Annotated in this window: 57 protein-coding genes (1 of these 57 cut by a window edge); 40 read left to right on the top strand and 17 right to left on the bottom strand. The window is 56.3% G+C overall.

Annotated elements, in window-relative coordinates; genetic code table 11:
• The 3 genes from L1D47_RS02190 to L1D47_RS02180 form a co-directional block, all read right to left on the bottom strand.
• Positions 1-244, bottom strand: partial view of an aminoglycoside phosphotransferase family protein gene (locus L1D47_RS02190; RefSeq protein ID WP_239882374.1) — the start only. It extends 821 nt beyond the left edge of the window; the window shows 244 of its 1,065 coding nt (coding positions 1-244); the start codon lies at positions 242-244; the stop codon falls past the left edge of the window.
• Positions 237-1,172: an NTP transferase domain-containing protein gene (locus L1D47_RS02185; protein ID WP_239882373.1), complete on the bottom strand. Its 936-nt coding sequence runs from the start codon at positions 1,170-1,172 to the stop codon at positions 237-239. The genes L1D47_RS02190 and L1D47_RS02185 overlap by 8 nt, the downstream gene beginning before the upstream one ends.
• 85 nt (positions 1,173-1,257) lie before the next feature.
• A complete protein-coding gene (locus L1D47_RS02180; RefSeq protein ID WP_239882372.1) occupies positions 1,258-2,445 on the bottom strand; it encodes a hypothetical protein in 1,188 nt (395 codons plus the stop codon).
• 246 nt (positions 2,446-2,691) lie between these two features.
• Between L1D47_RS02180 and gmk the strand changes: the two genes are divergently transcribed.
• From gmk to L1D47_RS02020, 32 genes are all read left to right on the top strand, one after another.
• On the top strand, positions 2,692-3,315 hold the full coding sequence (gene gmk / locus L1D47_RS02175; RefSeq protein WP_239882371.1) for a guanylate kinase: 624 nt from the start codon (positions 2,692-2,694) through the stop codon (positions 3,313-3,315).
• Positions 3,316-3,374: 59 nt separating this feature from the next.
• Positions 3,375-3,656 carry a DNA-directed RNA polymerase subunit omega gene (gene rpoZ, locus L1D47_RS02170; protein ID WP_011867293.1) on the top strand — a complete coding sequence of 94 codons (282 nt, stop codon included), beginning with the start codon at positions 3,375-3,377 and terminating at the stop codon, positions 3,654-3,656.
• 13 nt (positions 3,657-3,669) lie between these two features.
• Positions 3,670-5,775: a bifunctional GTP diphosphokinase/guanosine-3',5'-bis pyrophosphate 3'-pyrophosphohydrolase gene (gene spoT / locus L1D47_RS02165; RefSeq protein ID WP_041508938.1), complete on the top strand. Its 2,106-nt coding sequence runs from the start codon at positions 3,670-3,672 to the stop codon at positions 5,773-5,775.
• A gap of 34 nt (positions 5,776-5,809) precedes the next feature.
• Positions 5,810-6,193, top strand: a complete 384-nt coding sequence (locus L1D47_RS02160) for a RidA family protein (protein ID WP_011867295.1) — start codon at positions 5,810-5,812, stop codon at positions 6,191-6,193.
• A 71-nt stretch (positions 6,194-6,264) separates the two neighbouring features.
• Positions 6,265-6,969, top strand: a complete 705-nt coding sequence (gene trmH / locus L1D47_RS02155) for a tRNA (guanosine(18)-2'-O)-methyltransferase TrmH (RefSeq protein ID WP_239882370.1) — start codon at positions 6,265-6,267, stop codon at positions 6,967-6,969.
• A 292-nt stretch (positions 6,970-7,261) separates the two neighbouring features.
• Positions 7,262-8,917 carry an AMP-binding protein gene (locus L1D47_RS02150; protein WP_239882369.1) on the top strand — a complete coding sequence of 552 codons (1,656 nt, stop codon included), beginning with the start codon at positions 7,262-7,264 and terminating at the stop codon, positions 8,915-8,917.
• Between the two features lie 429 nt (positions 8,918-9,346).
• Positions 9,347-10,279 carry a calcium/sodium antiporter gene (locus L1D47_RS02145; protein WP_239882368.1) on the top strand — a complete coding sequence of 311 codons (933 nt, stop codon included), beginning with the start codon at positions 9,347-9,349 and terminating at the stop codon, positions 10,277-10,279.
• A 172-nt stretch (positions 10,280-10,451) separates the two neighbouring features.
• Positions 10,452-11,117 (top strand): hypothetical protein, encoded by a 666-nt coding sequence (locus L1D47_RS02140; RefSeq protein ID WP_239882367.1) that lies wholly within the window; start codon positions 10,452-10,454, stop codon positions 11,115-11,117.
• Between the two features lie 101 nt (positions 11,118-11,218).
• Positions 11,219-12,310: a sensor histidine kinase gene (locus tag L1D47_RS02135; protein WP_239882366.1), complete on the top strand. Its 1,092-nt coding sequence runs from the start codon at positions 11,219-11,221 to the stop codon at positions 12,308-12,310.
• Between the two features lie 7 nt (positions 12,311-12,317).
• Entirely contained in the window at positions 12,318-12,914 is a 597-nt protein-coding gene (locus L1D47_RS02130; RefSeq protein ID WP_239882365.1) for a response regulator transcription factor, read from the top strand.
• A gap of 148 nt (positions 12,915-13,062) precedes the next feature.
• Positions 13,063-15,138, top strand: coding sequence for an ATP-dependent DNA helicase RecG (gene recG, locus L1D47_RS02125; protein ID WP_239882364.1), 2,076 nt, complete (start codon positions 13,063-13,065; stop codon positions 15,136-15,138).
• A 134-nt stretch (positions 15,139-15,272) separates the two neighbouring features.
• Positions 15,273-16,145 (top strand): DUF3014 domain-containing protein, encoded by an 873-nt coding sequence (locus L1D47_RS02120; RefSeq protein WP_239882363.1) that lies wholly within the window; start codon positions 15,273-15,275, stop codon positions 16,143-16,145.
• A gap of 186 nt (positions 16,146-16,331) precedes the next feature.
• A complete protein-coding gene (locus L1D47_RS02115; protein WP_239882362.1) occupies positions 16,332-17,066 on the top strand; it encodes a beta-ketoacyl synthase chain length factor in 735 nt (244 codons plus the stop codon).
• Positions 17,059-17,880, top strand: coding sequence for a lysophospholipid acyltransferase family protein (locus L1D47_RS02110; protein ID WP_239882361.1), 822 nt, complete (start codon positions 17,059-17,061; stop codon positions 17,878-17,880). Before L1D47_RS02115 ends, L1D47_RS02110 begins: the two co-directional genes overlap by 8 nt.
• The gene (locus tag L1D47_RS02105) at positions 17,858-18,112 is read left to right on the top strand and encodes a phosphopantetheine-binding protein (RefSeq protein WP_239882360.1); all 255 of its coding nucleotides are present in this window, start codon (positions 17,858-17,860) and stop codon (positions 18,110-18,112) included. The genes L1D47_RS02110 and L1D47_RS02105 overlap by 23 nt, the downstream gene beginning before the upstream one ends.
• Positions 18,113-18,120: 8 nt before the next feature.
• Positions 18,121-18,369 carry an acyl carrier protein gene (locus L1D47_RS02100; protein ID WP_011867307.1) on the top strand — a complete coding sequence of 83 codons (249 nt, stop codon included), beginning with the start codon at positions 18,121-18,123 and terminating at the stop codon, positions 18,367-18,369.
• On the top strand, positions 18,369-18,917 hold the full coding sequence (locus tag L1D47_RS02095; RefSeq protein ID WP_239882359.1) for a hypothetical protein: 549 nt from the start codon (positions 18,369-18,371) through the stop codon (positions 18,915-18,917). Before L1D47_RS02100 ends, L1D47_RS02095 begins: the two co-directional genes overlap by 1 nt.
• A complete protein-coding gene (locus tag L1D47_RS02090; RefSeq protein WP_239882358.1) occupies positions 18,914-20,275 on the top strand; it encodes an AMP-binding protein in 1,362 nt (453 codons plus the stop codon). The genes L1D47_RS02095 and L1D47_RS02090 overlap by 4 nt, the downstream gene beginning before the upstream one ends.
• On the top strand, positions 20,268-20,639 hold the full coding sequence (locus L1D47_RS02085) for a thioester dehydrase (protein WP_041508928.1): 372 nt from the start codon (positions 20,268-20,270) through the stop codon (positions 20,637-20,639). Before L1D47_RS02090 ends, L1D47_RS02085 begins: the two co-directional genes overlap by 8 nt.
• Positions 20,639-22,357, top strand: a complete 1,719-nt coding sequence (locus L1D47_RS02080; RefSeq protein WP_239882357.1) for a glycosyltransferase family 2 protein — start codon at positions 20,639-20,641, stop codon at positions 22,355-22,357. The genes L1D47_RS02085 and L1D47_RS02080 overlap by 1 nt, the downstream gene beginning before the upstream one ends.
• A complete protein-coding gene (locus tag L1D47_RS02075) occupies positions 22,358-23,920 on the top strand; it encodes an aromatic amino acid ammonia-lyase (protein ID WP_239882356.1) in 1,563 nt (520 codons plus the stop codon). It begins immediately after the preceding gene.
• Positions 23,921-23,930: 10 nt separating this feature from the next.
• A complete protein-coding gene (locus L1D47_RS02070) occupies positions 23,931-24,368 on the top strand; it encodes an acyl-CoA thioesterase (protein ID WP_239882355.1) in 438 nt (145 codons plus the stop codon).
• Positions 24,365-25,126 carry an outer membrane lipoprotein carrier protein LolA gene (locus tag L1D47_RS02065; protein ID WP_239882354.1) on the top strand — a complete coding sequence of 254 codons (762 nt, stop codon included), beginning with the start codon at positions 24,365-24,367 and terminating at the stop codon, positions 25,124-25,126. The genes L1D47_RS02070 and L1D47_RS02065 overlap by 4 nt, the downstream gene beginning before the upstream one ends.
• Positions 25,123-27,669, top strand: a complete 2,547-nt coding sequence (locus L1D47_RS02060; RefSeq protein ID WP_239882353.1) for an MMPL family transporter — start codon at positions 25,123-25,125, stop codon at positions 27,667-27,669. The genes L1D47_RS02065 and L1D47_RS02060 overlap by 4 nt, the downstream gene beginning before the upstream one ends.
• The gene (locus tag L1D47_RS02055; RefSeq protein WP_239882352.1) at positions 27,666-28,940 is read left to right on the top strand and encodes an NAD(P)/FAD-dependent oxidoreductase; all 1,275 of its coding nucleotides are present in this window, start codon (positions 27,666-27,668) and stop codon (positions 28,938-28,940) included. Before L1D47_RS02060 ends, L1D47_RS02055 begins: the two co-directional genes overlap by 4 nt.
• Positions 28,931-29,503 carry a DUF3261 domain-containing protein gene (locus tag L1D47_RS02050; RefSeq protein WP_239882351.1) on the top strand — a complete coding sequence of 191 codons (573 nt, stop codon included), beginning with the start codon at positions 28,931-28,933 and terminating at the stop codon, positions 29,501-29,503. The genes L1D47_RS02055 and L1D47_RS02050 overlap by 10 nt, the downstream gene beginning before the upstream one ends.
• 32 nt (positions 29,504-29,535) lie before the next feature.
• Entirely contained in the window at positions 29,536-30,726 is a 1,191-nt protein-coding gene (locus L1D47_RS02045) for a beta-ketoacyl-[acyl-carrier-protein] synthase family protein (protein WP_239882350.1), read from the top strand.
• 38 nt (positions 30,727-30,764) lie between these two features.
• A complete protein-coding gene (locus tag L1D47_RS02040; RefSeq protein ID WP_239882383.1) occupies positions 30,765-31,268 on the top strand; it encodes a hotdog family protein in 504 nt (167 codons plus the stop codon).
• Positions 31,265-31,990: a 3-ketoacyl-ACP reductase FabG2 gene (locus L1D47_RS02035; RefSeq protein ID WP_041508920.1), complete on the top strand. Its 726-nt coding sequence runs from the start codon at positions 31,265-31,267 to the stop codon at positions 31,988-31,990. Before L1D47_RS02040 ends, L1D47_RS02035 begins: the two co-directional genes overlap by 4 nt.
• Positions 31,990-33,231, top strand: coding sequence for a beta-ketoacyl-ACP synthase (locus tag L1D47_RS02030; RefSeq protein WP_239882349.1), 1,242 nt, complete (start codon positions 31,990-31,992; stop codon positions 33,229-33,231). Before L1D47_RS02035 ends, L1D47_RS02030 begins: the two co-directional genes overlap by 1 nt.
• 131 nt (positions 33,232-33,362) lie before the next feature.
• Positions 33,363-33,818, top strand: coding sequence for a GNAT family N-acetyltransferase (locus tag L1D47_RS02025; protein ID WP_239882348.1), 456 nt, complete (start codon positions 33,363-33,365; stop codon positions 33,816-33,818).
• An 87-nt stretch (positions 33,819-33,905) separates the two neighbouring features.
• Positions 33,906-34,244 (top strand): rhodanese-like domain-containing protein, encoded by a 339-nt coding sequence (locus L1D47_RS02020; RefSeq protein WP_041508917.1) that lies wholly within the window; start codon positions 33,906-33,908, stop codon positions 34,242-34,244.
• 646 nt (positions 34,245-34,890) lie between these two features.
• On the opposite strand, the gene L1D47_RS02015 is transcribed toward L1D47_RS02020, so the two are convergent.
• Positions 34,891-35,484, bottom strand: a complete 594-nt coding sequence (locus L1D47_RS02015; protein ID WP_239882347.1) for an FMN-dependent NADH-azoreductase — start codon at positions 35,482-35,484, stop codon at positions 34,891-34,893.
• 305 nt (positions 35,485-35,789) lie between these two features.
• Here L1D47_RS02015 and L1D47_RS02010 point away from each other — a divergent pair, with 305 nt between their 5' ends.
• The 3 genes from L1D47_RS02010 (at position 35,790) to mtr (ending at position 41,063) form a co-directional block, all read left to right on the top strand.
• Positions 35,790-37,163 (top strand): DUF4397 domain-containing protein, encoded by a 1,374-nt coding sequence (locus L1D47_RS02010; protein WP_239882346.1) that lies wholly within the window; start codon positions 35,790-35,792, stop codon positions 37,161-37,163.
• A 220-nt stretch (positions 37,164-37,383) separates the two neighbouring features.
• The gene (gene plsB / locus L1D47_RS02005; protein ID WP_239882345.1) at positions 37,384-39,807 is read left to right on the top strand and encodes a glycerol-3-phosphate 1-O-acyltransferase PlsB; all 2,424 of its coding nucleotides are present in this window, start codon (positions 37,384-37,386) and stop codon (positions 39,805-39,807) included.
• Positions 39,807-41,063: a tryptophan permease gene (mtr, locus tag L1D47_RS02000; protein WP_239882344.1), complete on the top strand. Its 1,257-nt coding sequence runs from the start codon at positions 39,807-39,809 to the stop codon at positions 41,061-41,063. Before plsB ends, mtr begins: the two co-directional genes overlap by 1 nt.
• Before the next feature lie 85 nt (positions 41,064-41,148).
• On the opposite strand, the gene L1D47_RS01995 is transcribed toward mtr, so the two are convergent.
• Complete coding sequence (locus tag L1D47_RS01995) at positions 41,149-41,562, bottom strand: globin family protein (RefSeq protein WP_041508912.1); 414 nt, start codon at positions 41,560-41,562, stop codon at positions 41,149-41,151.
• Positions 41,563-41,705: 143 nt separating this feature from the next.
• On the opposite strand from L1D47_RS01995, the gene L1D47_RS01990 reads away from it, so the two are divergent.
• Positions 41,706-42,497 carry a VOC family protein gene (locus tag L1D47_RS01990; protein ID WP_239882343.1) on the top strand — a complete coding sequence of 264 codons (792 nt, stop codon included), beginning with the start codon at positions 41,706-41,708 and terminating at the stop codon, positions 42,495-42,497.
• 65 nt (positions 42,498-42,562) lie between these two features.
• On the opposite strand, the gene L1D47_RS01985 is transcribed toward L1D47_RS01990, so the two are convergent.
• The 6 genes from L1D47_RS01985 to L1D47_RS01960 form a co-directional block, all read right to left on the bottom strand.
• Entirely contained in the window at positions 42,563-45,706 is a 3,144-nt protein-coding gene (locus L1D47_RS01985; RefSeq protein ID WP_239882342.1) for an efflux RND transporter permease subunit, read from the bottom strand.
• 8 nt (positions 45,707-45,714) lie between these two features.
• The gene (locus L1D47_RS01980) at positions 45,715-47,307 is read right to left on the bottom strand and encodes an efflux RND transporter periplasmic adaptor subunit (RefSeq protein ID WP_239882341.1); all 1,593 of its coding nucleotides are present in this window, start codon (positions 47,305-47,307) and stop codon (positions 45,715-45,717) included.
• Between the two features lie 23 nt (positions 47,308-47,330).
• Complete coding sequence (locus L1D47_RS01975; protein ID WP_239882340.1) at positions 47,331-47,870, bottom strand: heavy metal-binding domain-containing protein; 540 nt, start codon at positions 47,868-47,870, stop codon at positions 47,331-47,333.
• A gap of 255 nt (positions 47,871-48,125) precedes the next feature.
• Positions 48,126-48,533, bottom strand: coding sequence for a hypothetical protein (locus L1D47_RS01970; RefSeq protein WP_041508908.1), 408 nt, complete (start codon positions 48,531-48,533; stop codon positions 48,126-48,128).
• Between the two features lie 105 nt (positions 48,534-48,638).
• On the bottom strand, positions 48,639-49,091 hold the full coding sequence (locus L1D47_RS01965; protein ID WP_239882339.1) for a DUF2057 family protein: 453 nt from the start codon (positions 49,089-49,091) through the stop codon (positions 48,639-48,641).
• Positions 49,092-49,219: 128 nt separating this feature from the next.
• Positions 49,220-49,654, bottom strand: a complete 435-nt coding sequence (locus L1D47_RS01960) for a hypothetical protein (RefSeq protein ID WP_239882338.1) — start codon at positions 49,652-49,654, stop codon at positions 49,220-49,222.
• A gap of 394 nt (positions 49,655-50,048) precedes the next feature.
• Here L1D47_RS01960 and L1D47_RS01955 point away from each other — a divergent pair, with 394 nt between their 5' ends.
• On the top strand, positions 50,049-50,612 hold the full coding sequence (locus L1D47_RS01955; protein WP_041508907.1) for a NapC/NirT family cytochrome c: 564 nt from the start codon (positions 50,049-50,051) through the stop codon (positions 50,610-50,612).
• A 296-nt stretch (positions 50,613-50,908) separates the two neighbouring features.
• On the opposite strand, the gene L1D47_RS01950 is transcribed toward L1D47_RS01955, so the two are convergent.
• Genes L1D47_RS01950 through L1D47_RS01930 form a run of 5 tightly spaced genes read right to left on the bottom strand, consistent with a single transcriptional unit; the run spans position 50,909 to position 54,328 of the window.
• Positions 50,909-51,370: a thioesterase domain-containing protein gene (locus tag L1D47_RS01950; RefSeq protein WP_239882337.1), complete on the bottom strand. Its 462-nt coding sequence runs from the start codon at positions 51,368-51,370 to the stop codon at positions 50,909-50,911.
• A 2-nt stretch (positions 51,371-51,372) separates the two neighbouring features.
• On the bottom strand, positions 51,373-51,810 hold the full coding sequence (dtd, locus tag L1D47_RS01945) for a D-aminoacyl-tRNA deacylase (protein ID WP_239882336.1): 438 nt from the start codon (positions 51,808-51,810) through the stop codon (positions 51,373-51,375).
• 59 nt (positions 51,811-51,869) lie between these two features.
• A complete protein-coding gene (locus L1D47_RS01940; RefSeq protein ID WP_239882335.1) occupies positions 51,870-52,418 on the bottom strand; it encodes a hypothetical protein in 549 nt (182 codons plus the stop codon).
• Positions 52,419-52,457: 39 nt separating this feature from the next.
• Positions 52,458-53,414, bottom strand: a complete 957-nt coding sequence (locus tag L1D47_RS01935) for an alpha/beta fold hydrolase (RefSeq protein WP_239882334.1) — start codon at positions 53,412-53,414, stop codon at positions 52,458-52,460.
• The gene (locus L1D47_RS01930) at positions 53,411-54,328 is read right to left on the bottom strand and encodes a virulence factor BrkB family protein (RefSeq protein ID WP_239882333.1); all 918 of its coding nucleotides are present in this window, start codon (positions 54,326-54,328) and stop codon (positions 53,411-53,413) included. Before L1D47_RS01930 ends, L1D47_RS01935 begins: the two co-directional genes overlap by 4 nt.
• A gap of 95 nt (positions 54,329-54,423) precedes the next feature.
• Here L1D47_RS01930 and L1D47_RS01925 point away from each other — a divergent pair, with 95 nt between their 5' ends.
• The 3 genes from L1D47_RS01925 to L1D47_RS01915 all read left to right on the top strand — a co-directional run bounded on the left by L1D47_RS01925 (position 54,424) and on the right by L1D47_RS01915 (position 56,715).
• Entirely contained in the window at positions 54,424-54,645 is a 222-nt protein-coding gene (locus L1D47_RS01925) for a hypothetical protein (protein ID WP_011867341.1), read from the top strand.
• A gap of 24 nt (positions 54,646-54,669) precedes the next feature.
• Entirely contained in the window at positions 54,670-55,320 is a 651-nt protein-coding gene (locus L1D47_RS01920) for a DUF2959 domain-containing protein (RefSeq protein WP_239882332.1), read from the top strand.
• A gap of 222 nt (positions 55,321-55,542) precedes the next feature.
• Positions 55,543-56,715: a 4Fe-4S binding protein gene (locus L1D47_RS01915; protein WP_239882382.1), complete on the top strand. Its 1,173-nt coding sequence runs from the start codon at positions 55,543-55,545 to the stop codon at positions 56,713-56,715.
• A gap of 114 nt (positions 56,716-56,829) precedes the next feature.
• Here the strand turns inward: L1D47_RS01915 and L1D47_RS01910 are convergent.
• Positions 56,830-57,070, bottom strand: a 241-nt coding sequence (locus tag L1D47_RS01910) for an integrase core domain-containing protein (RefSeq protein ID WP_239882331.1), incomplete at its 5' end; no start/stop codon positions are given.

Genomic DNA, 57,070 nt, shown 5'->3' with positions numbered 1-57,070 from the left:
CATTGAGGCGATACTCGCCGGCCTCATGTTTCGATTGTAGGTGCTGCGCCACCTTCTGGGCATTACGCACCAGGGCGTGAGGTTGAGTAAAGACTTCCGTGTTGAGGCGCTGCAGCACAAATTCACCCTCTGGCCAACGCACTAGAAATGTATCATTGATATGACCGTTCCCAAGGGGACTCACTTTGGCCGAAGCGGTTACGCCAAAGCGCGGCAGCACCTGCTGCCTTATAAAATCAATCACCCAGTAACTCCATTAATTTTTGTTTTACCCAATCAATATCTTGCTGATAGGTCACACCTAACCAGGTATCCAAGGTTTGACTCACGAATACCTGTTTAGCATTCGCCTCAATGCTTAAGGCGGCTTGTACCACGGCGGGAAGGTAACATTCGCTGTTCGGTGCCAGCCCAGGCTGAGCGACAAAATCCGCCAATGCCTCCCCCAGGAGATCGAAAATATCCGGGGTAAATCCCCAACAGGTCATCGAGGCCATCGCCTCGGGCGCCAGTTGGCCCAGCCTTCGCTGATGCGAGCCCACCAGATTATCACCTTGCCAGGCAATATTCAGCCATTCTTCGACAGAAATCAGCAGATTATCCTGAGTCACGCAGATGCCGCGATTCACGCCGCCATGATCTGACAATGTCTCTTTGAGAGGATAGGCCACCATCTGCCATTTATCAGGCCGCAGCTGAAAACCTTGGGCCAGCAGTGCAAAGGCCTGATCGCCATAGTAATCGTCGGCATTGATCACCGCCATGGGGCCAGAGACAAGCTTGCGGGCACTCCACAGCGCATGGGCCGTGCCCCAAGGTTTACTACGGGCATTTATCAGCTCGGCAAGCTTATCGCCCTGTACGGTCTCGCGGCAGGACTCAGGCAAGTCTGTCATCTGCTGCACACAGAACTGCAGCGCAAAATCACCAGGTAGATTGGCAAGGCGCGCCTCAAGGCTCGGGATAAGTTCGGAGCGGGTCACTATCACCGCCGCCGAGAACCCCTCCTTGATGGCGCTGGCGATGGAGAGCTGTAACATGGTCTCGCCCTTTGGCCCTAACTCGGCGAGCTGCTTATCGCCGCCGAAACGGCTACCCAGACCGGCCGCCATGATCACTAGGGTAAGCGGGGCTTCCCCCTGCGCCTGAGAATCAGGCTCGACTAACTTCATCTATATGTAAACCATCTGTGGTGACCACAATCACCGCTAAATAAGAAATCCTGGCATCTGCGTGCCAATGCCCCAAATTATTTGACTAGAGATAGGGCCTGAAGGCCGGCTCTTTGGCCAGCGCCGCCTGACTCCCCTTGAGGCTAAACTCGTAGCCGCATAGGGTCAGGCTGCCGCGCATGGCGATATCATTGATGATGGCGGGCGTATCTAGTGGAGAGAAGCGCGCCTGGGTCGAGGTGTCGGCCAGCAGGCTAACCGTCATCGGCCGATAGCTCACGCCATTATTAAAGGTCAGGTTTTGACAGCTGCTGTCCCCTTCGGCGCTGGCGAGTGACCACAGCGTCCCAGGTTCTCCCCGCTCACCCAGCCAGCTGAGCATCAATACCCTGCCCTCGAGTTGTACCTTAAAGCCATCCGGCATGGCCACCTGCTTGATCGCTGCAGCAGGCGCCTGGGCTATCGGCGCCTCGGGTTCAGCCTCACTCGCCACCTGCTCTGTGGCCTCATCGCCACCAAGCCAAAACAGGCTGCCGAGCAAGAGCGACAGACAGCCAAACCCTAGCACGGCGCCACGAGGATGACGCTTGATGGCGGTGTAGCTCAAGCCAAACAGCTTAGTCAGCTGCGCCCCGATTGAGTGCATCCCCTGAGACAGCCTGTCTTGAGCCAGATAGTCTGCCTGGGCTTCATCTGTATAGTTGTACGTTCGCGGTTCAGGAGCCCGCTCGAACGCTGGCTCATCCCCCCGCGCCACTTCTTGGCTCTGCTCGGCAGCATGAGCATCTGCACCATAGGCATCTACAACATGGACATCTGCAACATGAGCATAGGCCGGTGAACCTCCCGCCAGGGTCGGCTCAACCCGGGCGCGGCGAGGCGCACTCGCCATCAGGGGGCCGCTATAGCCCAGACTATCGAAGGGAGCGGATGCCTTAGGCTGCGGGCGAGAGACGATATAACCTGTCGCCAACAGACTCAGCATGACGGCGACCCAACTGGGCCAAGCCTGCTCGGCAAAGACCAGACTCGCGGTCAGCAGCAGGGGACCGGGGATCACAGCCAATACCTGCAAGCGCTGGGAAGGTATCAGACGCCTGGTCGCACTCAGTACCGTGGCGGCAATCGGCGGCAAGGCCAACAACAGCAGTATGCCATGGCCGGCAAGCAACAAGGAGAAGAGGGAGATGAGGCAGAGTGAGGCGCCACTGATGACAAGAAAACGCAGGCTGGTATCTGTGCCTTGGCGACAGAAAAAGGTATTTAACAACATAAAAAATCTCACTTCACGGCTATCTCAGCAGAGAGTCTACTGGATCTCGCCCTGGATGACGCTTAATTTTGGTTAATTTTCTTATCTCGCCTAAGCCAGCTGTGATGATTCGCCCCTCCATGCACCTAGGCGGCTAACACCCATGCGGCCACGCGGCGAGGGACTAAGATTAACTAGCCTAAATTTACCTCAAGCCTGTATAATGTCTGGCTACCTAAAACCATACAGCCTTTGGATAGCAAATACATGACCGCTCGCGGAAACCTCTTTATCATTTCAGCGCCCAGTGGCGCCGGCAAGTCTTCACTTCTTGGCGCCATTTTGCAGGATAAACCCGCCGATATGAAGGTCTCTGTGTCACACACGACACGCCAACCCAGAGTCGGCGAAGTCGACGGCGAGCACTACCATTTCGTCTCGGTCGACGAGTTCAAGGCATTGATCGAAGAGAATGCCTTCTTCGAATGGGCCGAGGTATTCGGTAACTATTATGGTACCTCTAAGGCGGCCATCGAGGTGATGCTGGAAAAGGGCATAGATGTCTTTCTCGACATCGACTGGCAGGGGGCACAGCAAGTTAAAGAGATGATGCCCGAGGCGATTGGCGTATTCATCCTGCCGCCTTCCAAGGCCGAGCTTGAGCGTCGTCTTAGGGGACGCGGCCAGGACAGCGCCGAGGTCATTGCCGGACGCATGGCCCAGGCGACGTCGGAAATCTCCCACTACGACGAATACGACTTCATCATAGTGAACGATGATTTCGAACAGGCACAGGTGGATTTAAAGGCAATTATTCGCAGCCAACGCCTCACTCGTGCTAGTCAAATTCATGCTCAAAATGATATGCTTAATGATCTGTTGGCAGACTAACTGTCATCGTGTACAATTTTGCGTCATTTTTTCACCCATAAACACTGGAGTTTCAATACATGGCTCGCGTAACTGTAGAAGACGCCGTAAACCAAATCGGCAACCGTTTTGATATGATCCTGGTTGCAGCGCGTCGTGCTCGCCAAATCGCTGTGCAGGGCAAAGACCCTATGGTTGAAGAAGAGAACGACAAGCCAACGGTTATCGCCCTACGCGAAATCGAACTTGGCCTGGTTACCGCCGACACACTGGACGCCGATGAGCGTCAGACCGTCCGCGAACGTGAAGCAGCCGAGATTGCTGCCGTTGCCGCCATCGCCGAAGGCCGCAACACTATCTAAGGAGTGAAGCCACTTGTATCTGTTTGAAGGTCTCAAGGAGTCTGCGTCAAGTTACTTAGAAGCTACGCAGGTAGAATTACTCAAGCAGGCCTATCAGGTAGCGCGCGATGCTCATGAAGGGCAGATGCGCACGAGTGGCGAACCCTATATTACCCATCCGGTTGCGGTTGCCCGCATCCTGGCCGATATGCGTCTCGACCACGAGACGCTCATGGCTGCCCTGCTGCACGACACCATAGAAGATACCCCTGTCACCAAAGAAGAGCTTTCCGAGCTGTTTGGTGAGTCGGTGGGCGAGCTGGTAGAGGGCGTCTCCAAGCTAGACAAGCTTAAGTTCAGAGACAAGAAAGAGGCGCAGGCGGAAAACTTCCGCAAGATGATGATGGCCATGACCCAGGATATCCGGGTGATCCTCATCAAGCTCGCCGACCGCACCCATAACATGCGCACCCTAGGCGCCCTGCGTCCCGACAAGCGTCGTCGCATCGCCCGGGAAACCCTGGAAATTTACGCCCCCATCGCCAACCGTCTGGGTATTCACAATATCAAGACTGAGCTGGAAGATCTGGGCTTTCAGGCCTATTACCCAATGCGCTACCGGGTGCTCAAAGAGGTGGTCAAGTCTGCCCGCGGCAACCGTAAAGAGCTGATCCAGAATATCGAAGGCGCCATCAAGACACGTCTCGAAGACACTGGTCTTCAGGGCACGGTCAAGGGCCGCGAGAAAAACCTCTACTCCATCTACAACAAGATGCGCAACAAGGAACTCCAGTTCCAAGAGGTAATGGATATCTACGCGTTTCGGGTGATCGTCGACTCCATCGACACCTGTTATCGCGTCATGGGCGCCATGCACGGCCTGTATAAGCCACGTCCCGGCCGCTTCAAAGATTATATCGCCATCCCCAAGGCAAACGGCTATCAGTCGCTGCATACCTCGTTATTTGGGCCTCACGGCGTGCCGGTAGAGATCCAGATACGTACCGAGGATATGGATCAGATGGCCGACAAAGGGGTCGCGGCGCACTGGCTCTACAAGGGGGCCGGTTCGGCGCAGCAAGGCACCACGACCCAGGTTCGTGCCCGTAAATGGATGCAGAGCCTGCTTGAGCTACAACAGAGCGCCAGCACCTCCTTCGAATTCGTCGAGAACTTTAAGACCGAGCTGTTCCCCGAAGAGATCTATGTCTTCACCCCTGAGGGACGCATTCTCGAGCTGCCGGTGGGCGCCACCGCGGTGGACTTCGCCTACGAGGTTCATACCGACGTGGGCAACACCTGTGTGGGTGCAAGGGTCAACCGTCAGGCCTATCCGCTGAGCCAGCCGCTCATCTCAGGCCAGACGATAGAAATCATCACCGCCAAGGGCGCGCGGCCCAATGCCGCCTGGCTCAACTTTGTGGTGACGGGTAAGGCACGCGCCAAGATCCGCCAGCTGCTCAAGAGCCTCAAAGAAGATGATGCCGTACTCCTCGGCAAACGACTGCTCAACCATGCCCTGGGCGACATCAAGCTCAAAGATATCCCTCAGGAGCAGATCGACAAGGTGGTCAGCGAAACCAAGCACAGCACCTTAGATTCCCTGCTGGCCGACATCGGCCTTGGTAATGCCATGAGCATAGTGATTGCCCAGCGTCTCAAGGGCGATCGCGTCGAGCAGCACGAACATAAAGAATCCAACATGATGCCGATCCGCGGCGCCGAAGGCATGCTGGTCTCCTTCGCCAACTGTTGTCGCCCCATCCCCGGCGATGCGGTAATTGCCCACGTGAGCCCGGGTAAGGGCCTGGTGGTGCATATGGAGAGCTGCGCCAACATCCGCGGCTATCAGGGCGAGCCTGACAAGTATATTCCTGTGCACTGGGACAACGCCGAGGGCGTCGAATTCCAGGCTAACCTGCGGATCGAGATCGTCAACCATCAGGGCGCACTTGCCAAGATCACCTCTATCGTGGCGGCCGAGGGCTCGAACATACATAACCTGAGCACAGAAGAGCGTGACGGCCGGGTATTCTTGATTAACTTACGGATCTCGGTCACCGACCGAGTCCACTTAGCCAACGTGATGCGCCGTATCAGGGTACTGCCGGAAGTGCTGCGCACCTCGCGTAATCGTTAGTTCCACCACTATTAACCTAAGTAGAGAGAGCGTTATGGCAGAGAAGATTATCATTGCAACCGACAAGGCCCCGCAGGCGATCGGTACCTATTCTCAAGCTGTTAAAGTGGGCAGCACAGTCTATCTGTCTGGCCAGATCCCGCTGAATCCTGAGACCATGCAGATGGTCAGCGACGAGTTTGAAGCCCAGGTGGTGCAGGTGTTCGACAACCTAACAGCCGTGTGTGAAGCCGCCGGTGGTAGCCTGAAGGATATCGTTAAGCTGAACATCTTCATGACAGATCTGGCTAACTTCGCCACGGTCAATGAGATCATGGGTCGCTACTTCGAGCAGCCATACCCTGCCCGCGCCGCCATCGGCGTTAAGCAGCTGCCGAAAGACTCGCTGGTCGAGATGGACGGCGTGATGGAGCTGTAATGTAAGCTCAACCTCCATATCAGAGGGCGCTGCGGCGCCCTTGTTATTTTTTGCTACTTGATTGACATACCATGAGCCCAGAACGCTTCAAACGCATCAACCAGATGCTGGACAACCGCCAGACCGACCTCACTCTCTGCCTCGACAAGGTGCACAAGACCAACAATATCGCCGCGGTGATCCGTACCGCCGATGCCGTCGGCATACATCAAATCCACGCCGTCTGGCCCGATATCGAGATGCGTGTGTCGGGCAATACCGCCTCGGGCAGTCAGCAATGGGTCAAAACCATCAAGCATTACCATATGGATGAGGCTGCGGCCCAGTTCAAGACGGCGGGCATGCAGATTCTAGCCACTAACTTCTCGGAAAATGCCGTCGATTTTCGCGACATCGACTACACCAAGCCGACTGTGGTGATCATGGGTAACGAACGCGACGGCGTCAGCAAAGAAGGCCTGGCCATTGCCGACCAGGAGATCATCATCCCCATGATAGGCATGGTGCAGTCGCTCAATGTGTCTGTGGCCTCGGCCCTGGTGATGTATGAAGCTCAGCGTCAGCGTGCCCAGGCGGGAATGTATGGCACACGCACCTTAGATGATGCCTACTGCCAGACCATGTTATTCGAACAGGGCCACCCTGTGTACGCCAAGGCCTGTCGACGCAAGAAGATCCCCTATCCCGCCATCGACGACCAGGGGCAGATCGTCGCCGACGAGACCTGGTGGCAGCGAATGCGCGCCCCGGACCCAGACGCCGAACCAGAAACCTAAGCTCGCTACGCGAGATAAGCCAAAAATCGGCCTCCTGCGATACAATTCCTGCACTAGCCTAACAGACCACGCCTCCTAAGACTATGACAATTGGCCTTTTATTCCGGTAAAACAATTGTCATAGCTCACATTCTTCGCCATACTCAAAGACGCGCATAAAAAGTGGCCAGGCGCTCTCATCACAGACAACAGGCCCACTCAATAATGGGGGTTGTTGAGTCTCGCTCCGCCGCAGGCAAAGCAAACCAAGTTGCGTCTCCTTTAACACTAAGAATAACTATGGAATGGCAAGATGGACTCACTATTCAAATCACCGGTCGACATGTTGCAACACTGGGTCGAGCAATATGGCGATAGCACCTACCTGAAACAGCCCATAAACGGTCAGTATGTCAATTTTAGCTGGCGTGAAGTGCAGCAGAAGATGCAGCAGATCGCCGGCGCACTGCGCCATCTCGGCCTAGAGCCGGGCGACAAGGTCGCGGTTTTATCCAAGAACTGCGCCGAATGGTTTATTACCGATCTGGCCCTGATGCACGGCGGCTATATCAGCGTGCCCATCTACCCGACGGCCAATGCCGACACCATACGCTACGTGCTGGAACACAGCGAATCCAAGGCGATCTTCATCGGCAAGCTGGACTACTGGGCCGATCAAGAAGCCGGGGTTGGCGGCGACATACTGCGCCTCGCCATGCCTTACGACACCATGCCGGCACAATACCAGTGGGATACCCTACTGAAACTGGGTCACCCCTTAATCGACGCCGAGGCGCCGACTCCAGAGCAGATCATGACCATCATCTACACCTCGGGATCGACCGGCAAGCCCAAGGGGGCGATTCAGACCTTCGCCAGCTTTGAGTGGACCTGCCGCGCCGTGGTGCGGGATCTCAAGACAGATATCGAAGACAGGCTGCTCTCCTATCTGCCACTGGCTCACATCACAGAGCGGGTCGCCATCGAGGGCTCCTCTTATTATTCCGGCAGCAGCGTCGCCTTCGTCGAAAGCCTCGACAGCTTCGTCGCCGACGTGCAGCGAGCAAGACCGACCATCTTCTTCTCTGTGCCGCGTCTGTGGAGCCTGTTCCAGAAGAATATTATCGACAAGATTGGCTACACTAAGCTCAACTTCCTTCTCAAGGTGCCCATACTCAACAGCATAGTGAAGAAGAAAATTCATGAAGGACTGGGTCTGCAACACTGTCATCTGCTCGGTTCTGGCTCGGCGCCGATTCCGCCTTCGCTGATAACCTGGTATCACAAGATTGGCCTCAACATCTGTGAGGCCTGGGGCATGACGGAAAACAGCGCCTACTCCATCATCAATCACCCCTTCGATGCCAGCAAGATAGGCACAGTCGGGCGCGCCGTCGAGGGCTGTAGCGTCAAGCAGGGCGACAATGGCGAGTTGATGGTCAAGAGCCCAGGGCTGATGAGCGGCTACTACAAGCAGCCGGAAGTCACTCAGGCCAGCTTCGACGAAGATGGCTATTTTCATACCGGCGATCTCTGTTCGATCGACGCCGATGGCTGCGTCACCATCACCGGCCGAGTCAAAGACAACTTCAAGACCGCCAAAGGCAAGTATGTCGCCCCGGTGCCAATCGAGCGTAAGCTGGCTCAGGATCCCCATGTGGAACTGATCTGCATCATAGGCTCTGGCCTGCCCCATCCGGTGGCACTGGTGCAGCTCTCCGAGGGCGCCGCCCTGCAACCTAAGGAGGAGGTTCGCGCCTCACTCAAGGCGACCCTGGACAGCATCAACCCTAACCTGGAGTCCCACGAGACGGTCGACGCCATCATAGTGGTGAGCGAGCCCTGGGATGTGGATAACGACGTGTTGACGCCGACCCTGAAGATTAAACGCCACGTGCTGGAGCAGAGATTCAGTGCCAAGGTCGATGGTCAACGTGGCGGCGTGGTTCGCTGGGAAGATGAGCTCTAGGGCCTGTTTATCTTTCGCGTTCATTTTTGCAGCATTCTGTATCGATTTTATACAAGGCAGAATGATTGTAATGTAGTGTGCTACATCAATGAGCGATAACGCAGTAGAAAAATGATACAGACGCTGCCCGCAGGGTTCGTCTTGAGCACGTTCAACTCTTTGTTACTCGGCTTTTATATAGAATAACTATACTCCAAGCCTCCTGCCGCGATTTGAACGTGCTCAATTAGAACAAAATTTGTTCTCAAAAGGTCAACAGGCCCTAGGCTCTGTCGATATCTCGCTAACAGAAAACACGCCATCTGGCGTGTTTTTTATTTTCTCGCCCACGACGGAGTGAATAAAGTTTAATCGGCAAAAGCAAAATAGATGTTGCCTAAAACTGTGCAAGCTCTATGCTTGGCGCCCCACTACTATTGAGAGTCAATCATGTTCACCCCGCTAGCCCTTATCGCTGGTCTGCTCATCCTTATTCTTGGTGCCGAATCCCTGGTTCGCGGCGCCAGCGCCCTCGCCCTCAGGCTCGGTGTCACCCCGCTGGTCATCGGCCTCACCATAGTCGCATTTGGCACCAGTGCCCCCGAGCTGGCGGTCAGCCTCAAATCGGCCCTTGCTGGTAACTCTGGCATTGCCCTGGGCAATGTCGTCGGCTCCAACATCGCCAACATAGGCCTGATCCTTGGCCTGACGGCCCTTGTACGCCCCATAGGCGTGCAGTCTATGATGGTTAAGCGCGACATACCACTGATGCTGTTTGCCAGCTTACTCTTTTGGGGACTGATCAGCGATGGTAGCCTTAGCCAGCTGGACGGTGCCCTGCTCTGCTCCATGCTGGTCGCCTATCTGGGCATGAACTACCTGTTCGATAAGCAGCAGGTCGATATTGAGTCGATGGAGCTTAAGCCCCTCGCTCCGTTACTGGCCGTGGTCCTACTCATCGTAGGCATAGCCATGTTGGTCGGCGGCGGCATACTCTTTGTCGACGGTGCAGTGGCTCTCGCCAGACAGCTGGGCATGAGTGAGCTACTCATCGGCCTGACCATCATCGCCATAGGCACCAGCATCCCAGAGCTGATCACCTCTCTGGTGGCGGCCAGACGCGGCGAGAGTGACATCGCCATCGGCAACCTGGTGGGCTCAAACCTGTTTAATATCTTAGGAATATTGGGGATCACCGCGGTCATTCATCCCATCACGGCCAGCGTGCCCAAGCTGGACATGCTGGTGATGGTGTCACTGGCTCTCTTGCTGCTTCCCCTGGCGTGGAGCGGCCTGCGTATCGGCCGACGCGAGGGCGCCTTGCTACTAGTCTGCTACCTCGTCTATCTGGGCTATTTGATCCTCTCCGCCCAATCCCTATGAGTTAGCGCTGCTTTTTAAGCGCTACCAAATATAGCTTTCCCGCCGATGAGAGATGACAAATGTCATCCCTTATCGGTGACATCTGTGCCTGCACAAAACTTGCCATCAGACAGATACTCTCCTTAACCCCGCTACGGGGCATTACGCAACACAGGTTCTTAAGGAGAAGCCAATGAAAACACTTATCATCGCCACCAGCCTTGCTCTACTCAGCCCACTGAGCCAGGCCAATGACATTACCGAGATAGACAGCGCCGCCAATCGGATGGATATCGATCGCCTGAGCCAATTAAGCGGACAAAGCCAAGGTTACGAGCAGGCCTACGCCCTCTATCGCATGGCCATCAGTGCCAACATTCTCAGCCAGAAGGGCCAGGCCCAGGCGGCATTGACCCGCGCCGAGAAAGCGTTGTCGCCCATTGCCGACCAAGGTGAAGCCGCCACCCTTCTGGCCTCAGTCTACGGTATGCAGATAGGCTTAGACATGAGTCAGGCCGCCAAATACAGCACTAAGATGGCCGATGCCCTCAATGACGCCGAAACCTTAGTCCCCCAGAGCCCCCGACTGGCGCTGGTAAAGGCGATCGCCGCCTATTCCAGCCCTAAAGATCATGGCGGCAGCATGAAAGACGCCATCGCGTTTAGCTCAAAAGCCATTGATCTGTATCGAGAACCTTGCGATAACATCTGTTGGGGAGAGGCAGAGGCCTACACCTGGCGCGGCTTAGCCAAGCAGAATCTCGGCGACAAGGCGGGAGCCATTGCCGATTGGCAGGCCGCCCTGCAGGTACAGGCCGATTATGCCTGGGCAAATTTCCTGCTAAAACAGAACCACTAAAGTAATCGGCTCAATATCGGTTGCCACTAAGCCAGATGGCTAAGCGTTAGCGCGCTCATAGCGCAACATCATGGACTTAAGTGGCGCCTAGGATAAAGAAGATGGACAAATACCCTATTCCACACACCCTAGATATCGAGCGGGCGACCGAAGATAAGCTCGCCTGGGTTTATCTGATCAACCTGGGCTTCTATTTCATCCCGCTGTTCTTGCAGACTATGCCCACCTGGCACATAGTCCTGAGTCTGGTAGTGCTGGTGCCCTTTATCTACAGCTATTTTTGGGCCCACCGCAGCCCGAGTAAAACCGCCTACCAGCCTATCTTGCTGATCATCGCCCTGGCCTGTCTGATCACGCCGGTTAATATCGGCTCGCTGTCCCTGTTTACCTTTGCCGGTTTCTTTATCGGCTTTAACTATTCTCTGCCCAAGGCCTTCGCCAGCCTTATCGGCCTAGCCGTCATCCTGACGCTGCTAAGCCTAACCCTAGGCATTCACTACTACTTTGCAGTTTATGGCGTCGCCCTGATCACCGGCATGGGATTCTTTGGTGTAGCCGAGCGTAAGCGGGTCGAAGCCAAACGTGCCCAGCGGCAGAGTCAGCAGGAGATACGCCAGCTCGCCACCATGCTAGAGCGCGAACGTATCGCCCGGGATCTGCACGACATCATGGGGCACTCGCTCTCTTCTATCTCACTCAAGGCGGAGCTGGCGCGCAAGCTATTGGCCAAGGGGCAAGCCGACCAGGCCAGCGCCGAGCTGGCAGAACTGGAAACCATCGCCCGCGACAGCCTTAGCCAGATCCGCCAAACGGTCTCAGGCTACAAACACAAAGGGTTAGACGCCGCCCTGACGCACCTGTGCCAGATGCTGAGAGACAAGGGCATGGCCGTCACCCTCAATGGTGAGCTGCCAGCCCAGCCACAGGAAGTAGAAACTCAGCTGATCCTCAGCCTCACCGAGCTGTGCAACAATGTTGTGCGCCATAGCCAAGGCGATAGCTGTAATATCGACCTGTCGGCATCACCTCAGGGGCTGCGGATCTCGGTCACCGACAATGGCAAGCAGAGGGAGCTCAGCGAAGGCAATGGCCTCACTGGTATACGCGAGCGACTGCGCCCCTTAGGTGGTACACTCAGTATTGAGCTCGAGCCAAACCCGCAATTTATCATCGAGTTACCAAATCAGGGATAGAGACAGGATGAAGATATTACTCGCCGAAGATCAAGCCATGGTCAGGGGCGCGCTGGCCGCGCTCCTCACCCTTGAGGGCGACTTTGAGGTGATACAGGCCTGTGACGGAGACCAGGCGCTGAGTCTGCTCAAGCAGCAGGAGTTCGACCTGCTGCTAACCGACATAGAGATGCCAGGCCTCAGCGGACTGGAGCTGGCTCAATGGTGTCAAAACCAAGCGGCGCAGACTAAGGTCATCATCCTGACCACCTTTGGCCGTGCCGGCTATATCAAGCGTGGCATCGAGGCGGGCGTGGGTGGCTTCTTACTCAAGGACGCGCCCTCCGAGACACTGATCCAAGCAATTAACGCCGTCAGCCGTGGCAAGCGCATCATAGATCCCGAACTGGCCATCATGGCCGTCGGCGAACAAGACCCGCTGAACGATAAGGAACGTCGGGCGCTCAGGCTCGCCAGCGAGGGGCGCTCCAGCGCGGAGATCGCCGCCACTCTCTTCATTGCCGAAGGCACTGTACGTAACTATCTCTCTGAGGCCATCGCCAAACTCAATGCCAGCAATCGCATCGACGCCGCACGTATCGCCAAGCAAAAGGGCTGGCTGTAATCTCACCACACTTTAACCCTATGCTTTGCCGCCAAGATGGCTAACACGAGATTGCGTTCATGCCGAACTCTGATAGTATATGTATATATTTACAGTAATCGACTCAGGTTCTGGTTAAATAGAACGCTAAATCAAATGGGTACAAAGCGTGGATAGACTCGATCTCATGGCTGTGACAGAGTTAAAGGGCGTTGCCGCCAAGATGGCGCAGCGGCTGGAAAAGCTCGGCATCAACACAGTCCAGGATCTGCTGTTTCACCTGCCACTACGCTACGAAGATCGCACCCAGATCTATCCAATCACTGCCCTCTATCCAGGTAGCTACGGCACCATAGAGGGCATCGTACAATCGACCCAGATCGTCCAGGGGCGCAAGCGCATGCTCACCTGCACTGTGCGCGACGACTCCGGCACCATAACGCTACGCTTCTTTAACTTCTCCGCCGCCATGCGCAACGGCCTCGAAGAGGGCGAGCGCATTCGTGCCTATGGCGAGGTGCGCCGGGGCAAGATGCACCGAGAGATCATCCACCCCGAATACAAGATGCTCCATGGCGAAAGTGACTTTAGCCTCAGCGACACCCTGACCCCCATCTACCCGACCACGGAGGGGCTCAAGCAGGCCAGCTGGATCCGCCTAACGGATCAGGCCCTGGCGCTGTTGGCTCACGGCGCACTGACCGAACTGTTGCCGCCTCAGCTGAGGCCCAATCAACTATCCCTGGTTGAGGCGCTGCAGCTACTGCACAGACCGCCTAGCGAGGTAAGCCCCTTCGCGCTGGAACAAGGTACCCATCCGGCGCAGCAGAGGCTGATCCAGGAGGAGCTACTGGCCCACAACCTCAGCATGTTACAGCTCAGGGCCCGCAGCAATCATGATAAGGCCATCGCGATGCAGCCCACGGGGCAGCTGCTCAACCCCTTCCTGGCCTCTTTACCCTTCAAGCCCACCGGCGCCCAGCAGCGTGTGGTCGCCGATATCACCCAAGATCTCGGCAAGGCACATCCCATGATGCGTCTGGTACAGGGCGATGTGGGATCGGGCAAGACCCTAGTGGCGGCGCTAGCCGCACTGCAGGCTATAGAGAGCGGCTATCAGGTGGCCATGATGGCACCAACGGAACTGCTCGCCGAGCAGCACGCCAACAACTTTACTACCTGGTTTACCCCCCTGGGGCTAACGGTTGGTTGGCTGGCCGGCAAGCTCAAAGGCAAAGCGCGGGCGCAGTCGCTGGAACAGATTAAGAACGGCGAGGCCCATATTGTTATCGGCACCCATGCGATCTTCCAAGAGCAAGTAGAGTTTAATCGCCTAGCACTGATCATCATCGACGAACAGCACAGGTTTGGTGTGCATCAACGTTTAGGGCTGAGAGAGAAAGGAATTAGCCAGGGCTTCCACCCTCACCAGCTGATCATGACGGCAACCCCTATTCCCCGCACACTGGCAATGACCGCCTATGCGGATCTCGATACCTCCATCATCGACGAACTGCCACCGGGACGTACGCCGGTGACCACGGTCGCCATCTCAGACAGCCGGCGCAGTGAGGTGATCGATCGCGTGCGCCAGGCAGCACTAGCGGGCGGGCGTCAGGCCTATTGGGTCTGTACCCTGATCGAAGAATCCGAGGTGCTCGAATGCCAAGCCGCCGAAGACACGGCGCAGGAGCTTAAGCAACTACTGCCCGAGCTTTCCATTGGCTTGGTGCATGGCCGGATGAAACCCGCCGAGAAACAGGCGATCATGGACGCCTTCAAGGCCGGCAGCATACAGCTACTGGTGGCCACCACAGTTATCGAGGTGGGGGTCGATGTGCCCAACGCCAGCCTGATGATCATCGAAAACCCCGAGCGTCTGGGGCTGGCACAGCTGCATCAGCTACGCGGACGTGTCGGTCGCGGCGCCGTGGCCAGCCACTGTGTCCTGCTCTACAAGGCGCCACTTTCCCATACCGCCACCCAACGCCTGGGTGTACTCAGAGATAGCAACGACGGCTTCGTGATCGCCCAGAAAGATCTCGAGATCCGCGGTCCGGGTGAGGTCTTAGGCACCAAGCAGACGGGCATCGCCGACATGAAGATTGCCGACCTGGTCAGGGATCAAGCCCTCATCCCCCACATTCAGAAATTGGCGCAGCATGTGATGCAACAGGTGCCGGAAAATGTTGACGCCATAGTGCTGCGTTGGTTAGGGGAGCGCCAGCAATACGTGCAGGCTTAACTCATAACGACTGCTAACAATTAAATATTTTTTATTTCACCGACCGCCCCTAGACAAGCCCGGTGAATTTTGCAGAATGGAAAGAGGCCTCTGTCGTCACAGGGCTCACTCCAGCCACAATTCAAGGAACTCTCATGCAAGTCAGTCAAGAAGATAGAATTGCCCCACAGGAATCGCGCAGCGGGATCAATGCGCTCAGCATTGCCGTGGTCGTCATATTGCTGCTGCTCGCCGGTGGCGCCTACTACTTCCTCGGTGGCGATGAGCCCGCACCCGAGCCAGAGATGCCCGCCCCTGTGACCCTGCCGGAACCCGAGCCAGAGCAGCCCTTGCCGACGGATGCGGCGCTACCAGAACCCGAAAATCTTGCACCCGAGCCTGAAGCTCAGGTTGAAGAGGCACCCGTCGAGACGGTGGAGGCCCTGCCGACACTGGCCGAGAGCGATCAATTTTTCCACGACAAGACGGTTGAAGTCGCCAACGGCATGAAGATTGAGCCGCTGCTGGTCGAGAAAGATATCGTCAGGCACTTCGTGGTGTTCGTCGACAACCTGGCCCAGGGCGAGCTGGCCCGCAAGGTGAGCCCGCTCAAGGCGCCTAACAGCAAGTTTACCGTCTCCGAGGTAACAGATAAGACCTACCTCAATCCCGACAGCTACCATAGGTATGATCTCTATGCGAACTTTGTCGATAACCTGGACGAGGAGCAGCTTTTCAGCACCTATAAAAAGGTGAAGCCTCTGCTAGGCGAGGCCTTCGCCGAGTTAGGTTATCCCGACATGAGTTTCGATGACCGCATGATAGAGGCGATCGACGTCATGCTATCTGCCCCGGTTATCGACGCACCGATTGAGCTGGACAGCGTCAGCGTAAACTATAAATTTATTGACCCTAAGCTCGAGAGCCTGCCCAATGCCCAGAAGCTGATGATCCGCATGGGGCCGGAAAACAGCAAGAAGGTCAAAGCCGCCCTGCGTAAGCTCAAGAAGCAGCTCAAACAGCCTTAAGCCCAAGATCGCCCGCCTCATGGCGGGCGACTTCCTCCTCTATCTTTTCAGTAATCACTAACAGAACAATCACATATTTATGTCACCCGTCAAAGGGTGTACAATAGCCGCCCCACAAATCTCTCTTGTGGCTCAGTTTATGGTTATGGAAAACATCAGCAAAGCGCTGTATTTAGAGGCAAAGTAGTGCGGTTACACTTTCACATTCATTCTGCGGGCGCCTGGTCTCCCCTATACCAGCAGCTGCGGGATTGGCAGACATGGCCAACGCCGCCGACGGATGCCGAGCAGCTCGCTCAGGCCGCCCCGGCACTCAAGCAAGTGCCCGCCATGCAAAGGCGACGCTTTAGTAAGCTCACCAAGATGCTGTTGGATGTCGCCTTTCAATGCGATGTGCCGCCCCAAAGCCGTACCATCTTTGCCTCCCGCCATGGCGAACTTAACCGCACGGTCGATCTGCTGCAAGACATAGTGCGCCAGCAACCCATTTCGCCCATCGGCTTTAGCCAGTCGGTGCACAACACCGCCAGCGGCATCTTCAGCATACTGACTGACAACCGCGCGCCCTCTACATCGATAGCAGCCGGTGAGTTCACGCTCTCTCAGGCGCTTATCGAGGCCTATGGCCAGCTGGCAGAAGATAACGCGCCGCTGCTGTTGGTCTTCGGCGACGAGCCCGTCTCGGACATCTACAAAGAATTTACCAAGGAGCCAGAGCTGCCAATCGCCCTGGCCCTGCAGCTGTCGCTCGCCAAGGAAGCGCCTGCTGGCACGCAACTACTCATAGAGACTAGCCCTTCGGCCAGCGAATTGGCCGAGGCACCAGCCATAGGCTTTGGCCAGCTTATCCACGCCATCGCTGCCAAGCAGCCGCTCGAAGGCCGTCTCAACCGCTATCTGCTGCGGATCTGTCATGACTAGCCAGGTGGTTGCCAAGCGTCTGACCGGCATCGCCTATGTTCCTCGCTGGCTGGGTGGGGTGAGCTGTTATATCGCCTTCGGACTGGGCGGCCTGCTAAGCTCGCTGACCATATTGCCCCTGCTGAGGTTCTGGCCCGGCGCCAGAGAAGTTCGTATCGCCCGTGTGCAGCGCGCGGTGCACCTGATGTTTCGCGGCTTCGTGCATATGCTCACCTGGGCCGGGGTGATTCGGGTCACCACCCAACATCTTGAAAGACTGGCAAGCGCCCAGGGCAAGGTGATTATCGCCAACCACCCGACGCTGGTCGACGTGGTGGTCTTGATCAGCCTGATGCCTAATGTCGGCTGTATCGTCAAACAAGGCTTGTGGCGCAACCCCTTTCTGCGGGGTGTGGTGTCGGCGGCCGGTTATATTCCCAATCGCGGCGCCGATCTCCTGCTCAAGGATTGCAGCGAGGTACTGGCGCAGGGCACCAATATGATCATCTTCCCCGAGGGCACCCGTACCCTCAAGGGCGAGATAGTCAACGAATTTGCCCGGGGCGCAGCCAATATTGCCCTGCGCACCGATACCGATCTAATCCCCGTGGTATTAAGAACCAATGCCGTCGGCCTGACCAAGCAGGAACCCTGGTATGAGATACCTCGCCAAACCATAGGCATGAATGTCGAAGTAGGCGAAACTATCGAGCATATCAGGTATCATGCTCAAACGGGTGGAGACGCCAAGATGGCCCGTCAGTTGACGCGGGATCTCGAAGAATATTATAAACAACAACTTGATAAAAATTATGAACTTACAAAACGAAATTAAACAACTCATCATAGATTGCCTGGATCTCGAAGACGTCAGTATCGAAAATATCGATACCGATGCGCCGCTATTTGGCGACGGTCTTGGGCTTGACTCTATCGATGCCCTAGAGCTGGGACTGGCCATCAAGAAGCAGTTCGACGTCAAGATCGAAGCGAACTCTGAAGCCACCAAAGCCCACTTCTACAGCGTTGCCAGCCTGGCAAGCTTTATCGAATCTCAGCGCGGTTAGGAGGCAGCATGCAAAATCGTGAGCAAATTCTTCAGATGCTGACTCAGATCCTGGTGGATGAGTTTGAAATCGATGCCGACGACATCACCCCAGAGGCCTCTCTGTATCAAGAGCTGGATCTCGACAGCATAGATGCGGTGGACCTGGTGATTAAGCTACAACAACTCACGGGCAAGAAGATCCAGCCCGACGAGTTTAAGGCCGTACGTACCGTCGACGACGTCGTCACGGCCATCGAAGGCCTAGTGAAGCAGTAATGCGCCTGTTCCTGCAACTAGTCACCGGCCTGGTCGTGCTGGGGTATCCCCTGGCCGTCTACTTCGGCCTGAACTATTTGCCGCCGGGCGTAATAGCCCTCGCCCTGTGCAGCATACTGCTGCTGAGGCTGGCGCTACAGAGGCAACAGATAAGGTCTATGATGCTGCCCATAGTCGTGGGCATCTTCCTGACTGCAGGCAGCTACTTGGCGAAACAGAATGCCTGGCTGCTCTACTATCCCGTGGTGATCAACCTGAGCATGTTGGCGCTGTTTGCCTACTCACTCAAGCATGGTCCCACCATGATAGAACGTCTCGCCAGGTTAAAGGAGCCGGATCTGCCCGACGAGGCGATCCCTTATCTGCGTAAGATCACCCAGATCTGGTGTGGACTGTTTATCTTCAACGGCAGCATGGCACTCTACACCGCCAGCGCCACTAGCCTGGCGACCTGGACTCTCTATAATGGATTTATCGCCTATCTGCTGATCGGTATCTTGCTCGGCGGAGAATGGTTATATCGCACCTTCTGGTTGAAAAAGTCATGACAGCCCTACTCAAACATTGGCTCAAGCATGGGCCGGCGAGCCAGCAACTTATCAGCTTTAATCACCACGATATCCTGACGGGTGAGGCCTTTACCGCCCAGGTGGCCGCCATCTTCGAGGCCCTGACCCAACATGAGGCGAAGCGCTGGTTATTGGCCTGCGACAGCAGCGATCTGTTTGCGGTGGGTCTATGCGCCGGCCTGCTGGCGGGCAAGCAGCTTATCCTGCCCGCCAACACCCAGGGCGGTACCCTGAGCGAGCTCACCCATGAGTTCGATGCCGTGCTGGCAGACCGTCCTCTATGCGAGGCCAAAGACTATATCGCCCTGCATAAGGATCTTAAACATCCTGGGCCCTGGCCGATCAGCCAGACCTTTGGCGAGCTCATTCTCTACACCTCTGGCTCCAGTGGTCAACCCAAGGCGATCACTAAGACGCTGGATCAGCTCGATGCCGAGGTGACGGTGCTGGAACAGACCTTTGCCAATCACCTGCCCCAATGCAGCGTGATCGCCACCGTCTCCCATCAGCACATCTACGGCCTGCTGTTTAAGGTGCTCTGGCCCCTGGCCGCCAGCCGCCCATTCCTCAGCGATCTGGTGGAGTACCCAGAGACCCTGACCTATTACGCCAACCTGTTCCCTAACCTCTGCCTGATCAGCAGTCCGGCACAGCTGTCGCGTCTGCCCGATGCCCTAGAGCATCAGCCACAGCTGCGCGCGCCCAGCCTGATCTTCAGCTCGGGCGGCCCGCTGAGCCTAGAGGCCGCCAATGCCATCGCCCACTGCTATGGCAAGCCGCCCATCGAGGTCTTTGGCAGCACGGAAACCGGTGGCATCGCCTATCGTCGTCAGCAAGACAATCAGCAGAGCTGGCGCGCCTTCGCCACCCACGAGATCAAGCAAGATCCCCAAGATGGTGCGCTCTGGCTCAAATCCCCCTATCTGGAAAGCCAAGACTGGCTCAGGTGTGACGACAAGATACAGCTTATCGCCCCCGGCGAGTTTGTATTACAGGGACGACTGGACCGCATCGTCAAGATTGAGGAGAAGCGCCTCTCGCTGGTGCAGATGGAGGCATTGCTCGAGAGCCACCCCTTGGTGGATCAGGCCGCGCTCGTGGTACTGGAACAACCTAGGGTAAGCCTGGGCGCCGCCATCAGCCTATCTGCCGAGGGCAAAACATTGTTGGCCCAGGAAGGCAAGTTAGCGGTCAACAACGCCCTCAAACAGCATCTGTTGAGTCAGTTCGAACGAGTCACCCTGCCCAGACGCTGGCGTTATCCTGCCGAGCTGCCACTCAACACCCAGGGCAAACGTATCCACAAGGATCTGTTGGAGTTGTTTACACATGATTAAGTCAAACCTCCCCCCCATCTTGGCCAAGCGCAGCCTGGAAGATGGTGTCGAATGGCAACTGCGCATCGACGCAGACCTGCCCTATTTCGAGGGCCACTTTCCCGAACAGGCGGTGCTCCCAGGTGTGACTCAACTGGATTGGGCAGTACAGCTAGGCGCGGCCGAGTTCGGCTACGCGCCCCAGGTGCAGAGCCTAGAGGTGCTTAAGTTTCAACAGCTAATCCTGCCGGGTAGCGAGGTGCAGCTAAAGGTTAGCCTCAATCGCGCCAAGCATAAGCTCACCTTCGCCTACTATCAGGGCGAGCAGCGCTTCGGATCCGGCCGTATCTGCCTGACGCCGAACGATACAGAGGAGAGAGGCTGATGCAACTGGCATTGGTCATCCCCAACTACAACCATCGCCAGGCGATCAAGGCCACCCTGGCACGCCTGGAACCCTTGGGACTGACCTGTTATCTAGTCAACGACGGCAGCGACGACGAGACCCGCCACCTGCTGTGCCAACTCGCGGCGCAGCACGACTGGGTGCGCCTGCTGCATCACCCCTTCAACCGAGGCAAGGGCGCGGCGGTGATGACGGGGCTCAGGGCCGCCTATGCCGATGGTTTTAGCCATGCCTTACAGGTAGACGCCGACGGTCAGCATGATCTCGACGATATCCCTAAGATGATAGAGACGGCCAAGACCCAGCCAGAGGCGCTGATCTCCGGCCTGCCGCAATACGATGAGTCTGTGCCCAAGGGACGCCTCTATGGCCGTTACCTCACCCACTTTTGGGTCTGGGTCGAAACCCTAAGCCTGGATATTCGAGACTCCATGTGCGGTTTTCGCGTCTACCCCCTTGCCGCCACCGAGCAGTTATTTCTCACCGAGCCACTAGGCGAGCGCATGGATTTCGATATCGAGGTCCTGGTCAAACTCTACTGGCAGGGCGTCGAGGTCAGACACCTGCCGACGCGGGTGATCTACCCAGAAGATGGCACCAGCCACTTCCAAGGCTTTAAGGACAATGTGCGCATCTCCGCCATGCACAGCAAGCTCTTCTTCGGCATGTTAAGACGTGTTCCTCAGCTGCTGCGTCATAAACGTAGCCGCCCCAAGGCGGTGAAACACTGGTCTCGCATGGGCGAGCGCGGCAGTTACTGGGGCATTAAGTTGTTGGCCACCAGTTATAAATTAGGTGGCCACTGGCTATGCCGCGCCATCATGTATCCGGTGATCTGCTATTTCTTCGCAACAGGCAGCACGGCGCGGCGCGCTAGCCAGGGCTTCCTACGCCAGGTACAGCGACTCGAACCCAAGCATCCCGATCTCCAGGGCGAGATAAACTGGCGTCATAGCCTGAAGCACTTCATCGCCTTCGGTAATGCGGCGCTGGATCGTATCGACGCCTGGTGCGATCGCATCAAACTCAGCCAGGTCGACTTCCCCGACCGCGAGGTACTGGCCAAGCCGCTGGCACAGGGCCAGGGCGCCGTGCTGCTGGTCTCTCACCTGGGCAACCTTGAGCTGTGCCGCGCCATATCGATTCACCAACGCAAGGTGAAGGTCAATGTGATGGTGCTGACCCAGAACGCAGAGAACTTCAACCGGGTGCTCAAACAGCTCAACCCCAATAGCGCGCTGAACCTGATTCAGGTGACCGAACTGGGCCCCAGCACCTCTATGTTGCTGCAGCAGAAGATAGAGCAGGGAGAGCTCGTGGTGATCGCCGGCGATCGCACCTCCACCAGCAGCGAGGGGCGGGTACTGTACGCCCCCTTCATGGGTAAGGAGGCGCCTTTCCCACAGGGCCCCTTCATCCTCGCCAGCCTGCTGGATTGCCCGGTTTATTTGATGTTCTGCCTCAGAGAAAACAGCCGCTACCGCGTCCACGTAGAGCACTTTGCCGATACTCTCAAGGGGCCGCGCGCCGGTCGCATGGAGAGGCTGCAGGAGGCGGTGAATCGCTACGCCGAGCGGCTGGAACACTACGCCCGCCGCGCACCGCTGCAATGGTTTAACTTTTTCGATTTTTGGCGCAAGGACGATGAACTCCTGCGCGAGGCCAAGCCTCACACGCCCAATAGGACAGAGAAATAGATGACACAGACGACTCAATCCCCCGCTTTAGACACCTTGGTCGAATTTGGCCAGCGTAACCTCAACCTAGAGGAGGTCGTTGCCATCGCCAAGGGCGCTAAGGCCAAGCTGAAAGAGAGCGCCGACTATCAGGAATATATCCAGAAAGGCGCCCGCTTTATCGACAGCCTGTTGGCCGAAGAAGGCGTTGTCTATGGTGTCACCACAGGCTATGGCGACTCCTGTACCGTCACCGTGGGACTGGATCTGGTCCACGAACTGCCGTTGCACCTGTCGCGCTTTCACGGCTGCGGCATGGGTAACATACTCTCGGTCATGCAGGCCAGGGCCGTGATGGCTTGTCGCTTAAGCTCGCTGGCCGTGGGTAAGTCTGGGGTCAGCTATGAGCTGCTCAAGCGCATCGAGACCCTGCTTAACCTGGGCATCACCCCGGTGATCCCGGAAGAAGGCTCAGTGGGCGCCAGCGGCGATCTCACTCCCCTCTCCTATCTGGCCGCCGTGTTAGTGGGCGAGCGCGAGGTGATCTACCAAGGCGAGCGCCGCGCCACCGCAGAGGTATACGCTGAGCTAAACATCACGCCGCTGACCCTGCGCCCCAAGGAGGGGCTGGCACTGATGAACGGTACCGCCGTGATGACGGCGCTGGCCTGCCTGGCCTATGACAGGGCTCAATACCTGAATCGTCTGGCCAGTCGCATCACAGCCATGGCGTCCCTGACTCTCAAGGGTAACTCAAACCATTTCGACGATATCCTGTTTGCGGCCAAGCCACATCCTGGCCAAAACCTGGTAGCGGCCTGGATACGGGAAGATCTCAATCACCACGAGCATCCACGCAACTCAGACCGCCTGCAGGACAGATACTCAATCCGCTGCGCGCCGCACATCATAGGCGTGCTGCAAGATGCGCTGCCCTTCATGCGCCAGTTTATCGAGACCGAACTCAATAGCGCCAACGACAACCCTATCGTCGACGGCGAGGGTGAGCACGTGCTTCATGGCGGCCACTTCTATGGCGGTCACATCGGCTTCGTGATGGACTCGATGAAAAACGCCATCGCCAACATCGCCGATCTTATCGATCGCCAGATGGCATTGGTGATGGACCCTAAATTTAACAACGACCTGCCCGCCAACCTGTCGGGTGCTCAGGGCAGCCGCAAGGCGATCAATCACGGCTTCAAGGCGGTGCAGATCGGCGTATCGGCCTGGACGGCCGAGGCGCTGAAAAACACCATGCCTGCCAGCGTCTTCTCACGCTCCACCGAATGCCACAACCAGGACAAGGTGAGCATGGGCACCATAGCCGCCCGGGATTGTATGCGCGTGTTGCAGCTCACCGAGCAGGTGGCCGCCGCAGCGCTGCTGGCCATGAGCCAGGGCATTCACCTACGCATCGCCCAGGGCGAGCTGTGTCATGCCTCGCTCACCAGCTCTGTTGCTAAGACACTCGATCAGGTCAGCGCCGACTTCGAACTGCTCACCGAAGACAGACCCCTGGAGACCGTACTTAGACAGACGGTCGACAAGATCCAGCAGGGTCAGTGGGAAGTGTGTCACTAGGAGGCGCGAGATGAAGGCACTGCTCACCACAGAGATGGAGATGGTGATCCCCTTTCATGATGTCGATTCAATGGGGATCACCTGGCATGGTAACTATCTGAGGTATTTCGAGATCGCCCGCTGTCAGCTGCTGGACGAGATTGACTATGGCTATCGCAAGATGCAGGCCTCCGGCTACGCCTGGCCTATTATCGATCTGCAGATAAAATATGTGCAGGCCAGCACCTTCGAGCAGAGGGTCAAAGTAATAGCCAGCCTGGTGGAATGGGAAAATCGCCTCAAGATCACCTACCAGGTGCGCGACGCCGAGACCAACCAGCGACTGACTAAGGGCTACACGGTTCAGGCGGCGGTCGAGATGGACACCAAGGAGCTCTGCCTAGTTACCCCTGACTGCTTTAGAGACAAGATAGCTCACCTGCTGCCAGATGTGGAGTTAAAGGCATGATGGCGCATCGGCTCATCCGCGCAGCTCAGACAGGTCTCTGCCGGCTGATGTTTTGCCTCAGCCTAGTGAGTTCCCTGTGCCTAGTGATTTCCCTGAGCTTAGCTAGCTTCGTAACTCATGCGCATCAATCAACCAATTATGAGGCACTTTTTAACGCCCCAGCGGACAATGCAGGGCTCTCGGCGCTGGTGACACGCCTGGGCGGTGGGGAAGCCGCTAAGGGCGAATTTACCCAGTCGCGCTACCTCAAGGTGCTGAAGAAACCTCTGGTGAGTCATGGCGAGTTTCTCTATCAGGACAAGCTTGGCATCGCCTGGCTACAAACCAAGCCCTTCCCATCAGGCCTGATACTGACACAAGACACGCTGGTGCAGATAGACGCCGACGGTAACCGCCAGATCAACCACGCCGATGAGAACCCTCAGGCCGGGGCCATGGCGCAGATGATGCCGAACCTGATGAGCGCCCTGCTCAGTGGCGACCTCGCCCCCCTGCAGGCACAGTTTACCCTGCACCTGATGCAGCAAGCCGACTGCTGGCAGCTCGGCCTCGAGCCCATAGACCCGCTGATAAAACAGGCGATGCCGCGTATCGTGCTCAAAGGCGGCGAACAGCTTGAGTCCCTCAGCCTGTTGGATAGCCGCGGCGATCTCAGCGTGATCGAGTTTAACAGCCTAGCGCAGCGACCACTGACTGCAGATGAGTTAGCCTACTTCAGGCTCGACTCAGAACCTCGCCCCGCGACAGAGGCGAGATGATCCTCAGACTCAGCGACTGCCTAGGTCGCCTCTCAGCCAATACCCGCCTCCTTATCTGGCTGGCGTTGCTGGCCGCCATGACGCTGCTGGCCGTTCAGGCCCTGAGTCGCGGCGCCACCGTGCAGAGCGACATCCTGGCCATGCTTCCCAAGATCCAGGAAGATCCCCTGACACAGAGGGCAATAGACAGGGTCGAGCAGCAGCTGGCCAATCGTATCTATCTTGGCGTCGTCAGCCCAGATCAGGCCAGCGCCGTCGCCGGAGCTAAGGCGTTACTCGCCTCGCTGCAGGACGCGCCCGAGGCCTTTACCCAGGTTCAAAGCGCCGACATGCAGGGCGCACAGGCCCTCAACCGCTTCTATTTTCCCTATCGCTTTCACCTGCTCACCGCGCAGCAGAGAGCCCTGTTAGAGAGTGGACAATTAGCCAAGTTAGAGGCTAATACGCTAGCTCAACTCTACAATGCCTTCGGCTACGCCAACAGCCAGTTGCTGAGCCAGGACCCCCTGCTACTCTACCCAGAGCTGCTGAAACAGCTCTCGCCCCAGCGTCGCCTCAAGGTCGTCGACGGCATTCTGGTCGGCCAGGAAGCGACACCAGGTTCAGATGGACAGAAGCGCAGTGTTGCCATCGTCATGGCCCAGGGAGTCGGCAGCGCCTTCAACCCTAAGGCGCAGGAACTTCAGCTCGCCCGGCTTGAAGAGGCAATAACCCAGATGCAGCAAGATCTCGGGACAGAACAAAACATGGACGTGCTACGCGGCGGCGCCCTGTTTCATGCCGCGGCGGCGACCAAACAGGCGAAACAAGAGGTGTCCAGCCTGGGGCTTGCCTCGCTGATCGGCGTTATCCTGCTGGTATGGCTGGCATTTCGCTCTATCATGCCGCTCACCATCGCCGCCCTGACCATAGCCACCAGCCTGCTGTTTGCCCTGGGCGCGACCCTGTGGATCTTCACCCAGGTTCATCTGCTCACCCTGGTATTCGGCACCAGCCTGATCGGCATCGCCATCGACTACAGCTTCCACTTCTACTGTGAGCGGCTGCAGGCACAGAAAAACGATGTCAATAAAGATAGGCAGGCCGAGACCAATACCGCCACTAATACCGCGACTTCGGCCGTCGCCCGGGTCTTTCCAGCGGCCAGCCTGGCGCTGCTGACCACTGTCATCGCCTACCTGGCCATAGGCTTAACGCCGTTTCCCGGCATGCAGCAGGTAGCGGTATTTTGCGCCGCCGGCCTTCTGGGTGCCTATCTCACGCTTATCTTCGCCTATCCTAAGCTTGCCAACAGCGCCATGACGCCGGGCGAGCGCGCACTGGGCTTAGCGGCGCGTTACCTCAATGCCATGCAGATCATCGCGCGGCCCATGCGTGGCATCAAGGGCGTAGTCATCGCCCTTGGTCTGCTGCTTGTGACCGTGATTGGCCTGAATAGGCTCGAGGTAAACGATGATATTCGCGCCCTGCAGCAGAGCCCGTTGAGCGTCACCCAGGGTGAGGAGAGGCTGCGCCAGGTGATGAGCGGCGGCACAGATAACCAATTTATCCTGGTAAGAGCCGAGACCCCGGAGGCGCTGCTGACACGGCTTGAGACACTTACGCCGACGCTCAACTCACTGCAAAGCCAGGACGTGCTGGGTAATTCAGTCAATCTGGCCAACTATCTGCCCAGTCAGGCAAGCCAGCAAGAGGCCTATCGTCTACAGAGACAGATCTACCATAAGCTGCCCGAGGTATTAGCGCGTCTGGGGCTGGACAGCGATCTGGCCCCCTCCCTGATGGCGAGCTTCGAGGCCAGTGCCAATGAGACCATCACTCCTACCAATTTCTTCGCCGATAAGGCGGGCGAGCTATTCGCACCCCTATGGCTGGTACCCGAGTTGTCGTCCAAGTTGTCACCAGAGCTATCACATGGGCTATCACATGAGCTATCACATGAGCTATCGCTTGAAACTGATACTCAAGCTCAGAAAAAGACATCCGATTCAGATACCTACGGCGCCATTGTCTTATTGGGTGGCATCAAAAACCTCGGCACCTTGACCCAAGCAATCACCCCCTTAGATGGTGTCAGCCTGGTGGACAAGGTGCAGGATATCTCGGATGTGATGGCCAAGTATCGCAGCCTGACCCTGATCCTGCTGGCGCTGGCACTCCTGGTTGCCGGACTCATCTTCTCGCTGCGCTTCGGCCTCAAGATGGCCCTATGGATAACGGCGGTCCCCGCCTTGGCGGCGCTGCTCACCCTGGCAGGCCTGGGATTAGCCGGCTCACCACTCACCCTGTTTCATGCCCTGGCACTGATCTTGGTGTTCGGCATAGGCGTCGACTACAGCCTGTTTTTCGCCGAGAGCCACAGGGGCGAAGGCGTAATGATGGCGGTATTCATGTCCGCCTGCTCAACCCTGATGGCCTTCGGCCTGCTGGCCTTCAGCCAGACGCCGGCCATCCATTATTTCGGCCTGACATTACTCCTGGGGATAGGGCTCACCTTCTTGCTCTCCCCCTTTATTCACACATTAACAAGGATTGATAAGTGACCCCATTCGCGCAAACAGCCGCTCAGACGGACCATTATGATGTGATAGTGATAGGTGCCGGTCCCTCGGGGAGTGTCGCCGCCAGCTTGCTGCATCAACAGGGTAAGCGTGTTTTAGTCATAGAGAAACAGCACTTCCCGCGCTTCTCTATCGGCGAGAGCCTACTCCCCTGCTGTATGCAGGTGATTGAGGAGGCCAATATGCTCGAGGCCGTTAATCAGGCGGGGTATCAATTTAAGAATGGCGCTGCGTTCAACGCCAATGGGCGCTCGACCTACTTCGACTTTACCGACAAGTTCACCCCTGGGCCGGGTACCACCTTTCAGGTCGAACGTGGCGACTTCGACAAGCTGCTGGCCGACACGGCCGAGAGCCAGGGTGTCGAGATCCGTTATGGCCAGCGTGTCGACGCCGTCGATCTGAGCCAACAACCCAGGCTCACCATCAGCGACGAACAGGGACAAAGCTATGCGCTGAGCGCCGACTACCTGCTGGACGCCAGCGGCTTCGGTAGGGTACTCCCCAGGCTGCTGGACCTTGAGCGTCCCTCTAACCTGCCCAGCCGCACCGCGATATTTACCCATATCCAGGACAATATCGACAGCGTCGACATGGGCGACTATCAGTTCGATCGCAACAAGATCCTGATCAGCGTTCACCCGGATAACCGCGATATCTGGTACTGGCTGATCCCCTTCAGCAATGGCCGTTGCTCGTTAGGGGTCGTGGGTGAACCTCATCTACTGGGCGAAGATAGCGATCTCGAGACCACAAATCTCGAAACCATATTAATGCGTCTGGTACGCGAAGAACCGCGTCTCAAGCGACTGCTCAGTCGCGCCGAGATAGTACGCACTCCAGCCAAGCTCGAGGGCTACTCGGCCAATGTCAGCACCCTGGCCAACGATAAATTTTCCCTGCTGGGCAACGCAGGCGAGTTTCTCGACCCAGTGTTCTCCTCTGGCGTGACTATCGCGATGCAATCAGCCTCGATTGCGGCTAAATGTGTCGTGAGACAACTCAATGGTCAGGCGGTCGACTGGCAGACGGAATATGCCCAGCCGCTGATGCGCGGCGTCGATACCTTCAGAACCTATGTGCAGGCCTGGTATGATGGCCGCTTCCAGGATGTGATCTTCTATCAGGATCCTAACCCTAAGATTAAACAGATGATCTGTTCTATCCTGGCGGGCTACGCCTGGGACGAGAGCAACCCGTTTGTCGCCGAGTCTGAGCGTCGCCTCAACATGGTGGTCGAGCTATGCCGTTAAGGGCGAGTCTCTTCATCTGCATGACGCTCATGCTGAGTGCCTGCGCCCAAAAGCTAGACAGGCAGACCTGTATGGCCCTGGCTCAGGGAGTCGACTATTGTCTGGCCCCCCTGCCAGCATCGGCGCCGGTCAGTCAGAGTCAGCAGGTGAAACTCAAGGTGAAACAGTCCAGGCATCAGCTGCTCAGCCAGCTGGATCTGACACCAGACTCACTTACCTTAGTGGGGCTGGCACCACTGGGCCAGCCACTGTTTACCCTCACCTATGACGGCCAGCAACTCACCAGCGAGCAGAGCGTCTTATTGGGGGAGCAATTTAAGGCCGAGTATCTCCTTGGGCTGCTGCAATTGATATACTGGCAACCTGGCGATGTAAATCGCCATTTACAGGGGGCAACACTGACCGACCACGCCTGTGATGCAGCCTATTGCAGAAGATTATATGCTAGCGATGGCGAGACCATAATGGATATCCGCTATAGCCAAGCACAGCCCTGGGCAGCCGAGGTAACGCTGGAGTTTCATCAGGCACAACTGACGCTGAACATCCAGCCGCTAGAGTAAACAAGCGCTTAATAGCCATAAGAACGGACACTATGACAAAGATAGCTATCACCCACCTAGGATTGTGTACCCCGCTGGGAGACGATCCCCACACAGTCTTGCGCCACCTGCTCGATGGCGATACCCAGGGCATGCGGTGGCGTGACGACCTAATCCCCGACAGCCGGGTACTGGTGGGCATGGTCACCACAGAGTTGCCAGAGATAGCGCCTGACCTACAGAGATTCGACTGTCGTAACAACCAGTTGCTACAGCGCGCCGCGGAGCAGATCGCCCCAGCCGTTGAGGCTGCCAAGACACAATATGGCGCCGGTCGTATCGGCATCGTATTGGGCACCAGCACCTCGGGCATCGCCAGGGGCGAGAAGGCGCTGGCCTACCGCGCCGAACACGGGGTGCTACCAGGCGATTACCTCTATTCCAAGCAGGAGCTGGGTAACAGCTGCGACTTTCTGCAGCATTATTTCGAGCTCTCAGGCCCCTGCTACACGGTTTCTACCGCCTGCTCCTCCAGCGCCAAGGTATTCGCCAGCGCCAAACGCCTGCTAGAGGCCAACGTCTGCGACATGGTGATCGTCGGCGGCGCCGACAGCCTGTGTAAGTTGACCCTGAACGGCTTTCACTCGCTGGAATCTGTCTCCAAGACCCACTGCCAACCCTTTAGCCGTAACCGCGATGGCATCAATATCGGCGAGGGCGCCGCACTGTTTACTCTCACCCTAGGCGAGGCCGATTGGATGTTGGCGGGCGTGGGCGAATCCAGCGATGCCCACCATATATCATCGCCCCATCCCGAGGGACAGGGCGCAGTGGCGGCCATAGAGATGGCCCTCAAGGACGCAGAGATAGCACCATCTCAGGTGGGCTACATCAACCTTCACGGTACGGCGACCATGAAAAACGATGCCATGGAGAGCCGCGCCCTGCTTAAGGTTTTTGGCGACCAACTGCCGCCGGTAAGCTCTACCAAGCCGCTGACAGGCCATGCCCTCGGCGCTGCCGGTGCCCTAGAGGCGGCCTTCAGCCTGCTGCTCTTGTCAGCGTTAAATCAACACCAGGGGCTCCCCCCTCAGGTGGGCGACGGGCTGTGGGATGACGACAATCCGGCGCTGCCTTTCGTATCACAGGGGCAGACTCAAGCGCTCGACTATGTGATGAGTAACTCCTTCGCCTTCGGCGGCAGCAATGCCAGCGTGATCTTCAGCAAAGGAGCCAAGAGCTAATGTCTACACCACTAACACCAGAATCTGAGTCACAGCCAATGTCACAGCTAAATACTCCCCTGGCCGAGATCCCGCTGGATGCCGTGCTGCCCCATCGCGCACCGATGATCTTGATCGACAAGCTGCTCGAGCAGGCACCAGATACCCTGCTGACCGAGGTGAACATAAGCGCAGAAAGTGCCTATTTCGATGATGCCAGCCAGTCTGTGCCCAACTATGTGGGCATAGAATATATGGCGCAGAGCATAGCCGCCCTCGCCGGTCTAGAGGCCAGCGCCAGGGGCGAGTCTATTCGTGTCGGCTTCCTGCTCGGCACGCGCAAATTAACATTCGCGATCCCCGCCTACCGACTCGGTGAACGTTACCAGACCCGGGTCAGCCGCCTCTATCAGGAAGATAACGGTTTGGCGGTGTTTGATTGTAAAATATTCCACAACAATCAACTTGTGGCTGAGGCTAATGTCAATGTATTCCAGCCTCAGGACACCCAAGCCTATATCTTAGAGAGCCAGGCGGGTAAAGAAGAAGAGAAAGCAAGATGAACAAACGTGTATTGATCACAGGTGCCAGTCGCGGCATAGGCAAGGCCATCGCCCTCAAGCTGGCCGGGGCAGGCTATGATATCGCCCTGCATTTCCACAGTAATCAGGCTGCGGCCGATGCAACTCAGGTCGAACTCGAGGCGCTCGGCGCCAAGGTGAGCCGACTGCAGTTCGACGTGGCCGATCGCGCCGGAGTCAAGGCTGCCATTGAGGCCGATATCGCCGCACACGGTGCCTACTACGGCGTGGTGCTGAACGCCGGGATCACTCGGGATACCGCCTTCCCCGCCATGAGCGACGAGGAATGGGACGGGGTGATCCATACCAACCTGGATGGTTTCTACAACGTTATCCATCCCTGTACCATGCCGATGATCCAGTCACGCCAAGGCGGACGCATCATCACCATGGCCTCGGTCTCAGGTATCGCGGGCAACCGTGGTCAGGTCAACTACAGCGCCTCCAAGGCCGGCATCATAGGCGCCACCAAGGCCCTGAGCCTGGAGCTGGCCAAGCGTAAGATCACCGTTAACTGCATCGCCCCAGGCCTTATCGAAACCGATATGGTGAGCGAATTCCCTCAGGAGATGGTCAAGGAGCTGGTCCCCATGCGTCGCATGGGCAAGGCCGCTGAAATTGCCGGCCTGGCAAACTTCCTCATGTCTGAGGATGCGGCCTATATCACCCGTCAGGTGATCTCGGTAAACGGTGGCATGATCTGATGAATAACAAGACTCGACGCGTAGTGATCACCGGCGCTGGCGGCGTCACCGCCCTGGGCCACGACTGGCCCAGCATCGCCCAGCGCCTGCAGACGATGCAAAACTGCGTGCAGCGCATGGACGAATGGGATAGGTTCGACGGTCTCAATACCCGTCTGGCCGCGCCGGTCACAGATTTTGAAAAACCGGCCCACTATTCACGCAAGAAGATACGCTCCATGGGGCGCGTCTCCGTCATGGCGGCCTGGGCCAGCGAAAAGGCCCTGATGGATGCCGGCCTGCTAAACGATCCCCAGGTGACTTCAGGCGCCATGGGCATCGCCTATGGTTCCTCAACAGGGAGTACAGATCCCATCATCGCCTTCGGCGACATGCTCAAAGAGGGTGACATGTCGGGGGTCACGGCCACCAGCTATATCCGTATGATGGCCCACACCACGGCAGTCAACGTCGGCGTCTTCTTCGGCCTCAAGGGCCGGGTGCACACCACCAGCAGCGCCTGTACCTCGGGCAGCCAAGGCATAGGCTATGCCTATGAGGCGATCAAATATGGTCAGCAGGATCTCATGCTGGCAGGCGGCGCCGAGGAGCTCTGTCCCACGGAGGCCGTAGTCTTCGACACCCTGTTTGCCACCAGCACCAAGAATGACACCCCAAGCGAGACCCCCAGCCCCTTCGATCGCGACAGAGACGGTCTGGTGATCGGCGAAGGTGCCTGCACCCTGGTGCTGGAAGAGCTGGAACATGCCAAGGCCCGCGGCGCCAAGATCTACGCCGAGCTAGTCGGCTTCGGTACTAATTCCGATGGCCTGCATGTCACTCAGCCTAACGCCGAGACCATGGAAGTGGCGATCCGCCTGGCCCTCAAGGATGCCGATCTAGACGCCGACAAGATAGGCTATGTCAACGCCCACGGCACCGCAACAGATCGCGGCGACATCGCCGAGACCCAGGCCACTCAGGCGGTCTTTGGCGAGCAGATGCCCATCTCCTCCCTCAAGAGCTACACAGGCCATACCCTGGGCGCATGCGGGGCTTTAGAGGCCTGGGTCAGCATTGAGATGATGAATGCCGGCTGGTTTGCCCCCACCCTCAACCTTAAGAATGTCGATCCTGCCTGTGGTCAACTGGACTACATCAAGGATGAGGTTCGCCAGCTCGACACCGACTACGTGATGAGCAACAACTTCGCCTTTGGCGGCATCAACACCTCACTGATCTTCAAGCGCTGGCAAGACTAAGGCCCAAAGCCCCAGACCTGACCGCCGCGAAATGACCGCCATTTGGCAATTCCCCCCCCCGTGGCGGTCAACATCTGCTGGCACAGGCTTTGCTGAGGCTCTGAGTCCTTAATTAGAAGATGGAGCTTAAGATGCAATTTGTGCTCGGTGTCGTCAGCCACGCCAGCGTCGTCAAGATGCTAGAACAACACCTGGAAGACATGTATGCCACCTCGCCGCCTGAGAGCGTGCACGCCTTAGATTTAAACGAATTAAAACAAGATGATATTAGATTCTGGACCCTATGGGAGGGCGACAGACTCTGTGGCTGCGGCGCCGTCAAGCGCCTCTCGCCCGAGCATGGCGAGCTCAAGTCGATGCGAGTGGCCAACTACTATCGCCAGCGGGGCATAGGTGCGCACCTCTTGCACCATCTTCAGGCAGACGCCGCCCAAAATGGGATGACGCGCCTTAGCCTGGAGACAGGTAGCATGAGCTTCTTTCTCCCAGCCCGGCGCCTGTATCAGAAGTTTGGCTTCTTGGAGTGCGCCCCCTTCGGCGGTTATCAGGAGGATCCCAACAGCGTGTTCATGACCAAGCGCCTCTAGCATAAGTCCGACTTGCACTTACAGTTTGATTAGAATAATCTTATTAAAATAAATCTTATAAATGTATTCTAATTGTAAGGGCAGATTATGTTTCAATCACTCTTAGCCAAGCTCTCTGGCAGCCATCCTGCCGAGCAATGCTGGCAACTGATCGAACAGGGCGTACAGGTCATCGATGTGCGCTCTCCCCAAGAATATGCCGGTGGTCACCTGCCAAATGCGCTCAACGTGCCGCTGGATCAACTGGCCCAGTGGCTGACTCAACACAGCGATAAACAGACACCTTTCGTGCTCTACTGCGGTGCGGGGATCCGTGCCCAGAAAGGCTGCGACATCCTCAGAGCCAACGGCTTTAATTGCGCCATCAATGGCGGCTCTCTCAAAGATCTGCTCTGTTATCAGCCACAAGGCGCCGTCAATGGCTAACTCCCCCGCTTGGCCACAAGCCGAATGCTCAGGGCCTAGTGTCGACGGGCCCGAACGGCTTACCGAGCCAAATTCAATCGAGCCGAAGTCAACCGAGTCAAAGTTAGCTAAGCCAAAGTTAACTAAGCCAGAGTCACTCAACAAACCACAGACGTCTAGGCCCAGGTACAGCTTTAGCGCCAATCGTACTCAAGGGCGCCACAGGGTTCGCTATGTCGAGACCAGTCAAGCCAGCGAGCAATGCACCCTCTGCGAACTCACGCAGCACGAGGGCCTGTTTATCTTTCAAGTTTAATTTTTGTTCAATCTAAACGCGTTTTGCGCGAGGCGAGAGCCATGAAGCATAGTTACTCTATGTGAATGGCGAACAACAAAGTGCAGCACGCGTTTAGATGAACCCTTTGGGCAGCGTTTGTAAACCATTTCTACAGCGTTATCGCCAGTTTGTGTAGAGGACTACACGACACAGGCTCTGCCTTGTATAAATCACCTTCAAACTGCTGCAAAAACAAACGGCAAAGATCAACAGGCCCTAGTCAGGCCAATCCAAAATCAACCATAAAAAAAGGCGCTCATATACCTGAGCGCCTCAACCTAGAGATGGTTTAAATGTGGTCGACAATGAAAACTGTTAACAGGCAGTACCTTAAGCTACCAGCTGCTCTATGCTCTGCTTGGCCTCGCTGATCCCCTGCTCATTCGCCTCGGGACCCATGTTGAGGGCTTCGCCGTAAACGGTTTCTACCTCATTGATACCGATGAAACCAAGCACTGTCTTGAGGTAAGGCACCACGTGATCGCTCGCGCCATTCTTGTGCACGCCGCCACGAGTGGTCACCAACACGGCACGCTTGCCTTCTACCAGGCCTTTAGGGCCGTTCTCTGTGTAGGTGAAGGTCACACCGGCACGGGCGACCAGCTCGATCCAGTTTTTCAGCTGAGTTGGGATGCTGAAGTTATACATAGGGGCGGCGATCACGAGTGTGTCATGGGCCTTCAACTCGGCCACCAGCTCGTCAGACAGTGCCAGCACCTCTTGTTGACGCGCCGTCAGCTCATCACCACCACGTAGCCCCATAGCGATCTCGCCATCGAGTACCGGCAGTGGCTGCGCCGCCAGATCCCTTACCGTCACCTCGGCGCCCTGACCCTGCCAATGCTGTTGCAGGTGGTCGATCAGCTTAGCCGATTGTGAATAATCCCCTAAGATGCTTGATTTCAATACCAGTACTTTTGCCATAATCTGCTCCAATTCAAATCTCTGTTACAACCAATTGAGGCCAGTTTATCCGGCATTTAAACGAAAGATAAGCGCATAAAATACGCAAAAACATTCTAAATAAACGAAAGGTAGGCGCTTAAAAAGTGCTAACCCTCGGCTAAGATAGCGATCGCTCCAGGCGACAGAAAAATATAATCCGCTGATTAATAAAGGATTGCCATCATATTCAAAGAGCAAGTCTCTCTTATTAGGCTGTCGTTATGATCCCTTGGGCTTCTCTGTTCGTAACGCAATGGAACTCAACCCTCGTCAAGGAGAAGCTGATGAATAAGATCTATCCGGCGCTCATGCTAGGCGCCATGCTGGGTATCACAGCCTGTGACAGTGATGATTCAGATGAGGTAATCAACATGGCGCCCGCGCCTGTCGCCGAAGCCCATGTTCGTGTCATTCATGCTGGCATCGACGCCCCCAAGGTCAACGTGATGGCCAACGATACCCAGCTCCTGGCTGATGTCGACTACGGCATATCGAGTGGTTTCTTAGCCGTCCCTGCTGGTCTGTATGACATAGATGTCGATGCGCAGATAGCCGACGGTTCCTTACTCGAAGTACTCAGCGCCGACCTAGATCTGTCCGCCAACATGGAATATTCGGCCGTCGCCCTTGGTAAGGTTAGCGACGATACATTGCAACTTAAGCTCGTGGCCAATGCCAGTGCAGATATCGCCGCAGGTTATGCCCGCGTTCAGGTATTGCATGGTGCATCTGACGTAGGCCTGGTCGATGTGTATGTCACCGCGCCCGGCGCTGATATCAGTAATACTGCCCCCACGCTCTCGGCTAACTACCTCGATGCCAGCACCCAGCTGGAAGTCCCCGCCAGTGACTATCAGATCCGTATCACCGCATCCGGACAGAAAACTCCCGTCTTCGACTCGGGCACTGTGCCCCTGATGGCCGATACTGACTATTTCATCACCGCAATTGCCAATGCCTGGAGCGGGGATGCTCCCGTTGCCTTGTTGGTGGCCCTAGCTGACCAGCAGGCACTGCTGCTCGATAAGATGAGTGGCAGCGATGTGCGGGTGATTCATGCGGTCGCAGACGCACCTGCGGTCGATCTCTTTCTCGATGGTGACAATACGCCGGCTGTCGACATGCTGAGTTTTGCCGCGGTGACCGGCTATCTTAATGTTGCCGATGGCGCCCACACGGTAAGCGTTGCAGCCGATGCGGATAATAGCGTGGTGGTCATCGATGAGGCCGGCCTTAGCCTGGAACAGGGACAGAGTTACAGTGTATTGGCAATAGGCTCCCTGGCCGACATGGATATCAAGCCTTGGGTGATCATGGAAGACAGTCGCCGCGTCGCGACCGAGGCTAAACTCAACATTGCCCATGCCAGTTATTCCGCCGGCAATGTGGATATTTATCTCACCCAGGATGCCGATATCTCGTCCGCTACCCCCGCCTTGAGTGATGTTCCTTTCATGGCGGCATCGGGCAGCTTGTCGGTGGCCCCAGGAAGCTATGTCGTCAGTGTCACCCCAACCGGAAGCAAGACGGTGGCCATAGGTCCACTCGATATTAATCTCGCCGCAGGTGGCATCTATGGCGTGGCCGCCGTCGATGCAGTGGGCGGCGGCACTCCACTTGGCGTGATCCTCATGGATGATTTTGTCACCGCTATGTAGTTTAGCGATTCGCTCTCTCGCGACTAAGGCTAAGGCTAAGACCAATACAACGACCAAGAGCAAGCCAAGCGCCCTTTTTAGGGCGCTTTTTACGGCTTATCCGCACCAGCTAGATCGCCTCTGCCGCTGATGTCGCATCCAAGCAGACAAATTAGGGATTCATCTTCCTTTTCTGGTATTCTATGACGTTATTAAACATGACTCCTATGCATAAAGAATAATGTCCAAACAAGACTCTCTTTGGTTTAAATCCTTACGTTGGATCCAGAAGAAACTCGTGCACACCATAGTAGTGCCTCAGGATCCCTTTGCCGATCTCAACCTGGATTCAGACAGACCCCTGGTCTATGTGATGAAGACAGAATCGATCAGTGACATCGCCGCCCTGAGCGAGGTGACTGAGCGACTTGGCCTGCCCAGCCCCTATCAGAGCCTGGATGTCGAAGGCGAGTCTGCTCCGCGAGTGGTCTGCGTCGAAGGCGCCAAGCCCTTGTTTGGCCAGCGCGAAGGCAACGAGTTTTACCTCGACAGCTTCTCTCGCCTGCTGAGCGCCCACAAGAAACACCCTGAGCTGGATATCCAGCTGGTGCCGGTCAGCCTCTACTGGGGTCGCACCCCTGGCAAGGAAGATGACAGCATGAAGGCCGCGGTGCTGGAGCGTGAGAGCCCCACCTGGCTGCGTAAATGCCTGATGATCCTCTTCCTCGGCCGTCACAACTTTGTGCAATTTTCCAATGCCATGTCGCTGCGCTACATGGTGGACGAGCATGGTACCGACAAGCGCATCGCCCAGAAGCTGGCGCGCGTGGCTAGGGTGCACTTCAGCCGTCAACGCAAGGTGATGACAGGGCCGGTATTGCCTAACCGCCAGAACCTGTTCCACGCCCTGCTGAAATCCGAGTCGATGAAGAAGGCGATTCTGGAAGAGGCCCAGAGCAAGAAGATCTCCGAGGCCAAGGCCCGCGAGACCGCCATGGAATATCTCGATGAGATCGCCGCCGACTACTCGGACAGCCTGGTGCGTATCGCCGAGCGTTTCCTCACTTGGCTGTGGAACAAGCTCTACAAGGGGATCAACATCAAGGGCGCCGAGCAGATCCGTCAGCTGCACCACGACGGGCACGAGATCGTCTACGTGCCTTGTCATCGTAGCCACATGGACTACCTGCTGCTCTCTTATATCCTCTACTATCAGGGTATGGTACCACCGCATATTGCCGCCGGTATCAACCTTAACTTCTGGCCAGCCGGCCCCATGTTCCGCCGCGGTGGCGCCTTCTTTATTCGTCGCAGTTTCCGCGGCAACAAGCTCTATACCGCGGTATTCCGTGAGTACCTGGATCAGCTCTTTGCCAAGGGCTATTCGGTCGAGTACTTCACCGAGGGCGGCCGTTCCCGTACGGGTCGCCTGCTGGCACCTAAGACAGGGATGATCGCCATGACGCTGAACAGCGTGCTGCGTGGCGTCAAGCGCCCGGTCACCCTGGTGCCCGTCTACCTGGGATATGACCATGTGATGGAGGTGGCCACCTACCACAAGGAGCTGAGCGGTAAGAAGAAACAGAAAGAGTCTGTCTGGCAGGTGTTTGGTGCCATTCGCAAGCTGAGCAACTTCGGCCAGGGCTATGTCAACTTCGGTGAGCCGATCACCCTGCATACCTACCTCAACGAGCAAGTACCAGAATGGCGCGAGGAGCTAGCCAAGGATCCCGAGCAGAAGCCAAGCTGGCTGACCCCTGTGGTCAATACCCTGGCCAATCGCGTCATGACCCGCATCAATGATGCCGCCGCCGTCAGCTCGATCACCCTGACCAGCCTGGTGCTGCTTGCCTCTGAGCAGAATGCCCTGCAACGCAGTCAGCTGGAGAAGCAGCTGGATCTCTACCTGTCGCTGCTCAAGAGCGTGCCCTACACAGGCTATACCTCTGTGGTCGAAGGCGATGGCGCCAAGCTGATCGCCCAGGGCTTAGAGCTGAAGAAGCTCAAACTCGACAGCGATCCGCTGGGTGACATCATCTCCATCGATGAAGACCTGGCGGTTGCCATGACCTACTATCGCAACAACATCATCCACCTGTTGGTGATCCCATCCTTGATCGCCAGCTGCCTGACGCGCCAAGATGAGTGCAGTCGCGAAGAGATCATCGCCACGGTGAAAGATTTCTACCCGCTGCTGCAGGCCGAGCTGTTTATGGGGATCGACAACCTCGAGACCTATGTGAATCAGCTGCTGGATCAGCTGCTTGCGGAAGGTCTTATCGGCGAAGATAAGCATTTCAGCGTCAAGCCAGTGGGCCTCAACCAGCTGTTGCTGCTGGCCGGCACCATCAGCGAGACTATGCAGCGCTACGCCATCATCTTCAACCTGCTGGCGGCCTCGCCTAAGATTGAGCGTTCGGAGCTGGAGAGCGACAGCCACCAGCTGGCTCAGCGTCTGGGGGCACTGCACGGCATCACGGCGCCAGAGTTCTACGACAAGAAGCTCTACGGCACCCTGAGCGTCAAGCTCAAGGAGCTGGGCTACCTGGCCGATGACAGCCACGGCGAGGATGTACAGCGTATCCGCAGCCGGGCCAACAGCCTGCTGCGCACCTCGGTCAGACAAACCATAGTCGACAGCGTCGCCGCGGAGCATAAAGCCTAATGGCCAATCATATGAACGCGGCCAAGCATAAGGCCTCGGATAAGTCGCTGCTGGGCGGCGCCATGATCATCGCCGGCACAGCCGTAGGCGCGGGCATGTTCTCGCTGCCTGTGGTCGGCGCCGGCATGTGGTTTAGCTATTCGCTGCTCATGATGCTGGGCGTCTGGTTCTGCATGCTGATCTCAGGCCTGCTGCTACTGGAAACTAACCTGCACTACGAGCCTGGCGCCAGCTTCGATACCCTCACCCGGGATACCCTGGGTAACTTCTGGCGTATCGTCAACGGCCTCTCAATCGCCTTCGTGCTCTATATTCTGGCCTATGCCTATATCAGTGGCGGCGGCTCTATCGTCAACCACAGCCTGAGCAGCCTAGGTGTCGAGCTGCCCCAGAGTCTAGCCGGTCTGGTGTTTGCGGTGGGCCTGGCGATCATCGTCTTCATCAGCACCAAGGCGGTGGATCGCATCACCACCATAATGCTGGGGGGAATGATCATCACCTTCTTCCTCGCCATTGGGAATCTGCTTATCGAGGTGGAGCCCGCCAAGCTGTTTGTGCCCGACGGTGAAGCCAGCTATCTGCCCTATATGCTGGCCGCCATCCCCTTCGGACTGGTGAGTTTCGGCTATCACGGCAACGTCCCCAGCCTGGTGAAATACTATGGCAAGGATCCAGCGACTATCGTCAAGGCTATCACCCTGGGCACCCTTATCGCCTTCGTGATCTATCTGTGCTGGCTGGTCGCGACCATGGGCAACATCAGCCGCAGCGGCTTCGTCGAGGTGATTGCTCAGGGCGGTAACATGGGCGTGTTGGTGGCGGCGCTATCGGATGTGATGGCCAGCGACTGGTTAACGACTATGCTGACCCTGTTTGCCAACCTGGCGGTAGCCTCCTCCTTCCTGGGGGTAACCCTAGGGCTATTCGACTATCTTGCCGACCTATTTGGCTTCGATGAGTCGCGCAGCGGCCGCCTCAAGACGGCGGCGGTAACCTTTTTGCCGCCGACACTATTAGGCCTGCTGTTCCCCAACGGTTTTTTGATAGCCATCGGCTTTGCCGCGCTTGCCGCCACGATTTGGGCCGCCATAGTCCCGGCCCTCATGGCCTATCGCGCCAGGCAGATGTTCCCTGACAACCAGAGCTTCAGAGTGCCAGGCGGCACTGTGGTTATCGCCATAGTGATCTTCTACGGCCTGCTCACTGCGGCCTGCCACCTGTTGGCCATGGCCGAGCTGCTGCCGGTATACGGTTAGCCCGGATGTCCTGTACAAGTCCCCAAAAAGGCGCTCATTGAGCGCCTTTTTTATTGATATATACCTTACTGCTAGCCGTGCTAACTTATCTTTCCAGAGCCGGCTTCATGGTATCGGCCACAAGATGGATCACCGCCACCCAGGCCTCTCGTACCTCTCGGGTGTAGGCCTCGCCCAGTCCTGTCTTCAACGTATAGAGCAGGGCATTACCCACGGGGGTAAAGTGAGACTGCCTGACACCATATTCCTTGTGCCGACGAGCCAGCTCATGCAGCTGAGGCACCAAGGCATCGAGATCTTTAAGCCCCTCCACCGCCGCCTTCAACATGGCCATCAGCTTACGCCCTTGGTGACGAATGTCCTGCTTAAACAGCGGCCGCAGATTCGGGTCTATCTGAAACAGGGCGTCGTAAAAAATCGCCGCCGCCTGCTCGCTGATCGGCTCGACCTGTTTAAATGAGGTTTGTACAAGATCTATCTGGGTGGACGTCAGGCTCATCGAAGCTCCCTCTTCTCAATAACTCTCCCCACAGCATAGACATAAATGACAAAACAGGCTTAACTAAATTGATATCACGACAGATTTTTCATTAGGGAAGGTGCGAACAAGTCGTCGCACCTTCCTTAACAAAGGACTCAAAGATGAAGATTACTAGCTATCAACATGGCGACCCCTGCTGGATCGAACTGGCCAGTCACGAGGCTGCCTCGGGTAAACATTTCTACAGCGCGCTGTTTGACTGGCAGCTCAAGGACATGCCGATCCCCGACGGCGTCTATACCATGTTTGCCATCGAGGATGACGACATAGGGGCCATGTACCAGCTGCCGCAAAACATGATCGACGACAAGGTGCCCACCCACTGGAGTATCTATTTCGCCGTCGACGATCTCGACGCCAGCCTGGAGGCCGTTAAGGCAAACGGTGGCCAGGTGGTCCTCGGCCCCCACAGCGTGGGCGATGCGGGCAAAATGGCCCAATGCGTGGATCCCGAAGGCGCCAGCTTCTCTCTCTGGCAGGCGGGGGCGCATATTGGCTCCATGCGTATGGGTGAGCCTAATACCCTCTGCTGGGCCGAACTCTGCTGTCGCGATATCAATAAGGCACAGGCCTTCTACACCCAGGTAATGGGCTGGCAGGTGCGCGAGTCTCAGATGGAAAACTTCACCTATTATGAGTGGTTACAGGGCGATCGCGCCGTCGGCGGCATGATGGCCATGACTGAGGAATGGGGCGATACACCGCCACACTGGATGCCCTATATCATGGTAGAAAACTGCGATGCCACGGTCGCCAAGGCTACGGAGATAGGCGGCCAGGTATGCGTGCCGCCGACGGATATTCCCGAGGTGGGACGCTTCTCTATGATTAATGATCCCCAAGGTGGCACCCTGTCAGTCATCAAAATTACCATGGATGATACCTCCAACTGAGGAGACATTTACGACAATAAAAAAGCACTGCCTTAGCAGTGCTTTTTTGTATCCGCTGCAAACACCTAGCCTTCGGCCGAATGCTTCAGGCGACGGCCATAGATGAGCAGATAGAGAGCCGGCAGCACAAACAGCGACAGTAGCGGCGCGGTGATCATGCCTCCCACCATAGGCGCGGCGATCTTCTGCATCACATCGTTACCCGAGCCTGCTCCCCACATGATGGGCAATAGGCCGAAGAAGATGGTGGCTACCGTCATCGCCTTGGGACGAATGCGCATCACGGCGCCCTCAATAAGGGCCTCCTTGAGGTCCGCCACAAACTCGTAGCCACCTGTCTCTTGCCTATGCTTGATGGCATTGTTCAGATAGACCAGCATCACCACCCCAAATTCGGCGGCCACCCCGGCCAGCGCAATCATACCCACCGCCACGGCCACCGACATGTTGAAGTCCAGCGCAAACAGCAACCAGGTGCTGCCCACCAGGGCAAACGGCAGGCTCAGCATGATGATGGAGGCCTGCAGTGGCGAGCCAAAGGTCATCATCAAGAGGATGAAGATCACCCCGAGGGCCATAGGGATCACCTTCTTCAGCTTGGCGTCCACCCGCTGCATGTACTCATACTGGCCGGCGAAGCTATAGCTGTATCTCGGTGGCACCCTGAGCCCCTGATCCAGCGCCGATTTGGCCTCCTTGATGTACTCACCTATTGAGGTGTCTTGAATGTCCACAAACACCCAGGAGATCAGGCGACCGTTCTCACTCTTGAGCATAGGTGCCCCGTCGGTGATCTCGATATCGGCCAGGTTACGCAGCGGCAAATAGTGGCCCGACTTAGTGATCACCGGCAGCTCCCTGAGCTTCTCTATGTTGTCTCTCAACGCCCGCGGATAACGCAGGTTGATCGGGTAACGCTCGGCACCCTGAACCGACTCGCCTATGTCCATGCCGCCGATGGCGTAACGCACTACATCCTGAATATCCGTCAGTGTCATGCCATAGCGCGAGGCCACATCCAGCTTAGGCGTGATGTCCACATATCGACCGCCGCCCACACGTTCGGCATAGGCCGATTTAGTGTTAGGTAGCTGGCTGAGGATCGCCTCGATGTCGGCCCCCACCTTCTGCAGCTCATTGACGTCGGCGCCGGTGATCTTGATCCCCACAGGAGTCTTGATACCGGTCGAGAGCATGTCGATACGGGTCTTGATCGGTTGCACCCAGGCGTTGGTGAGACCTGGCACCTTGACCGTCTTCTGCAGCTGGTCGATCACATCCTGCAGCTCGACGCCCTCACGCCACTCCTCCCTGGGCTTAAGCATTATGGTGGTTTCCAGCATGGTGAGCGGCGCGGGGTCGGTCGCCGTCTCGGCGCGTCCTACCTTACCAAACACCCGCTTCACCTCGGGTACCGTCTTGATCAACCTATCGGTCTGTTGCAGCACCTCGGCCGCCTTACTGGCACTGATGCCAGGCAGCGCCGTCGGCATATAGAGGAGATCCCCCTCCTCCAGCTCAGGCATGAACTCGCTGCCCATGTTAGTCACCGGATACCAGGCACTGCCCAGTGCGACAACCGCCAAAAGCAGGGTGATCTTAGGGAAACGCAGCACCAGCTTGAGCGACGGCTTGTAGAGGGCGATCAACACCCGGCTGATGGGGTTGCTGGTCTCCTTGGGGATCTTGCCGCGAATAAAGTAGCCCATAAGGATGGGCACTAAGGTGATCGACAGGATCGCCGCCGCGGCCATGGCAAAGGTCTTGGTGTAGGCCAGCGGGCTGAACAGGCGTCCCTCCTGGGCCTCGAGGGCAAACACGGGCACGAAGCTGAGGGTAATGATCAACAGCGAGAAAAACAGCGCCGGGCCCACCTCGATGGAGGCCTTGGCGACGATATGCCAATGCTCCTTGTTGTCCGGGTCGCGGCGATACTCGTCCTTGAAGTGCTCCAGGTGCTTGTGCATGTTCTCGATCATCACGATGGCACCATCCACCACGGCGCCGATGGCGATGGCGATACCGCCGAGACTCATGATGTTGGCGTTAACCCCCATCTTATTCATCACGATAAAGGCGATCAGAATCGACAGCGGCAGGGTGATCACGGCAACTAGGGTCGAGCGCGCGTGCAGTAGGAACAGCAGACACACCAGGCCCACTACCAGCATCTCTTCGATCACCTTGTGGAACAGATTTTCTACCGACTTGTTGATCAGCTCAGATCTGTCGTAGGTGGGGATGATCTCCACCCCTTGAGGCAGACCCGCCTTGAGCTGTTCCAGCTTGGCCTTGACCGCGTCTATGGTGGCCAGGGCGTTTTCGCCGTAGCGCATCACTATGATACCGCCCACCACCTCACCTTCACCGTCTAGCTCGGCAATGCCGCGTCGAGAGGCTGGGCCCTTACGCACTGTCGCCACATCCTTGAGTAGCAGCGCAGTGCCTGACGGGCTGGTGACCCCCAGGGGGATCTCCCTGAAATCGTCCAGGGTTTGGCGATACCCCTTGGCGCGCACCATATACTCGGCCTCGGCCATCTCGATCACAGAGCCGCCCGCCTCGGTATTGGACTTGTTAATGGCATTCTTCACCGCGGCAATGTCCAACTTGTAGATGGCCAGCTTGTCGGGTTCGATCACTATTTGGTAGGTCTGCTCCATGCCGCCGACGGTCGCCACCTCGGAGACACCGGCCACACTCTGCAGCTCGAGCTTGAGGTACCAATCCTGCAGGCTCTTGAGCTGGGAGAGATCCAGGTTACCCGAGCGATCCACCAAGGCATACTCATAGATCCAGCCCACCCCTGAGGCATCGGGCCCCAGTGAGGGCTGCAAGCCTTGGGGCAGTCGGCTGCTGACCTGACTCAGGTATTCCAGCACCCGCGAGCGTGCCCAATAGATGTCGGTGCCATCTTCGAAGATCACATAGACATAGGAGTCGCCGAAGAAGGAGTAGCCCCGCACCGTCTTGGCGCCGGGCACTGCCAGCATGGCGGTAGACAGCGGGTAAGTCACCTGCTCTTCCACCAACTTGGGCGCCTGACCTGGGTAAGGTGTCTTGATGATCACCTGCACGTCCGACAGATCCGGCAGCGCATCCAAGGGGGTCTTTCTCAGCTCCTGCACGCCCCAGACGGTGATCATCAAGGCGATGATCAGCACCATCAAGCGCTGGGCGATGGAGGCCTCGATAATTTTCTTTAACATAGCGCCCCCTAGTGCTGATGACCACTGCTAAGACGCATCAGGCTGCCCTTCAGGCTCGCCTCTGAATCGAGCAGGAACTGACCCGAGGTCACCACCTGTTCGCCCTCCTCGATACCGCTTAAGATCTCCGCCTTGCCCTGCGACATCATGCCGACGGTGACCTTGCGGGCCAGGAAGCTACCATCACCCTGCTTGACGATGACGCGGTTCTCTTTGCCCGTCTGGATCAGGGCTTCCTGAGGGATCACCAGCACATCCTCGTTCGGACCGCCGTAGATCTCTATCTTGGCCAGGGTATTGGGACGCAGGGCCACCTCGTTATTGGCCAGCACAATACGCACCCTAAGGCTGCGGGTCACGGGATCCAACTCGGGATAGATGTAGTCAATCTTGCCCTCTACGCCCTTAAGATCCATGGCCGGCACAGAAACCTCTGTGGGTTGACCTATGGCAAGCCAGCTCTGCTCATTCTCGAACACATCGGCAATCACCCACACCTTAGATAGATCCACCACAGACATCACCTCTGTGGCTGGCTGAATATACATGCCATCACGCACGGTCAGCGCCTTGACGATACCGTCTGTCTTGGCATAGAAAGGCACCCGATACTGGGTCTGTTTGGTCTTGGCGAGCTGTTTAATCTGCGCCTTGTTCATCCCCAGTAACTCCAGGCGTAGCCCCGCCTTACGTACCAGGTCTTGATAATTGCGGCTCTCCTTGGAGCTCTGCAGGCTGCTTAGCGCCAACAGGTAATCATCCTGGGCGTTGATCAGATCCGGCGAGTAGATCTCATACAGCAGCTGCCCCTTGGTGATCTTGTCGCCCACTGAATCTATGGCCAGCTTCTCTATCCAGCCGTTGACTCTGGCGTGCACATGGTTGATCTGGCTCTCGTCGTAACCTATCTGGCCCACTGTCTGGACAAACTTCCACAGGGTATCTTTCTCAGCCTTAGCCACCTTAAGCGCCAGGGCCTGCTGCATGCTGCCAGAGACATCTATCTCAATCTGCTGCGCATCGGCCGACATCTCCACCTTCTCCAGATTCATGCCACAGATTGGACAGGTGCCGGGCACATCGCTAACGATATGGGCATGCATGGGGCAGACATATTTGATCGATGGCTCACCGGTAAGGGGAGCAGGCTTTGCCTGAGCCAAGGGATCGTGTTGGCTGTGATCCATCTCGGCCTGTGCCTTAGTGCTAATCGACTCCTCTTCCTCCTCGGCCACCAGGAACATGTTGCACTTGGAGCAACGACTTCCCGGCTCGTGGCTGGTCTCCTCGGGATGCATAGGGCAGACATAGGTCTTCTGCTCATGCCCGGCCGTCAAACTCTTCTCACTCGTCTCGGTTTCCTGCTCTACCAGAAACATGTTGCACTTGGGGCAACGACTTCCCGGCTCGTGGCTGGTCTCCTCGGGGTGCATAGGGCAGACATAGGTCTTCTCTCCCGCCGCATGTTGGTGCGCCTCGTGTCCGTGGGCCGTGTTGGCCTCTAGCGCCTGGGTATGCCCCAGCTGCGGAGTCGCCACCATAAAAAGACTCAAAAGATAAGCGAGCTTTTGGCCTCTGTTTTTCGAATTTACCTGACTCATAATGCCTCATCTCCACTCATAAACTAGTGATGCTTGTGGCCGCTATCGGCGCTCGCCACAGGCTCAAGGAACATGCCACACTTAGGACATGAATCCCCTTTCGCCCCCTTCACTTCTGGATGCATAGGGCAGTGATAGCCTTGCTTAGCCATATCGTGTTGATGCTTATGTTTAGGGCAGTTGTCGCATGACTTACCGGCCTTGGCCGTCTTGGCCTTTTCCAGGTTCATGCCACACTTAGGGCAGGTGTCGCCCTTGGCGCCTTTCACCTCTGGGTGCATAGGACACTCGTAACCGCCTGCCTTATCGGCCTTAGCATGTTGATGGTGAGGACACTTGTCGCAGTCCTTACCATGGTGTTTGGCCGTGGCATGTTGCGCCGCTGGCTCAAGGTTCATGCCGCACTTAGGGCAGGTATCGCCCTTGGCGCCTTTCACTTCAGGATGCATGGGGCAGTCATAACCTTGTTCGGCCGCCGCAGCATGATGCTGCTCGGCGAAGGCCATTGGGGCCGTGCTCACAAAGATAAACGCAGTTAAAATCAGACTGATCAGGGTTTTCATCTATGGACTCCATCAAAGGATAACCGCATAAAGCGCGTAGATATTACGCAACTTAACTCAAAGGTAATTAATATGCGGCTAATATAATTCATTTTTCGTTAAACATCAGTGAAGCTATCGTTGAGGCGCACCCGGCGGATGGAGAGTCTCCAAGAAAGCGGGATTAAATACGCCAACATACCTAGTAAAACATTGATAAACAATAGGTATATCGATTTAGACTCGGACGGCCCGTCTACCAGGCGCCACAGAAGATCAGGCGATCGGCGGTCGGAAGGCTGAGCCTAAAGAGATAGAGTGGAAATGAGGCATTTGAGTGGCCAGGATAGACTCGGAACCGGCTACGCCAGGCCAGGGCGTAACGGTAAACAGCGTGCCTGTCACAGAGATCACCATGCAGTGATTACAATCTCCCTTACAAAATCCTTTGCCTTCACAGCAATGCTGAGCAGCGGGAAGCACATTTTGCTCATCATCGCAGCAGTGAGATTGCATCTTTGCACCGTCATCATGACAGTTATCGCCATTATTCATCTGCATCATAGGCATTTCATCCGCCTGCGCGTAGGGGATCATCGCCATGCCATTAGCCAACAACACCTGGCCCAGCAGAGCGAGCAGTGTGAAGATGACTAACGTGTGATGCCTAAGCGTTTGACGCATGATGTAACCCTATAATGAGATGATCCAAGTCTATCACAATATCAAGATGAGGCCTTGATAAAACTCACATTTCCAATATATCAAGGTCACCTAAATCGAGCGGCATTACTTCGCCAGCCAGATCTTTTCCATCAACTCCTGATGGTTCATCAGGGTAAGCTCCTGCTGCCGACCATTTTGCGACACCAGGTGCACCTTAGGCGCATCAATGAAGGCCTCAGCGTCCTGCTGGCTCAGTATCTCGGGCAACACCAGGCGATAGGCATCATCAGCTTTGACATCTAAGGTTAAATAAAGCGGCTGCGAAGTCACCCAGACACCGGAATCATCGGCGTTAACGGCAAAGATGTCGCGATAGACCAACTCCACCAGCTGCTTACCCGAATCTAAGGTTAAGACACTCTGCTGATGACCTAGCTTAACGTCTCCACCTTGCACCTGTATCTCGTCGGGCAGAGTGAGGCTGGCGGCGCTGGCGGCGTTAACCATGGCTAGGGCAAGGAAAGCGCTCAGTGTGCTGGTAACGAGTGTGCTGGCAAAGATATGACGTGTTTTCATAATCGACTCCCATCAGGCATAGGCCTGACAAATTGGCAAATTGTTGGCCACGCCATATGAGGTTAGCGGCGCGGCAGATTCGTGTTCGAGCTTTGTACGTGCGTGTTACGCGGGTTGAAGACGAACCATTAACCAATGGGAGGGGGTGATAGGGGGGTGAGATCGGCGGTCTGTAGCGACCAACCAGTGGTCATAATCAGACCAGACACAGGCTGAAAGGCCAATGATGGCACGCTGGCGCTCAGGTTACCTAGGGTCGAGGCGCAGTGGGTCATGCAATCGCCCGGGCCCATGGCGGCGCACAGAGCCTCGCAATCCACCAGCGAGTTGTCGCCAGACATCTTGCATGCCTGCCCCTGATGAGACATCTGCATGCCGGTCTTTACGGCTTGGGTGACCTGTGTCATCTCCTGGTTCATGACCTGACTCATATCCTGAGCCATCGCCATATGGTCGCCCTGCATCATAGACATGAGTGCACTGGGCATGGCCATGGCTGGTGTCAGAATAAACTGACCCAGTAGGGCGATGATCAATACAAACTTGCCGAAGATACGTGTCATATAAACGAGAAAAACGTCATTAATTGAACCGGAATTACCATAATAGACAGGCGCCTTTAAAAAAGGTTCACTGCCTATTAAATTATTTTTCCATTTCGCGAACAATCGTCATATTAGCAATAGATAATAACCCCATAAAATCCAACAAAATCATTACTAAATAGTAAAAGTTGCGACGAACTTGTCATGTCATGGTCTTTACTATAACTTTAGTAAATGCGCATGTATTATGAGCGATTTCACAAAATCTTGCTTATGTAAGATAGAGTTAGAGCTAGCTCTCATTTTACGGTTTTAAAGCCAGATCAAGCGGCGTCTTCTGGTTATACTCTCAGCTACAGAGATGCATTAAATATAATAGATATAATAAACATATTATTTTGGAGATAGAGTGATGAACTGGCGTGCACTATTCAAACCTAGCGCGAAATACTCAATATTTGCCCTACTCGTGGTGGGTATTGTAGTCGGTGTTGTGGGCTACTTTGCGACACAACAAACTTTACATGCAACCAGTACAGATGAATTCTGTATGTCTTGCCACAGCAACCACTCTCTGAAAGATGAGGTGATGGCGTCGGCTCACGGCGGCGGACGTGCGGGCGTAACCGTTCAGTGTCAAGACTGTCACTTGCCACACGGCCCGGTTGACTACCTGATCAAGAAGATCATCGTATCGAAAGATCTATACGGCTTCCTCACTATCGACGGCTTCAACACTCAAGAGTGGTTGGATGAAAACCGTAAAGAGCAGGCTGACCTAGCACTTAAATACTTCCGCGCTAACGACAGCGCTAACTGCCAGCACTGTCACACTCGTATCTACGAGAACCAGCCTGAAACCATGAAGAAGATGGCGAAGAGAATGCACGCCAACAACTTCAAGAAAGATGCTGACAAGCGTAAGACTTGTGTAGACTGTCACAAAGGCGTAGCTCACCCTTATCCTAAGGGATAATCCGCCAGCCTGACGGCAATCTAAGATTGCTATCTTGATCGAAAAACGCCTGATGATAATCATCAGGCGTTTTTGTTTTAGCGACCTAAAATGTGCGCCGCGATTGGCGACGCTGATAGACGCTAAGACAAGCTTATACCAATCACAGTAAACATGTGATCAGAAATAGCGCAGGAAAAACACTTGAGAACAAAGCAGGATTTTTAGATAAGTAGTTATTCTACAATTAAAAATACTAATACAGTTATCGAGCGTTTTAACAAGCTAGAATGATCAATTATTTATTACAATTGGTATTATTTAGGCAGGCTCACATAGGTGCCCTGGAACTGGGCACAGCACTGCTCGCCGCAGTAGAGGCTCACCTCTAGCTTCACCTTGGCCCGCTTACCTTGGCCTAACAGGCTCAGCTCCCCATCCGGCTCATTGGCCTTGGGCCAGGTCACCCGCGCCTGAGGCGATTCCCCCACGGGCGCCAGATAACGAATATCCGCCTTGCCTAGGACGATATCCCCTTCGACGCCGGCAAGTCGCTGCTGCAACCAGACCATGCCCCAGCCAGTCAGTGTCATCAGGGTATAGATGCTGCCGGCAAACATGGTGTGATGCAGGTTGATGTTAGGCGCCAGCGGCGCACTCACCGTCAGGGTCTGCCCTTCATAAGCTTTTGGGGCTATCTGCATGAAGGCGCTGACGGGGATCGTCTTATGCCATGTGCGCTCCAGCTCGCCGAGTAGTTCCTGTATCTGCTGCATCATTATCACACCTGCAGATTAAAGGTGACCGGACCGTCGTTGATCAGGCTCACCTGCATGTCGGCGGCAAACTCGCCGGTCTGCACGGGCACGCCCTGGGCGGCGCAGTAATTGACAAACGCCTCATAGAGGTGCTTAGCCTGCTCCGGGGTTCCGGCGCCGGAGAAACTCGGGCGCAGGCCGCGGCCGGTATCCGCCGCCAGGGTAAACTGAGAAACCACCAACAGACTCCCGCCCACCTGCTTGAGATTCAGGTTCATCTTGCCCTGCTCATCGCTAAACACGCGATAGCTCATCACCTTGGTGGCGAGTTTCTCCATCTTGGCCTGGTCGTCTTCACGTTCGACCCCCAGCAAGACCAGGAGGCCCTTATCTATGGCGCCTATGGTCTGGCCATCTACATCGACCTTGGCCTGCTTCACTCTCTGTATTAAGGCAATCACTACCGCTCGACTCCTATTGCTTAACGCTTATCACGGCTACGCCCGTAGCCCTTATGCTTCTAGTTGGCTGACATCACGGGAATGGGTTTAATCAACTGCTCGGCGCTATTGGGCAAGGCCTGCCCCACCCGCATCAGGGCATCATCTGTCCAGATAAGAAAACGGCGTAGCTCCTCCAGCTCCAAGGTGCCAACAAAGGTCGCCGCCCCCTGGACCTGGATCACCTTACCCTCCTCCCTCAGGGTAAACTTAGCAAAGTTCAGCTTATCGTTCAGGGTGCCGATCAGCGCCACCAGCTCCTGGGAGCCCACCAGCTTAGGGCTCACCGCGTAGAAACGGGACGCCAAGATACGGTCTATTCCCTCTGGATTCAGGCTTGGCTGCAGCACAAATTGATGATTTCCCAGCTGCACCCCCACCTTATTCGGCCCCACTTTCTTAGCCAGATAATTCTTGTTGATCAGCGACACCAGCAGGGCATCTGTAGCCAGCTCATCGCTCATGCCGCTGAAATAGACCCGCTCTGGCACTGGCTGGGGCGTGCGCTCGGTCGCCAACACATTAGTACATACCACAAGCGCCAAAACGACGATCAGTCTCTTCTTCATGTTATCTGCTTCCTTTAGCTATACCGCTTTACTTGTCTATTACTTGTCTTCTTTACCGGCGGCCAGATAGCGCCCCATCTGGGTCACCGCCTCGGCGACCGCCAGGCACATCTTACTGTCGGCGAGGGTATGATAGCCACCCTTCACCAGGCGTGACCTCAATAGGCTAGGACCGTGTTCCACCAGAAACTCGTCCACCAGACGCTGCGGGCAGACCCAGTCCAGCTCCCCCTGCAGTATGATGGTTGGGCAGGTGAGATCCCCACCTACCTTCTTCATCAGCTGATAGCCGCCAAAATATTGATTGCGGGCATAATGCAGCTCCACTCTCGCCAAGGCTCCGCCCTGCTCGGCCAGGGCCTCGCTTAACTCGAAGCCGGGAACGGCCAGGGCCAGCTCCCAACGGAGCCAACGCCATACACTGCTACGGCGAACCTCGGCATCCTGATGGCTAAATCCGGTCTCGAAATGATCAAATAACTGCTCGAGAGACTCCCCATGTCCGGCGGCAAACTGGCGATACTCACCGGAGAAGATCTGCGCCGCACCGCCCCGGCCATAGAGCCATTGCATCCCCTCATATGAAGGAATAAACATGCCCCAATAGATCTGTGACTGCACCCGCTCAGGATAGACGCAGCTGTAGAGATACCCCAGGGTCGCGCCAAAGGAGCCGCCGAGCAGGCACCAGGCCTCGACACCCGCCCAATGGCGCACGCGCTCGATATCTTTGACCAGGCTGGGAAAGTCATTATTGGCCAGCTCGCCACAGGGCTTGGAACGACCCGCGGCGCGCTGATCCAGCAGGTAGATATGAAAGCCGCGGTCGATAAACAGCCTCAACTCGAGAGGATTACAGCCGGCCCCCGGCCCACCATGCAGATAGAGCACGGGAATGCCCTGGGGATCACCATATTGCGCCAGAAACAGCTGGTGCCCCTCGCCGACATCTATCCAATCCTGACGGATCAGCGGATGCGACTTAGCCGGACTCACCGCTTGGACTCGTCGAAATGCTCATCAGGCTCATCATCTGCCAGCTCCTTGTTCACCAGCTCCATCAGACGCTTATCCAGATACTCGGGCATGGCCGCGGTGATCTCGGCGCCGATCAGGACGATGATCCAAGAGAGATACACCCAGACGAAGAGGATGGGGATAGTCGCCAGGGCACCATAGATGGCCTCATAGGCAGGAAATTCGGTGAGGTACAGGGCGAAGCCCTTCTTGCCCAGCTCAAACAGCAACGCCGCGACGATGGCGCCGAGCAGCGCGTGGAAAAACTTCACCTTAGTATTGGGCACTACCATGTAGATCAGCAGGAAGGTGGCAACCGAGAAGAACATGGGCAGACGCTCTACCAGGAGCGGCACCACACCGCTGAGTTCCGTGCCGCTAAACAGCTTGAGAGACACCACATAAGAGGTGGCTACCAGGCTGGCCCCCATCAACACGGGCCCTAAGGTCAGCACCATCCAGTACATGGAGAAGGAAACCACCATGGAGCGCTTCTCCGTGGTGCGCCAGATGCCATTGAGCGATTTATCGATATTGGAGATCAGTAAGATGGCCACCACGACCAGGGCGCCGATACCCACAGCCGTGCCCTTGGAGGCGTTGGCGACAAACTCGTTGATATACATCTGCACGCTATCCCCGGCAGAGGGGATGAAGTTGTCGTAGATGAAGGTCTCGATATGGCTGCGGATCCCCTTAAACACGGGGAAGGCCGACAGCATAGACATGGTCACCGCCACCATGGGCACCAGAGAGAGCAAGGTAACGTAAGCCAGGTGACCCGCCCGCATATTTATCTGGTCTTCTGCGACACGCTGCTTTAGATGTATCATGAACTGCCAGATACCCAGCATGATCGAACGAAGCAGGCTCACATCTATTCTATTTATCACGTTATTCTCTTGATTCAAGTGGGGTTAACTGCGTATCTTGGTACAGTAAGATTACAAGTTTAAAGACACTAGATACAAGTGTAAGGAATAAATTGATGTCCCAACAAGGTTCGGCTGGCAACGTGATTGCCGCCATCGCAAGCTTCTTCTTCCCAGGCCTGGGCCAATTAGTACAAGGACGCATCCTGGCGGCACTCCTGTTTTGTGTCGTCACCATAGTGGGCTATGCCCTGTGGTGGTTGATCGTCCCTGCCATCATAGGCGGTATCGCTCACCTGTGGAGCATCATAGACGCCGCTAAATTCAAGGCCGACTAACCGTCTAACAAGGAAATCGTCAGGATGAAAAAACTCATCACCGCAGCGGCCCTGGGTGCCGTCGTCATGCTCAGCGGCTGTCAGAGCGCCTACTATGGTGCCATGGAGAAGGTGGGCTACCATAAGCGCGACATCATGGTGGATCGCGTGAACGCCGCCAAAGAGTCTCAGGAAGAAGCCCAGGAGCAGTTCAGCTCGGCGCTGGAAGAGATGCAGGCCCTGCTGAACCACGACGGTGGCGATCTGCAGAGCGCCTACGAGAAGGCCAGAGACGAATATGAATCTTCTCAGGAGGCCGCCGACGAGGTGAGCGACCGCATCGACAAGGTAGAAGATGTCGCCGAGGCGCTGTTTGACGAATGGCAGGCGGAAATTAGCGAGATCAGCAAGGCCAGCCTACGCCGCAACAGCGAAACCAAGCTGCGCGAGACCCGTCGTTCCTACGAGCAGCTGGTACGCACCATGCGCCGCGCCGAGAGCAAGATGCCGCCTATCCTGACGGCCATGAAAGACAACATGCTCTACCTCAAGCACAACCTCAACGCCCAGGCCATAGGTGCCATCAAGGGCGAGTTTGCCAGCCTGCAAACCGATATCTCCAGCCTAATCAAAGAGATGAACAAGTCGATTGCCGAGTCCAATCGCTTCATCCAATCGATGGAAGGCAACAAGTAATACTTTGCTTAAAAGCACCTGGGGTTGCCTGGGTGCTTTTATTTTAAACCTTTATTAACAAACGGATATAGATCCCCTTACCCATTCCTAATCAACTCGATTTCGCGAGTCAGCGCACAAAACCACATACCAACACGAACTAACTATACCGGCAACCCCTCTTATTGATACATTCAGTAACCTGGCTAGCCAGTATGAGCCTTATCGAATCCCTTAGCCTTAATCTATAGTGTCAGCCTACTCTACTGGAGTGGCAAACGTTGGGGCGCAGTCACGACAGGAGCGGCCTTAATAGGCGCAGCGCTGGTGACCCTTTATTGGCCACTGTTTGTCGCCCTGCTGTTAACCGTCGGAGTACTAGCCCTCGCCAGCAGATATCACAGTGACCTCATCAAAGGTGAGATGCGCGCCAATATTCTCAGGGAGCGGATACAACACCTACTGGCACTCTCCATGCTATTGGTCGGCCTTCAATATGGGGCCAATGCCATCATGCTTAAGCTAGGCATTACGCCCTACCTGATGCGCCCCGACGTGGGAGATGCCTTCCTGCCTATCGCCGGGGCCATAGAGCTTAAGGCTATCCTCACCCTTGGCATCTGGGATCAGAATCATCCGGCAGCTGCGGTGATGCTCACAGTGGTGATCCTCACGGGGTTGCTATGTAAGCGTGCTTTCTGCGGCTGGGCCTGTCCCTTAGGGCTCGCCGGTGAATACCTGTATAAGCTAAGAAAGCGTTTCATCAAGCCGGAATTGCTGCCACCGGCCTGGCTCGACTGGCCGCTGCGTATGCTGAAATACCTGCTGCTGGAGGGCCTGCTCTATATCGTGCTCGGCATGCCGTCAGCTTCGATTCCCCACTATCTTGAGGGTAACTATCATAAGATCGCCGATCACAAGATGGCGCTCTTCATCACCCCAGGGCTTATCACCCTCGCCTGCTTCGCCGTCATATTGCTGCTCGCCGCCTGGCGTCGTCAGGGTTTCTGTCGCTACATCTGTCCCTACGGTGCCCTGCTCGGCCTCACCAGCTTCTTGAGTCCGTTTAAGATCCGCCGCAGCACTCAGCACTGCCTCATCGAGGCCAAGGGGATGAATTGCGACAAATGCACCCGCGCCTGCCCCGCCAACATCAAGGTACATGTGCAAGGAACGGTGCGCTCGGACGAGTGCCAGGCCTGCATGCGCTGCATCTCAGCCTGCCCTAAGCCAAAGGCGCTGCATCTCAGTACCCGCAACGGTATCAAGCTGTCGGCCCGCGGACTGACCATCATGCTGTTACTGCTGCTGTTTATTATCCCGCTGATTGCCTATGTTGGCGGGTTCTGGGTCAGCCAGACGCCGACCGAGATCAGGATGTATTTGATACAGCATTTGGGGTCAATAGGGCATTGATACCCTTTCGGTAAGGGGTACCTTTTTGGTTGGGGTGCCCATGATAATTTTGCCCTCAGGGACATCGTTATCTAGGCGAGAATTGAAGGTCGCACCTTCATTGCAATGTAGTGGTCAACTAAAATTGGCCACGGTTTTGTATTCAAGCCAATATCTTCGCTCTGACTCATTGGGTGTCAGCCCACCGTTATATTGATGTGGTCTCAGCTGACTGTAATACCCCGTCACATATCGCGAAATTTCACTCTTAGCCTCACCGATATCCCGATAGCCGGTCATCGGTATCCATTCTGTTTTTAAGCTTCTAAAGAAGCGCTCCATCGGGCTGTTGTCCCAGCAGTTTCCTCGTCGACTC

This window comes from Shewanella sp. Isolate7 (genome assembly GCF_022398425.1).
GTDB lineage: Bacteria > Pseudomonadota > Gammaproteobacteria > Enterobacterales > Shewanellaceae > Shewanella.
Note: the sequence above shows the minus strand (reverse complement) of the source record. Positions and strands in the feature narration are given on the sequence as shown.

What these genes read in the sequence shown, in the direction of transcription:
- L1D47_RS02185 (WP_239882373.1), bottom strand. Translation starts at nt 1,172, where the DNA reads ATGAAGTTAGTCGAGCCTGATTCTCAGGCGCAGGGGGAAGCCCCGCTT.
- L1D47_RS02180 (WP_239882372.1), bottom strand. Translation starts at nt 2,445, where the DNA reads ATGTTGTTAAATACCTTTTTCTGTCGCCAAGGCACAGATACCAGCCTG.
- gmk (WP_239882371.1), top strand. Translation starts at nt 2,692, where the DNA reads ATGACCGCTCGCGGAAACCTCTTTATCATTTCAGCGCCCAGTGGCGCC.
- rpoZ (WP_011867293.1), top strand. Translation starts at nt 3,375, where the DNA reads ATGGCTCGCGTAACTGTAGAAGACGCCGTAAACCAAATCGGCAACCGT.
- L1D47_RS02160 (WP_011867295.1), top strand. Translation starts at nt 5,810, where the DNA reads ATGGCAGAGAAGATTATCATTGCAACCGACAAGGCCCCGCAGGCGATC.
- trmH (WP_239882370.1), top strand. Translation starts at nt 6,265, where the DNA reads ATGAGCCCAGAACGCTTCAAACGCATCAACCAGATGCTGGACAACCGC.
- L1D47_RS02150 (WP_239882369.1), top strand. Translation starts at nt 7,262, where the DNA reads ATGGACTCACTATTCAAATCACCGGTCGACATGTTGCAACACTGGGTC.
- L1D47_RS02145 (WP_239882368.1), top strand. Translation starts at nt 9,347, where the DNA reads ATGTTCACCCCGCTAGCCCTTATCGCTGGTCTGCTCATCCTTATTCTT.
- L1D47_RS02140 (WP_239882367.1), top strand. Translation starts at nt 10,452, where the DNA reads ATGAAAACACTTATCATCGCCACCAGCCTTGCTCTACTCAGCCCACTG.
- L1D47_RS02135 (WP_239882366.1), top strand. Translation starts at nt 11,219, where the DNA reads ATGGACAAATACCCTATTCCACACACCCTAGATATCGAGCGGGCGACC.
- L1D47_RS02130 (WP_239882365.1), top strand. Translation starts at nt 12,318, where the DNA reads ATGAAGATATTACTCGCCGAAGATCAAGCCATGGTCAGGGGCGCGCTG.
- L1D47_RS02120 (WP_239882363.1), top strand. Translation starts at nt 15,273, where the DNA reads ATGCAAGTCAGTCAAGAAGATAGAATTGCCCCACAGGAATCGCGCAGC.
- L1D47_RS02110 (WP_239882361.1), top strand. Translation starts at nt 17,059, where the DNA reads ATGACTAGCCAGGTGGTTGCCAAGCGTCTGACCGGCATCGCCTATGTT.
- L1D47_RS02105 (WP_239882360.1), top strand. Translation starts at nt 17,858, where the DNA reads ATGAACTTACAAAACGAAATTAAACAACTCATCATAGATTGCCTGGAT.
- L1D47_RS02100 (WP_011867307.1), top strand. Translation starts at nt 18,121, where the DNA reads ATGCAAAATCGTGAGCAAATTCTTCAGATGCTGACTCAGATCCTGGTG.
- L1D47_RS02095 (WP_239882359.1), top strand. Translation starts at nt 18,369, where the DNA reads ATGCGCCTGTTCCTGCAACTAGTCACCGGCCTGGTCGTGCTGGGGTAT.
- L1D47_RS02090 (WP_239882358.1), top strand. Translation starts at nt 18,914, where the DNA reads ATGACAGCCCTACTCAAACATTGGCTCAAGCATGGGCCGGCGAGCCAG.
- L1D47_RS02085 (WP_041508928.1), top strand. Translation starts at nt 20,268, where the DNA reads ATGATTAAGTCAAACCTCCCCCCCATCTTGGCCAAGCGCAGCCTGGAA.
- L1D47_RS02080 (WP_239882357.1), top strand. Translation starts at nt 20,639, where the DNA reads ATGCAACTGGCATTGGTCATCCCCAACTACAACCATCGCCAGGCGATC.
- L1D47_RS02075 (WP_239882356.1), top strand. Translation starts at nt 22,358, where the DNA reads ATGACACAGACGACTCAATCCCCCGCTTTAGACACCTTGGTCGAATTT.
- L1D47_RS02070 (WP_239882355.1), top strand. Translation starts at nt 23,931, where the DNA reads ATGAAGGCACTGCTCACCACAGAGATGGAGATGGTGATCCCCTTTCAT.
- L1D47_RS02065 (WP_239882354.1), top strand. Translation starts at nt 24,365, where the DNA reads ATGATGGCGCATCGGCTCATCCGCGCAGCTCAGACAGGTCTCTGCCGG.
- L1D47_RS02060 (WP_239882353.1), top strand. Translation starts at nt 25,123, where the DNA reads ATGATCCTCAGACTCAGCGACTGCCTAGGTCGCCTCTCAGCCAATACC.
- L1D47_RS02050 (WP_239882351.1), top strand. Translation starts at nt 28,931, where the DNA reads ATGCCGTTAAGGGCGAGTCTCTTCATCTGCATGACGCTCATGCTGAGT.
- L1D47_RS02045 (WP_239882350.1), top strand. Translation starts at nt 29,536, where the DNA reads ATGACAAAGATAGCTATCACCCACCTAGGATTGTGTACCCCGCTGGGA.
- L1D47_RS02040 (WP_239882383.1), top strand. Translation starts at nt 30,765, where the DNA reads ATGTCACAGCTAAATACTCCCCTGGCCGAGATCCCGCTGGATGCCGTG.
- L1D47_RS02035 (WP_041508920.1), top strand. Translation starts at nt 31,265, where the DNA reads ATGAACAAACGTGTATTGATCACAGGTGCCAGTCGCGGCATAGGCAAG.
- L1D47_RS02030 (WP_239882349.1), top strand. Translation starts at nt 31,990, where the DNA reads ATGAATAACAAGACTCGACGCGTAGTGATCACCGGCGCTGGCGGCGTC.
- L1D47_RS02025 (WP_239882348.1), top strand. Translation starts at nt 33,363, where the DNA reads ATGCAATTTGTGCTCGGTGTCGTCAGCCACGCCAGCGTCGTCAAGATG.
- L1D47_RS02020 (WP_041508917.1), top strand. Translation starts at nt 33,906, where the DNA reads ATGTTTCAATCACTCTTAGCCAAGCTCTCTGGCAGCCATCCTGCCGAG.
- L1D47_RS02015 (WP_239882347.1), bottom strand. Translation starts at nt 35,484, where the DNA reads ATGGCAAAAGTACTGGTATTGAAATCAAGCATCTTAGGGGATTATTCA.
- L1D47_RS02010 (WP_239882346.1), top strand. Translation starts at nt 35,790, where the DNA reads ATGAATAAGATCTATCCGGCGCTCATGCTAGGCGCCATGCTGGGTATC.
- plsB (WP_239882345.1), top strand. Translation starts at nt 37,384, where the DNA reads ATGTCCAAACAAGACTCTCTTTGGTTTAAATCCTTACGTTGGATCCAG.
- mtr (WP_239882344.1), top strand. Translation starts at nt 39,807, where the DNA reads ATGGCCAATCATATGAACGCGGCCAAGCATAAGGCCTCGGATAAGTCG.
- L1D47_RS01995 (WP_041508912.1), bottom strand. Translation starts at nt 41,562, where the DNA reads ATGAGCCTGACGTCCACCCAGATAGATCTTGTACAAACCTCATTTAAA.
- L1D47_RS01990 (WP_239882343.1), top strand. Translation starts at nt 41,706, where the DNA reads ATGAAGATTACTAGCTATCAACATGGCGACCCCTGCTGGATCGAACTG.
- L1D47_RS01985 (WP_239882342.1), bottom strand. Translation starts at nt 45,706, where the DNA reads ATGTTAAAGAAAATTATCGAGGCCTCCATCGCCCAGCGCTTGATGGTG.
- L1D47_RS01980 (WP_239882341.1), bottom strand. Translation starts at nt 47,307, where the DNA reads ATGAGTCAGGTAAATTCGAAAAACAGAGGCCAAAAGCTCGCTTATCTT.
- L1D47_RS01975 (WP_239882340.1), bottom strand. Translation starts at nt 47,870, where the DNA reads ATGAAAACCCTGATCAGTCTGATTTTAACTGCGTTTATCTTTGTGAGC.
- L1D47_RS01970 (WP_041508908.1), bottom strand. Translation starts at nt 48,533, where the DNA reads ATGCGTCAAACGCTTAGGCATCACACGTTAGTCATCTTCACACTGCTC.
- L1D47_RS01965 (WP_239882339.1), bottom strand. Translation starts at nt 49,091, where the DNA reads ATGAAAACACGTCATATCTTTGCCAGCACACTCGTTACCAGCACACTG.
- L1D47_RS01960 (WP_239882338.1), bottom strand. Translation starts at nt 49,654, where the DNA reads ATGACACGTATCTTCGGCAAGTTTGTATTGATCATCGCCCTACTGGGT.
- L1D47_RS01955 (WP_041508907.1), top strand. Translation starts at nt 50,049, where the DNA reads ATGAACTGGCGTGCACTATTCAAACCTAGCGCGAAATACTCAATATTT.
- L1D47_RS01950 (WP_239882337.1), bottom strand. Translation starts at nt 51,370, where the DNA reads ATGATGCAGCAGATACAGGAACTACTCGGCGAGCTGGAGCGCACATGG.
- L1D47_RS01940 (WP_239882335.1), bottom strand. Translation starts at nt 52,418, where the DNA reads ATGAAGAAGAGACTGATCGTCGTTTTGGCGCTTGTGGTATGTACTAAT.
- L1D47_RS01925 (WP_011867341.1), top strand. Translation starts at nt 54,424, where the DNA reads ATGTCCCAACAAGGTTCGGCTGGCAACGTGATTGCCGCCATCGCAAGC.
- L1D47_RS01920 (WP_239882332.1), top strand. Translation starts at nt 54,670, where the DNA reads ATGAAAAAACTCATCACCGCAGCGGCCCTGGGTGCCGTCGTCATGCTC.